Here is a 57671-nt window from a genome sequence, read left to right as displayed (position 1 = left end):
GCCGTTGGGCAGGCCGTACTCCCAGGCGCCCGGCGTGAGGTTCCCGTTGGTGGTCGGCGTCGGCACGATGTCGCCGTACTGCATGTGGATCATGTTGTTCTGCCGGGCGTCGATGCCGGTGCGGGTGCGCAGCCGGGTGTTCGCCGACAGGTCGAGCGGGGTGCGGGTGGCGTCGCCCAGCGAGTCCTGCCGGATCCAGCCGAAGCCGCGGGCCGCGGTGTAGGCGGCGCCGGTGTCCTTGGTGTAGCCGGTCGGGACGGGCGCGGCGTCGGTCTGGAAGCTGATCTTGGCGTTGACGCCGGCCGGGGCGGCCAGGGTCGCCGAGACCTCGTTGGAGACGGCCGACTCGTTGTTGGACTTGTCGACGGCGGTGACGACGTAGAACACCGTCGTGCCCGGGACGGCGGTGCCGTCGGTGAAGGACGTGCCGGTGAGCAGCGCGTTGGTCAGCTTGACGCGGCTGCCGCCGGCCGTGGACGACCGGTACACGTTGTAGCCGGCCAGATCGGCGGCCGTGCCGGCGGTCCACGCCAGGTTCACCGCGGGGTCCGCGACGGTGGCGGTCAGTCCGGTCACGGCGTCGGGCGCCGTGGTGTCCGGAGCGGCCGTCGCGGCGGCGCTGACGACCGCGGAGGCGGCCGACTGGTTGCGCAGGGTGTCCTCGGCGGTGACGACGTAGTAGTACCTCTGGCCGGGCTCCTTGTCGGAGTCCAGGAACGTGCGGCCGCCGCTCTTGAGCACCAGGCCCACCAGGTGGTCCTCGTCGAGGGCGACGGTCGCGGTGTCGGAGCGGTAGATCCGGTAGCCGCGCAGGTCGGCTTCGGTGTTGGCGTTCCAGCGGACGGTGATGCTGTTGACGCCCGCGGTGGCGACGACGCCGGTGGGCACGGCCGGGGCCGTGGTGTCGACCGGCTGCGCGGTGACCTCGGCGGACACCGCGGACTCGTTGCCGACCAGGTCGACCGCGGAGACGACGTAGTAGTACCGCGTCGCGTTGGCGGCGGTGCTGTCGACGAAGGTGGCGGCGGTGACGGCCGTCTGGGTCAGCAGCGTGCGGCTGCCGCCCGCGACCGCGGAGCGGTAGACCTTGTAGCCCGCCAGGTCCTGCTCGTCGTTGGCGGTCCAGGTCAGCGTGACCTTGTTGTCGCCCGCGGCGGCGGACACGCCGGCCGGCGCGGCGGGGGCGGTGACGTCGGGCGCGGCGGTCGGGGTGGCGTTGACCTCGTCCGAGGCGGGCGAGGCGTTGCCGGCCTCGTCCACGGCGACCACGACGTAGAACAGCTCGGTGCCGTTGCTCCGGCCGCTGTCGACGAACTGGGCGTCCTCGGTGGTGGTGACCAGGTTGGCCGCGGTCGTCGCGACCGGGCTGCTCGTGGAGCGGTAGACGTCGTAGTGGTCGGCGTCGGCGACGGCGCTCCACCGCACGGTGACGTTCTCGACGCCGCCGACGGCGGTGACGTCGGCCGGGGAGGTCGGCGCGGTGGTGTCGGCCGGGGTGGCGTCCGCGGGGTCGGAGGCCGGCGACTCGTTGCCGGCCTTGTCGACCGCGGTGACCACGTAGAAGCGCTGGGTGCCGTTGACCAGCCCGGTGTGGGCGAACGAGGTCGCCGCCTGCGGGGCGTCGGTCAGCCGGTTCGCCGCGGTGAGCGCCACCGGCGAGGTGGTGGACGAGTACACCTGGTATCCCGCCAGGTCGGCCTCGGTGACGGCGGTCCAGGACAGCTGGATCCTGCCCTCGCCGGCGGTGGCGGTCAGGCCGGTCGGCGACGCGGGTGCCGCGACGTCGGCCGCCACCACGTCCAGGTAGTTGATCTTGGTGTTGGTGCCGGTGGCGTCGACGGTCAGCCGGCCGTCCGCGACGTCCACGGTGACGGTCGCGGTCCTGAACTCGGTGGTGGCGGTGGCCTGGAAGCCGTCGATGGCCTTGGTGCCCTCGACGGTGATGCCGTGGACGCTGTCGTAGCAGGGGTCGGCGCAGCCCGTCTTCGCGGCGCCCGGCTGGTCCCCGGCGCTGACCGTGACGACGTACTTGCCGTTCGGTACGGCGACCTCGTAGGAGCCGTCGGCCTTGACGCCGTTGAACGTTCCGGCGATGTCGGTGGGCTGCATGTGCATCAGCCCGCGCTGCCGGACGTCCACCGTGACACCGGTGCGCTCCGCGCGGATGCGCCCGTTGCCGACCAGGTTGAGCGGGGTGTGCGTGCCGGGCGCGACCCAGCCGCGGCCGCGGGTGTTGCTCCACGCCTGGCCGTAGTCCTGGGTGAAACCGGTTCCGGGCACGGTGGCCTGGTCGCTGAAGTTGACCTTGAGCGGCAGCGTGGCCGGGGTCGGGGTGGCGGCGTCGGGCGTCGCGGTGACGCTGGTGGACGCCGGGCCCTTCTGGTCGGCGTTGTCGACGGCGACGACCGCGTAGCGGTAGGTGGTGTCGTTCTGCGCGGCGGCGTCGGTGTACTTCGTGTCGTTGACCGGGGTGGCGCCGTTCAGCGGCGTTCCGGTGGTGTCGACGGTCGCGCCGGTCGAGCGGTAGACGTTGTAGCCCTTGAGGTCCGTGTCGACGGGCGCGGTCCAGGACAGCTGCACCGAGCCGTCGCCGGGGGTCGCGGTCAGCGCGGTCGGCGCGGCCGGCGGCTGGTCGGCGGGCGTCGGCGTGACGGTGATGTAGTCGATCTTGGTGTTGGTGCCGCCGATGGCGTCCACGGTCAGGAAACCGTCGGAGACCGTGACGGCGGTGAGCTTGACGATCTTGAACCGGGCGTCGCCGCTGGGCGTGCCGGTGATGGCGAAGTTGTCGACCGCGTTGCGGCCCTCGACGTTGATGCGGTGGATGGTGGTGTCGGTGCCCGGGCTGGCGTCTCCGACGGCGAGCTCGAGGTCGTAGTCGCCGTTCGGGACCGCGACCTGCCAGGCGCCCGCCTCGCCGATGTTCGCGAAGCCGGGGACGGTGTTGCCCTGCATGTGCAGCGTGCTGTTGATCGGGTCCGAGGTCCCGGCCACGCGGGAGCGCCCGTTGCCGACCAGGTTCAGCGGGGTGGCGGTGCCCGGGACGACCCAACCGAAGCCGCGGGTGTTGGCGTAGTTCTGGCCGTAGTCCCGGCTCCAGCCGCTCGGGGTGACGCTCGCCGGGGCGACGCCCGGGGACTCCGCGAAGTCGGCCTTGAACGGCAGCGTCGGCCGGTTCGGCGTGGCGTCGTCCACCATCGCACCCAGGACCGCGCCCACCGTGCCGGTGCCCGGCGTCACGGCGTAGTAGTAGACGGTGCCCTTGGCGGCGGTGGCGTCGGTGTAGTCCGAGGTCGTCGTGGTGGCCAGCGGAGTGCCGGTGGTGGCGACCGGGAGGTTCGACGAGCGCCAGACCCGGTAGCTCGTAGCGCCCGCGACGTCGTCCCAGTCCAGCGCGATCGACGAGGCGCCCGGGGTCGCGGTGAGGCCGGTGACCGGCACTGAGTCGATGGTGACGAAGGCCAGCTTGGTGTTGGAGCCGCCGATTGCGTCGACGGTCAGCTTGCCGTCGGTGACGGTGGCCCAGACGGTGTTGGTCTTGAGCCGGTTGAACCCGGTGGTCGTGGTGGTCGCGGTGCACGAGGCGACGGTGGAGGCCGGGTACTCGTCGATCGCCCGGACGCCCTCGACGTTGATCACGTGCTTCTCGGGGTCGTTGCCCTTGTTCGGGTCACCGATGCCCACGGTGACCTGGTACTGCCCGTTCGCCAGCTTGTACTCCCACGCCACCGGCGTGGCGTCGTTCGTGCTGGTCGTGGTGGGGGCCTGCATGTGGATGAAGGTCCGCTGCTGCAGAGGCAGCGCGGTACAGACGTTCCGGTCCCGGGTGTTCAGCGTGACCGCGTAGGGCACGTGGGTCGCGGTGGCGAGGCTGTCCTGTCGGACCCACCCCATACCGGTTCCGTCGCTGTAGGCAGCACCGATGTCCTTGGTGAAACCGGACGGGTTCGCGGTCGCATCAGGCTGGAAACTGATCTTGGCGCTGAGCGCCGGCGTCGGCTCCGCCGCGGCGGCGACGCTCGACACCCCCAGCAGCGACTGCGGTATGGCCAGCGCCGCGGACAGGAACACCACGATCGCCGCAGTGCCGAGGCTTCGACGGCCGGCACGAGAAGAACGGAACACTGGACCCCCAGGGTCGGACGGACGCACACACGGGCAGCAATGTGCACAGTCAGGACACAGCGCCGACCAACGTCCGCACGTCACCGTCCTAGGGGGTTTCTCCGTTGGTTGTCGTCCAACGTTCAAGCGTTGGTCCTACCCCACGAATAGGGGAGTGTGGCGGCCGGCAGCCGCGGGAGAAAGCCTGTCCCACAACAAGAATCGAATGTGGACACTGGCTCGCGTCGCTGCACCGAATGCGCGTCATGACCGACATCCGTGAGCTGCGCTCACGATTGTGCGGGTCGTGAACCGGCACGGTGCCCACTTGGTGGGGACGGCCGGCCGGGCGCCTCGGGCAGCCTGCGGGCCCGCCCGCCCGGGGGACGGTCGCGCAGCCGTCCGAGATGTGTGTGCTGGTCGGGTTCCTCGCCGGCGGCGGCGTCCTCGGGGCGGCCGCGGACCCCGCGACAGACCCTGCCGACGTCCTCCGGTCGGGCCCACTGGACGAGGTGGGCGGCGCCGGCGATCTCCACGACATCGGATCCGGGGGTGCGCGCGGACAGCTCGTCGAGCCACCGGCGCGGGGCGACGGCGTCGTGCTCGCCGCGCACCAGGGTCACCGAGGTCCGGCACCGTCCGATGCGGTTTTCGACGTGGTCGTCCAGCATCGATGTCGACGTCCGCAGGTACCGCCGCACGCCGAACCGGAGGTAGTCGGTGACCACGACGAGCACTCCCCGGACAGGCTCCTGCAGGGTGCACCGCAGGAGCCGCAGCGCCTGCCGGGCTGCGGACCCGGCGTCGGCGTCGACCGTCGGGCTGAGCAACACCAGCGGCCCGGAGAGCCGCGGGTGAGCGGTGTGCGCCGCGGTGACGATCTGGCAGCCCATCAAGTGGCCGACCAGCACGGCGTCCGTCACCTGATGTCGGCCAGGCACTCGGCGAGCACCTCGGCCAGCTCCGGAACGGACAGCACGCGAGGCGGTTTCGGTGTGCTGCCGAAGCCGGGGAGGTCCACGGTGACGACCGGATCCGTCCGCGCCAGGACAGCGGCCAGGCGGCGGAAGTAGCGGGACGACACGCCGATGCCGTGAACCAGCACGAACGGCGCGCCGGTCGGTGGTCCGGCCCGGCGCACGTCCACGGCGAGCCCGGCGATCCACCGGCGCCGCCGGTCGGGTTGCCGCCCGTCCATGGTCCTCCGTGCCGCCGCCGGTCCACGGGATCCGGACCTCCTCGCGCACGCTAGCGGCGATCGAGCCGCCACCGCGCAGCGGCTGCGGCCTGTGACCGCTGGTGACGGTGTGGCAGTAGAGACGGCTGATGCCCAGCGGCTAGCGTGGAGCCATGGCCGACACCTCTCCGCCCCGCGCGCGCGCCCGCGCGGCGACCGGCGCCGCCGCCGGCGCCCGCTCCGGTCGAGGTGGCACGGCGACCACCCGCTCGGGCAGCGACCGCACCGGCGCCGGGCAGCGCTCGGCCGTCCCACGGACGGGTGCGCGCCAGCCCTCGGGCCGGGACGCGAGCACCCGCGCTGCTGCCCCCCGCACGTCCGCCGGCGCCGGTCGCACCGCCACCGCCGGCCGGGGCGCCGGGCGGTCGTCCGCCGGCCGCCCGCCTGCCCGGCGCCCGGCCCCGCGAGGCGGGTCCTCGCCCGCCCGCCGGCCCGGTCAGCGGCCCCCGGCCGTCCGCGCCCTCGCCGGGCTCGGCCGGTCCGCCGGAGCCCTGTGGCGGCTCGCCGCCCGTGGCGTCGGCGGAGCTGTGCGCGCCGTCGGCCGGGGAGCCGGCGCCGCCCGCGACCTCGACCCGGCCCACCGTCGGGACGGTCTCGCGCTGCTGCTGCTGGCCCTCGCCGTGATCTGCGCGATCGGGTCCTGGTTCCACGGTGCCGGGCCGGTGGGCGGGGTGGTGGACTCCGCCGTCCGCGTCTGGGTCGGTACCCCCGGGCTGCTGTTGCCCGCCCTGCTGCTGCTGGCCGCCGTCGTCCTGATGCGGCACCCGCGTCCGACCGGGCACCGCAACCGACGGGTGCTCGGCGGTGCGGCGCTCGTGCTGTCGGTGACCGGCATCTTCGACGTCGCGCACCAGCTGTCGCTCGAGCCGGGACAGCACGACTCGATCGCGCTCCGCAAGACGGCGGGCGGGACGCTCGGCGCAGTGCTCGGCCGGCCGCTCGTCGCCGGTGTGCATGCGGTGCCGGCGATCCTGCTGCTGGTGCTGCTGGGTCTGTTCGGCCTGCTCCTGGTCACCGGTACGGCGATCCGGGACGTGCCCGCGCTCGCGCGCCACGGCATCGGCCTGCTGCGCGGCGAGCCCACCCCGGACGAAGGCTGGGACGAGCACTGGGACGACGGGGAGGCCGGCCGCGACGACTCCGAGGCGCCCGCGGCCTGGGACGACGGTGCCGGACACGGCCGGGCCGCCCGGCGCCCCCGGCGAGGCGCCCACGGCCGCCCGTCGCACCCCGGACCCACCGACCACCCGTACGGTCCCACGGACGACGTCGATCCTGTCGCGTCCGTCGCCGACGACGACCCGCTCGCGACGCTGCGACTGCGGCGCAGCTCCCGCCACCGCCAGGGTGCGGACGGCCAGGCGGGCTGGGACGTCGACGGTCTCGACGATCCGGCCGTGGATCCGGCCGAGCGGGCGACCCTCGCGCTCGACCGGGCCGCGACGGCGCGGGCGTCGGACCGCCCGACGGTGCCCGTCGGCCGCGCCGCGGCCCCCGACCGGACGCCGGTGCCCGACCGCCCGGGCGCATCCGGGCGCACCGACTCGGCCGACCGCCCCGCTGCCCCCGGTCGGGCCGCACCCGCGGCCGGCGCCGGCGGTCCGTCGACGGGAACCGCCACCCGCCGGCCGGCCCGGGCCGGCGCCACTCCGGCCGCCGCGGCCGACCCGGCGCAGCTGCCGCTGGACCCGGCCGCGGACGGCGGCTACCAGCTGCCTCCGGCGTCGCTGCTGCAGCTGGGCGCGCCGCCCAAGAGCCGGTCCGCGGCGAACGACGACATGATCGTCCGGATCGACGGCGTGCTGGGGGAGTTCAAGGTCGACGCGGCGGTCACCGGGTTCACCCGCGGCCCGACGGTCACCCGCTACGAGGTCGAGCTGGGTCCCGGCGTCAAGGTCGAGGCGATCACCCGGCTCACCCGCAACATCGCCTATGCGGTGGCCACCGACAACGTCCGGTTGCTCGCGCCCATCCCCGGCAAGTCCGCCGTCGGCATCGAGGTGCCCAACAGCGACCGCGAGATGGTGCGGCTGGGCGACGTGCTCGCCGCTCCGGACGCGCGGACGGACCAGCACCCGCTGGTCATCGGTCTGGGCAAGGACGTCGAGGGCGGGTTCGTCACGGCCAACCTGGCCAAGACGCCGCACCTGCTGGTGGCCGGCGCCACCGGGTCCGGCAAGTCCTCGTTCGTCAACTCGATGCTGGTGTCGCTGCTGCAGCGGGCCACCCCGGCCGAGGTCCGGATGATCCTGATCGACCCGAAGATGGTCGAGCTCACCCCGTACGAGGGCATCCCGCACCTGATCACGCCGATCATCACGGCGCCGAAGAAGGCGGCGGCGGCGCTGGCGTGGCTGGTCGAGGAGATGGAGCAGCGGTACGCCGACATGCTGGCGCACGGCGTGCGCCACGTGGACGACTTCAACCGCAAGCTGCAGCGCGGCGAGATCACGACGCCGCCGGGTTCGGAGCGGGTGTACCGGCCGTACCCCTACATCCTGGGGATCATCGACGAGCTGGCCGACCTGATGATGACCGCACCGCGGGACGTCGAGGACGCCATCGTCCGGATCACCCAGAAGGCCCGGGCCGCCGGTATCCACCTGGTGCTGGCGACCCAGCGGCCGTCCGTCGACGTGGTCACCGGGCTGATCAAGACCAACGTCCCGTCCCGGCTGGCCTTCGCGACGTCGTCGCTGACCGATTCCCGGGTCATCCTCGACCAGCCGGGCGCCGAGAAGCTGATCGGTATGGGCGACGGGCTCTACCTGCCGATGGGTGCCGGGAGGCCGATCCGGATCCAGGGCGCCTACGTCTCCGACGAGGAGATCGCGGAGATCGTCCAGTACGCCAAGACACAGGCCGAGCCCGAGTACGCCGAGGGCGTCACGACCGCGAAGCAGGAGCCCGGCAAGGCGGTCGATCCCGACATCGGCGGGGACCTGGACCTCCTGGTCGAGGCGATCACCCTGGTGGTCACGTCGCAGCTGGGGTCCACCTCGATGCTGCAGCGCAAGCAGCGGATCGGGTTCGCCAAGGCCGGGCGGCTGATGGACCTGATGGAGACGCGCGGCATCGTCGGCCCGAGCGAGGGATCCAAGGCCCGCGAGGTCTTGATCAAGACCGACGAGCTGGACGCCGTGCTCACCGAGCTCACCGGCGCGGCGGAACCCGGCGTGCCGGACGAGATCTGACGTCCAGCCCGGTGACCGCCGCGCCGCGGCCGGCGGTCACCGGGTCCCGTCGCCGCCCTGCGCTGTCCCACCCTGCGCTGCTGGGTCGCGGTCCGTAGGTCGGAGGAGACGACGCCGCAGCTCGACGCGCACCAGCAGGACCGTCGACACCACGACCAGGACCGCCCAGAACGCCAGCATTCCCACGGTCCAGGCGTCGTGGCGGCCACGGGCCAGCGCGTCCGCGGCGAACGTCGCGGTCCACACGGCGGCGAACACGAAGCGGCAGGCCTGCCCCCGCTCCCCACCGGAGACACGACGGAGCCACACCACGGACTCCTTCCGGCCGCCCGAGCGCTGCGCCGCGAGTGCGCCGTCCGACTGCGGCGGGGGCAGCGCAGGCACGGACCACCTCCGCGCGGTCGCACCGGTCACCGGGAGGACGGCGCCGCCGTCCTCGGCGACAGCGCCGCGGGCCTGCAGGCCGAGCGCAGGGGAGAGGTCAGGCGCCCCAACCGGCCTGCTGGCCGCCCACCCGCTCGGCCACGACGCGGTCCAGGTACCCGGAGGCCTTGAAAGCGGCGACGGGGTCGCGCGGCAGCGCGCGCTCCTCCCGCTGGTCGGCGAGCGCCGTCCGGACGTCCGTGGCGAACGCGTCCATCAGCATCTCGTGCGCGCCGAGGACGTCACCGGCCTCCTGGGCCTCGGTCAGCGCCCGCTGGTCCACCAGCAGCGCCTTGCCCAGAGCCTCGAGGACGTTGAGCACGGACCGGATCTGGCCCTGGATCTTGGGCTCGATGTTGTGGCACTGGTCGAGCATGAAGTTGACGCCCGAGTCCGCGCGGTGGGCGCCCTCGGAGACGATCTCGAACAGGATCCGGAACAGCTGGAACGGATCCGCGGAGCCGACGATCAGGTCGTCGTCGGCGTAGAACCGGGAGTTGAAGTCGAAGGCGCCGAGCCGGCCCTGGCGCAGCAGCTGCGCGACGATGAACTCGATGTTGGTGCCGGGGGCGTGGTGCCCGGTGTCCAGCACCACCTGCGCCTGCGGCCCGAGCGCCAGGCAGTGCAGCAGCGAGGTGCCCCAGTCCGGGATGTCCATCGTGTAGAACGCCGGCTCGAAGAACTTGTACTCGAGCAGGATGCGGTGGTCCGGGTCCAGCTCGGCGTAGATCGCCGCCAGCGACTCGGCGAGGCGGTCCTGCCGCGCCCGGATCGAGTCCTGGCCGGCGTAGTTGGTGCCGTCCGGCAGCCAGATCTTCAGGTCCTTCGACCCCGTCGCCCGCATGATCTCGATGCACTCGAGGTGGTGCGCGACGGCCTTCTGCCGGATCGCCGGGTTCGCGTGCGTCAGCGAACCCAGCATGTAGTCGTCGTCCTGGAACAGGTTCGAGTTGATCGCACCGATCCGGACGCCGAGATCCTCGGCATAGGCGCCCAACCGGCCGAAGTCCTCCACCCGGTCCCACGGGATGTGCAGCGATACCCGGGGCGCCGCGCCGGTGTAGCGGTGCACCTGCGCTGCGTCGGCGATCTTCTCCCACGGGTCGCGCGGGCCGCCCGGCTGGGTGAACACCTTGAACCGGGTGCCGGAGTTGCCGTAGGCCCAGCTCGGTACCTCGATCCCGAAGGCGGCCACGTCGGACAGCGCGTCCGGGGTCACCGGGGTGGAGGGCAGGATTCCGGAGGTCATCGTCGTCTTCCGTTCGGTGGAGGCCTTCTCGGCCCGCTGTCGACCCACGCCGTCGGTGGGCGGCCGCTCATCCGGCCGGCAGCGACCGGACGACTTTGAAGCGGTTCAACCGGATGATGGCATAGTGTCCGGCGTTGCGCCATCCCCACGGCGGGGTGCCGAGCGGAGGTGTCCAGGGTGGTCCCGCGCAGGCCGAGCATCTCCGACGTCGCCGCGCTGGCCGGAGTGTCGCTGGGCACCGTTTCCAACGTCCTGAACCGGCCGCACGTCGTCGCCGCCTCGACCCGGTCGAAGGTCGAGGCGGCCATCAGCAGCCTGGGGTTCGTCCGCAACGAGACGGCGCGGCAGCTGAGCTCGGGGCACAACCGCGCGATCGGCCTGGTGGTGCTCGACATCGGCAACCCGTTCTTCACCGACGTCGCCCGCGGCGCGCAGGAGGTCGCCCAGGATCGCGGTGCCGTCGTGCTGATGGCCGACAGCCGCGCCGACGAACGCACGGAGCGCGCCAACGTCGAACTGTTCACCCAGCAACGCGTCCAGGGGGTGCTCATCGCACCGTCCGGCGGCGACACCGCGTGGGTGGCCGACCTCCGCCGTGCCGGGACGCCGTTCGTGGTGATCGACCGGGTGGTGTCCGGCGTCGGCGAGCATTGCGCGGTCAGCGTCGACGACCGCACCGGCGGCGAACTCGCCGTGGCGCACCTGCTGCAGCTCGGGCACCGCCGAATCGCCTTCGTCGGCGGGCCGTCGACGCTCGCGCAGGTGGCGGACCGGCGGGTCGGGGCCGAAGCGGCCGTCGAACGGGAGGCGGGCGCGTCGCTGCTGGCCCTGTCGACCGGCGCGCTGACCGTCGACGAGGGCCGGCGGGCCGCCGACACGCTGGCCGCGCTGGGGGACGGCGAGCGTCCCACCGCGGTGTTCGCCGCCAACGACCTGGTGGCGCTCGGGGTGCTGCAGGGCTGCGTGCGACACGGGCTCCGCGTCCCCGCCGACCTGGCGATCGTCGGCTACGACGACATCGACTTCGCCGCCGCCGCTGCCGTGCCGCTCTCCTCGGTCCGGCAGCCGCGACAGGAGCTGGGCCGGACGGGCACCGAGCTGCTGCTGGCCGAGATCGCGGCCCAGCGCGACGGCGTCGAGCACGTGCACCGCACCGAGCGGTTCACCCCGGAGCTCGTGGCCCGGGCCTCCACGGTCGGGCACTGATCGGTCGGGCACTGATCGGTCGGGCGCTGATCGGTCGGGCACCGACGGGTCCCGCCGCACGGACGGCAACCGGTCCAGGTTCTTTCGAAAGCGTTGTGGTTTCGAACGCGTTCGTCCGTTGACAGCCGCTGCTACGCCTCGCTACGGTCTGCCTGCCCGTCGTTGAAGCGCTTCAGACCGCAGACGGCAGCCAACCACGAGGAGGTGGTCGACCGCATGTCGTCGCTGGACGAGTTCGCCCGCGAGGAGGCCATCCTCGCGGAACTGCACGCCCGCGGTCGCGTCGTCGTCACCGATCTCGCCCGGCGCTTCCAGGTCTCCGCGGTCACCGTCCGCAAGGATCTGGACGCGCTCGAGCGGCGCTCGATGCTGCGGCGGGTCCGTGGCGGAGCCGTCTCCACGGAACCGCTCGACGAGGGCGGGTTCGAGATGCGACTCCGGCAGCGGCGCGGTCGCAAGATCGCCATCGCCCGGGCGGCCGCCGACCTCGTCCAGGACGGGGACGTGATCGCTCTGGACTCGTCGACCACCTGCTACTTCCTGGCGGCCGAGGTGCTCGACCGCCGGAACCTGGTGGTGGTGACCAACAGCCTGCGGGTGGCCATGCTGCTCGCCGAGCAGTCGACCGCCACGGTGCTCGTGCCCGGCGGCGTGCTGCGTCGGGCGTCGGGGTCGCTGGTCGGCCAGGTCGGCGAGGTGCTCGGCGGACGGGACCGGCTCGACCGCGGGTTCTTCGGTCTGGTGAGCGCCTCGACGAGCCAGGGCCTGCTGGACTCCTCGGCCGAGGAGGCGCAGATCAAGGCCCGGCTGGCCGGCTGGAGCACCGAGGTCTACGGGCTGTTCGACTCGTCGAAGGTGCGCGGGTTCGGCCTGCACCCGTTCGTCGGGCCGGACCGGATCACCGCGCTGTTCACCGATGTCGACGCGCCGGACGAGTTCGTCCGGGGCTGGGCCGACGCCGGTGTGCCGGTGCGCCGCGTCGACCCCGCCGTCGCCCGCCCGGCCGGCGGTCGCCCGTCCGGGCCGCACCGGCTCGCCGCCGCCGCCGGGATCCGCTGAGACCGCCGCCCACGAGGACCCGCGTCGACCGGACCCTCTGCGTCGCCGCGACCATCCCGCCCGTTCCACCACCGCACGTCCCACCGCCCCGCAGGACCACCGCACCGCGGATCCACCGTCCGTCCCGTTCCACCCATCAGCACGGCACCGTCGCCCGGAGGAGAAGAATCCATGCGCAGCACCAGACTCGCGGCCGTCGTCGCGATCGGCCTGACCGCCACCCTGGCCCTGGCCGGTTGTTCGAAGAAGAACGACGCCGGCTCGGGCGGGGACACGTCGTCCAGCGCGGCCGCCAGCGTCAGCTCCAGCGCGAGCGCAGGCTCGGCCGGAGCCGGTTCCGGCGCGGCGTCCGCCGGCGGCGGTTCGTCGAGCTCCAGTTCGGCCGGCGGGAACTCGTCGGGCAAGAAGTACAAGGTGGCGTTCGTTCCCAAGCTGCAGGGCGTGCCGTACTTCGAGGCCATGAACACCGGTGGCAAGCAGGCCGCGGCCGCCCTCGGCGACGTCGAGTGGCTGTACCAGGGCCCGACCCAGGCCGACGCCGCCGCGCAGGCGGACATCGTCCGGTCCTACATCCAGCAGAAGGTCGACGTGCTGTTCGTGGCGCCGAACGACCCCGACTCCATGGCGCCGCTGCTCAAGCAGGCGCAGGCGGCCGGGATCAAGGTCGGCACCACCGACACCGACGCCCCGAACTCGGTCCGCCAGGTGTTCGTCAACCAGGCCACCGCCGACGGCATCGGCCAGGGACTGACCGACGCGCTGATGAAGGCCATGGGCAACAAGGGCAAGTACGCGATCGTCTCGTGCGGGCAGACGGCCGAGAACCTGAACTCCTGGATCAAGGTGCAGAAGGCCTACACCGCCTCGAAGTACCCGGACGCCCAGATCGTCGACATCGTGTACGCCGGTGAGGACCAGGCCAAGGCCACCCAGATGGCGACCGACCTGATGAACGCCCACCCGGACCTGACCGGTCTGGTCGGCGAGTGCACCTCGTCCGCGCCGGGTGTCGCGCAGGCGGTCAAGGACGCCGGCAAGATCGGCAAGGTCTTCACCGTCGGGCTCGGCACGCCGCAGTCCATGAAGGCCTACCTGGCCGACGGCTCGTCGTCCGCGTCGATCCTGTGGGACGTGCAGAACCTGGGCTACCTGACGGCATGGGCCGGGGAGCAGCTGGCGGAGGGCAAGACCTTCCAGGCGACCAACAAGGTCAGCGACAAGCTGCCGGCGGTCAAGTACACCGAGGCCGACAAGATGCTGCTGCTCGGGCCGGCTCTGGCCATCACCAAGGAGAACGTGGACCAGTTCAACTACTGATCCCCGCGCCGGGGCGGCGTCCTGCGCCGCCCCGGCGTCCCTCCACCGCCATCCCGCACAGGAACGGAGCACGCGATGACCGACGGGGTCACCGCCGGCGGGCAGCCGCCCGCCGAGCCGCAGGCCGGGCCCTCGTCCGCACCGGCGGCGCCGACCACCGCGTCGACGGCGCCGGCGGCGTCGACGGCAGCGCCGGCGGATCCGGCAGTGCCGGCCGGCACCGAGCTGCCGGTCGCCGGGGCCGGTGACCGGCCTGCTCCCGACTCGGGACTCGCCCGGCTGGTGCTGACCGGCATCTCGAAGCGCTACGGCGCCGTGCGGGCCATCCGCAACGCGGACATGACCGTCAAGGCCGGCCAAGTGCACGCCCTGGTGGGGGAGAACGGTGCCGGCAAGTCCACCCTCATCAAGATCGTGTCCGGGGCGGAGACCGCCGACACCGGCACGATCGAGTTCGAGGGCGCGCCGGTGACCATCAGCTCCACGGTCGACGCCATGGCGCTGGGCATCGCCACCGTCTACCAGGAGCCGCAGCTGTTCGCGGAGCTGACGGTGTCCGAGAACATCTTCATGGGACGCGAGATCCGCACCGCCGGACGCGTGGACTGGGCGGCGCAGAACGCCAAGGTGGTCGAGCTGCTCGAGTTGCTCCGGCTGCCCGCCCGCTACGCGACCGCGGTCGTCGGGACGCTGTCGATCGCGCAGCAGCAGCAGGTCTCGATCGCCAAGGCGCTCGCCGGCAACGCCAAAATCCTGATCCTGGACGAGCCGTCGGCGATCCTCACCGACGCCGAGATCGACGTGCTGTTCGACGTCGTCCGCCGGCTCACCGCGTCCGGGGTGTCCGTCGTCTACATCTCCCACCGCCTCGACGAGCTCTTCCGGATCGCCCAGGAAGTCACCGTCATGCGGGACGGCCAGACCATCGGTACCTACCCGATCGCGGACCTGACCGTCCGGCAGATCGCCGAGCTGATGGTCGGCGGGATCCTGTCCGAGCACCACTCCGAGCGCTCGGTACCGTCCGGCGAGCCCGCGCTGGTGCTGTCCGACCTGGGCCTGGCCGGCCGCTTCCACTCCGTCGACGTGTCCGTCCGGCCCGGCGAGATCGTCGGCCTCTACGGGCTCGTCGGGTCCGGTGTCTCGGAGATCGCCGCCACCATCTACGGCATCGACCGGGCCACCGAGGGCGAGATCCGCCTGGACGGCAAGCGCATCAGCCCCCGGTCGCCGCGGGACGCGCAGCGGCTGGGCATCGCGCTGCTGCCGGCCAACCGCAAGCTCCAGGGCATGTTCGGCTTCCAGTCCATCGCGTTCAACATCTCGGCCGGCCACCTGCCGTTGCTGTCGCGGTTCGGCACCTGGATGGACCGGTCCCGGGAGAAGTCGGTGGCCCGGGACATGATCGCCCGGCTGGCGGTGCGCACCCCGCACGAGCGGCAGGCCATCTCGGCCATGTCCGGCGGGAACGCGCAGAAGGTCGTGCTGGCCCGCCAGCTCGTCGAGCGGCCCAAGGTGCTGGTGCTGGCCGAGCCGACCCAGGGCGTCGACGTGGGCGCCAAGGAGGAGATCCACCGCATCATCGCCGAACTCGCGCAGGGCGGGACGGCCGTCCTGGTCGTCACCTCGGACCTGCCGGAGGCGCTGCGCATCTCCGACCGCATCCAGGTCGTCCGGGGCGGCACCACCACCGTCGAGTTCGGCCCCGACGCCACCCAGGTCGACGTCCTGGCCGCGGCCGCGGGCGACGTCGCCGCCTCGGACGGAGGAGCGTCATGACCACCACCACGCCACCGCGGCCCGTGCCCGCCGGTGAGCCGGCGCGCGCGGTGCGGACCCGCAACCGGGTGCTGCCGTCGCCGGTGACCGGGCAGGAACTCGTCCTGCTCGCGGTCATCGCCGCCATGTGGGTCGCCCTGTACTTCACCACTCCGGCCTTCCTCAAGCCGGGATCGCTGCAGCCGCTGCTGGTCTCGATGGCGCCGATCGCCCTGATCGGGATCGGCATGACGGTCGTCATCATCACCGGCGGCATCGACGTCTCGGTCGGCGGCGCCGTGATGGTGTGCTCCGTCCTCACGGCCAAGACCCTGGTGTCCAGCGGTGTGTCGCTGTTGCCGGCGGTGCTGCTGTCCGTCGCCGTCGGCGGGGTGCTCGGCCTGGTGAACGGCGTGCTCATCGCCTACGGGCGGGTGCACGCGATCATCATCACCTTCGGCACCGCGAACCTGTTCCAATTCCTGGGCCTGCAGATCTTCGGGTCCTCGACGGTGAACGGCATCCCGAGCACCTTCGACGTGTTCGGCCGCGGGGTGGCCGGGCGAAGCTTCGGCATCCCGCACGCCTTCCTGATCACGATCGTCCTCGCCGCTGTCGCCTGGTGGTACCTGCGGCACACGGCCGGCGGCCGGCACTTCTTCGCCATCGGCGGCGACGCGCAGGCGGCCCGGCTGGCCGGGGTCCGCGTGCAGCGGCGCATCCTGCTGGCGTACGTGCTGACCGGCCTGCTGGTCGGCCTCGGCTCCTGCTTCGTCATCGCCCAGGGCACGTCCACGCTGGACCAGTCGGTGGGCACCGGCTACGAGCTGCAGGTGATCGCCGCGGTGGTCATCGGCGGCACGTCGATCATGGGCGGTCGCGGGTCGGTGCTCGGCACCGTCCTGGGCGCCCTGCTGGTGCAGACGGTCTCGTCCGGCGTCACCCAGCTCGGCTGGAACTCCAACCTGCGGGACCTGTTCGTGGGTGTCTTCATCATCATCGCCGTCGGGGCCGACCTGCTCCGGCAACGGTCGAGGAGGGCCGCCGCATGAGTGCCTCCGGCGTCGAGCAGTCCGCCCACCACGGGGCGTCCCCGGTGCAGCCCGCCGGCGGCCCCCGGTTGAAGCCGGCCGACTCCGGGGCCACCCGGGAGCCGCTGGGCACCCGGATCCTGCGGGCGCTGCTCACCCAGCGGGTGGTGCTGCTGGCCGTGCTGATCGTCGTCGTGGTCGCCGTCCTGATGATCATGGACGCGAACGACTACCTGACGGCGCCCTACGACCCGGACTACATGGCCTCGTCGTTGATCAACGCGGTCCCGTTGGCCATCCTGGGCCTGGCGGAGTTGGTGGTCATCCTGTCCGGCCGCGGCGGCATCGACCTGTCCGTCGGGGCGATCGTCTCCCTGGCCGGGATGGTCTTCGGGTTCGCGTACGGCGAGTGGAACTGGCCGTTCTGGCTCGCCCTGGTGGTCACCGTCGTGGTCGGCGGGGTGCTCGGCGCGGTGAACGGGTTCCTGGTGTCCTACATCGGGTTCCCGGCCCTGATCACCACGCTGGCGACGTACTACGCCTACAAGTCGCTGGCCGTCGTCATCAACAACCAGGAGCCGATCTCCACCGAGCCGATCCAGAACCTGTTCTCGATCACCCGGTCCGTCGAGCTGCCGGTCATCGGCCACGACATCCCCAACTTCCCGCTGGGGATCTTCACCTTCCTGCTGCCGACCGTCGTGGTGATCTGGCTGCTGCTGGCCCGCACCACCTACGGCCGCCGGCTGTTCGCGATCGGCACCAACGACGTCGCCGCCCAGTGGTCCGGCATCGCCGTCCGGGACACCCGGTTCAAGGCCTACACCATCTCGGGGCTGCTCTCCGGCCTCGTCGCGGTGGTGACGGTGGCGCAGTTCGCGTCGGCCCGGCCGGACGCCGGGGTCACCGGGAACGGCATGGCGCTGCCCGCCATCACCATCGCCGTGCTCGGTGGGGTGGCGATCACCGGTGGCATCGGGCGGGTCTCGGGCGTCGTGCTGGCCACCCTGCTCATCGTCTGGCTCAACGCCGGCATTCTCCTGGCCTTCGAGGGCAACGAAGGCTCCCAATTCCAACTGCTGGCCCTCGGCGCCGTCCTCGTGTTCGCGGCGCTGCTCAACGGGCTGACCAACCGCCGCTACGGAGGAACCCGATGACCGCCCCCGACCCCACCGATCTCCCCGAGGGCGTCGCGCAGCTGCTGGCCCGGTCCAACCGGCTCGGCTCGGACCCGACGGTCACCAACTACGCCGGCGGCAACACCTCCGCCAAGGTCCGCCAGTACAACCCGGCCACCGGCCAGGACGAGGAACTGGTCTACGTCAAGGGATCGGGCGGCGACCTCGGGACGCTCAAGGCCACCGGGCTCGCCGTGCTGGAGCGGGACCGGCTGGTCGCGCTGGACCGGGTGTACCGGGGCGTCGACCACGAGGACGAGATGGTCGGGCTGTTCTCGTTCTGCTCGTTCGGCCCCGGCGGTGCTACGCCGTCCATCGACACCCCGATGCACGGGCTGGTGGACCAGCCGCACGTCGACCACCTGCACCCGGACGCGGTCATCGCGCTGGCCTGCGCGGCCGACGGCGAGGAGCTGGTGCGCACGATCTGGGGCGGGTCGGTCGCGTGGATCCCCTGGCAGCGCCCCGGCTGGGAGCTCGGCAAGCTGGTCGCCGGCATCGCGGCGCAGCCCGGCGTCATCGGCGCCGTGCTCGGCGGCCACGGCATGACCGCCTGGGGTGCCACCAGCGACGAGGTCGAGGCCCGGTCGCTGCAGATCATCCACGACGCGCAGGCCTACCTCGACGAGCACTCCGCCGCCGAGCCCTTCGGGCCGGTCGTGCCGGGCCGGGAGGCGCTCGACCCGGCCGCCCGCCGGGCGCGCGCCGCCGAACTGTTCCCGTACCTGCGGAGGGTCGCATCGGCGGACCGGCGGCAGGTCGGGCACTTCACCGACTCGGACGTCGTGCTGGACTTCCTGTCCCGCGAGAAGCTGCCCCACCTGGTGTCGCTGGGCACCTCGTGCCCGGACCACTTCCTGCGCACCAAGGTCCGCCCGCTGCTGCTCGACACCCCGGTCGACGCCCCCCTCGACCAGGTCGAGGCCCGGCTGGCCGAGCTGCACGAGGAGTACCGCACCGACTACCAGGCCTACTACGACCGGCACGCCACCCCGGACAGCCCCGCCATCCGCGGTGCGGACCCGGCGATCGTCCTGGTGCCCGGCGTCGGCATGTTCTCGTTCGGCGCCGACAAGCAGACCGCGCGGGTGGCCGGCGAGTTCTACGTCAACGCGGTGAACGTCATGCGCGGCGCCGAGGGTGTCTCCCGCTACCAGCCGGTCAGCGAGGCCGAGAAGTTCCGGGTCGAGTACTGGCAGCTCGAGGAGGACAAGCTCCGGCGGCGGCCCAAGCCCAAGGACCTCGCGGGCCGCATCGCGCTGGTCACCGGCGGCGCGTCGGGCATCGGGCTGGCCACTGCCCGAGTCCTCGCGCAGAACGGTGCCTGCGTCGTGGTGGCCGACATGAACCTCGAGGGCGCGCAGCAGCTGGCCGACGAACTCGGTGGCCCGGACGCGGCGGTCGCGGTCGAGATGAACGTGACCGACCCCGACGCCGTGGCGGCCGGGGTGGCCGCCGGCATCGTCGCCTTCGGCGGTGTCGACCTCGTCGTGAACAACGCCGGCATCTCCCGGGCCGGGTCGCTGTCCGACACCTCGGTGGCGGACTGGGATCTGCAGTACGACATCATGCCGCGCGGGTCGTTCCTGGTGACCAAGGCCGCCGAACCGGCACTGCGCGCCCAACGCCTCGGCGGCGACGTGGTCATCATCTGCTCGAAGAACGCCGTCTTCGCCGGGCCGAACAACATCGCCTACTCCTCGGCCAAGGCCGCCCAGGCGCACATGGTCCGGCTGCTGGCCGCCGAGCTCGGCCAGTACGGGGTGCGGGTGAACGGCATCAACCCCGACGGCGTCGTCCGCGGCTCCGGCATCTTCTCCGGCGGGTGGGGCGCCTCGCGGGCCGCCACCTACGGCGTCGAGGAGAAGGACCTGGGAAAGTACTACGCGCAGCGGACCATCCTCAAGGAGGAGGTGCTGCCCGAGCACGTCGGCCTGGCGACCCTGGCGCTGACCAACGGCACGCTGGGCATCACCACCGGACTGCTGGTGCCGGTCGACTCCGGCGTCGCCGCCGGCTTCCTGCGCTGACCGCTGCGGCGGCGCGCCGGTGACCGGTGCGCCGCCGCCGACCCACGAGCGGAGTGGTGGCCCGATGGAACGGGTGTGCTTCGTCATGCAGGTGCGGCCGGACCGCATCACCGAGTACCTCGCGGCGCACGAGACGGTGTGGCCGGAGATGCTGCAGGCGCTCCGGGACGCCGGGTGGCGCGACTACTCGCTGTTCGTCGACCGCGAGACCGGGCTGGTGGTGGGGACGCTGGAGACCGACGACTTCGCCGAGGCCCGGCGCAGGATGGACGCCACCGACGTGAACCTCCGCTGGCAGGCCACGATGGCCCCGTTCTTCGTGACCCCGGACGGGGCCGGGCCGGACCGCAGCCTGCGCCGGCTGGAGCAGTACTTCCACCTGGTCTGAGGCCGGGTCCCGTCGCGCGGCCGGCCGCGGTCCGGATCAGCTCGGGATCAACGCCGCCTTGCCGGACCGGCCGGCGTCGACCAGCCGGTAGGCGGTGTCGGCCTGGTCGAGGTCGAACCGGTCGCTCACCACCACCTCGGGGTGCAGCTGCCAGACGTCGAGCCGCTCCAGCAGCTCGCGCATCCGGCCGACGCTGGTCACCCACGACCCGATCAGGGTGATCTGCCGGTGGATGACGTCGTGGCTGACGTCGAAGGAGATCTCGCCGCCCTCGCCGACGAATGCCATCCGCCCCCAGCGGGCCAGGGCGCCGAGTGCCGTGCGGCGTCCGGGCGCCGAGCCGGAGCAGTCGACCGCCGCGGTCACCGGGCGGAAGCCGGGGCCGGCCAGGTCGTCGGGGGACAGGACGTCGTCCACGGCGCCCAGCTCCAGGGCGAGCGCGGCCCGCTCGCCCGCCGGGTCGGTGCCGTAGACGCGGTCGGCGCCCAGTTTCTTGGCCAGCAGTCCCGCCGCCAGGCCGACGGGGCCGAGGCCGGTGACCAGCAGGCTGTCCCGGCCGGAGACGCCCAGCCGTACCAGCGCCTCGTAGGCCGTGCTGAAACCGCAGGCGACGCAGGCGCCGTCGACGAAGGTCAGCGAGTCCGGCAGCTCGATGCAGGTGTTCTCCTCGGCGAGGAGGTAGTCGGCGTGGCCGCCGTCGCGCTGCCAGCCGTAGGCCGCGCGCAGCGGGCTCGTGCAGCTGATGAAGTAGCCCTTGACGCACTCGGAGCACTGGCCGCAGCCCGAGATGTGGTAGACGGCCACCCGCGACCCGACGGCCAGGCGCTGCACGCCAGGCCCGACGGCCACCACCTGCCCGGCCGGCTCGTGGCCGGCGACCACGTCGTTGTAGCCCTCGGGTCCGGTGCCCAGGTGCTCCCGGTAGATGGCCCGTACGTCGCTGCCGCAGATCGTCGACGCGCCGACCCGCAGCAGCACCTGTCCGGGACCGGGCGTGGGAACGGGAACGTCGTCCCGCACCACGGTCTCGCGGTTGCCGGGGAGGTAGACACCGCGCATCCGATCCGCCGTCACGCCCGCCGCAGTGCCCACTGCTCCCTCGTTCCCTGGTCGCCGGGCGCCCGCCGCGTCCGTGGAGTTCCACCCTGGCACACGGCGACGACGCGGGGCGCCCTCGGGAGGCGCGACGGTCCACGGCGAGCAATCCGGCGTCGGCCTCGTCGCGTCCCGGGATGGTGAGCACACGGCGCTCGGACCACCGCAACGGCGGGCGGGCACGGCGGCCGGGTCGGTGGCGCTGCCGCCGGGCGGCGGCCGGGGTGCTCGCGCTGTCGGCCCTGGTGGGTGGCTGCACGGGCGCGGGTCCGGTGACGGCGGCGTCGACGGTGGGGTCGACCGGGTCGTCGACTCCGACGATGGCCCCGGACCCGAGGCCGACGGGGGGTTCGCGCGCCGGCGGGCCGGCGGCGGCGTCGGATCCGTCGGCCGCGTGACACGGCGTCCGGCCGCCGGATCGCGGTGTCGGTGCCGTACGTCGGTGGCACCGCCGTCTCCGGACGGCCCCGGTGTCGCCGTCCGCCGACTGGGTCGTCTACGTCGGTGCGGGCGGTCCGGGAGTCGGCCCGCTGTGTCTGAGCCGGACCGGCGGAGCTCCGGCCGTGGCGACGGTGCGACCGAGGACGGGACCCGTCGGATATCTGCTGTCGACGTCCTGGTACGGCATCGTCGCGGTCGTCCGGTCCGACGCCGTGACCCTCACGCTGGCCTGGGGTAGCCGCCGGCGGGTGCTCGATTTGCAGAAGCGTGGCGCTGAGGTCGACGACATCGCCGACGGATGGCGCAGTGTCACGGTCTTCGTGCCACCCACCCAGGTCGCCTCGGCGGTGACGGCCACGGCGGTGCTGCGGTCGTCGACCGGAGCGGAGGCGACCGTCGTCGCCACGGCGTGACCGGATCCGCGACACCCCGGACGGTTCCCTGCATCAGCTCCCGGCGGACAGCTTCCGCGCACGGTCGTAGGCGCGGATCCGGGCAGTGCCGAGCAGCCCGACCACCAGCAGGGCGATGCCCAGCCAGGTCGGTCCTCCGCCGAACACCAGCACGATCACCCCGATCGGCACGAGGTAGCCGACGATCGGCAGGAACAACTCGGTGAGCGGCGCCGGCGGCTCGGTCGGCACACCGGCCGCCCGCAGTCGCACGGCCGTGGCGTGCTCGGGGTACCAGGTGGTGAACTGCAGCGCGATCAGCGACGCACCGATCTGGAAGATCCAGCCGGTCCAAAGGTTGTCGTTGTCGTGCAGCACCGCGTCGCCGACGAAGCCGGCGATGGCGGCGACCAGGAACGCGCCGCCCCAGACCGCGGTGATCGTGTAGTTGATGTGCCGGAAGGTCGGGGTGTTCCAGACCTCCGGGTCCGTCTCCTCCTTGGCGTACTGGATGGTGAACGGCGTCCGGGCCAGGATCGAGCCGAGGACGACCAGCACCAGCAGCACGTTCGTCAGCTCGCCGAACCAGGTCTCCAACCAGCGCAGCACCGAGGGCGACGCGGTGAGGGCCAGCACCAGGAATGCGGTGAACGAGACGACGTCCACGACGCCGAGCAGCTTCGTCCGGTTCCCCAGCAGGCGGTCGACGACCACGAAGGCGACCGACAGCGCGAGGACCGCACCCACCGCCCACTGCAGCCGCCCCGGACCTTCCAGGATCGACAGCAGGATCCACGGGGCGAACCCGATGACCGGGTTGCTCATGATGCGGGCCGCCAGCGGTCGGCGCGCCGGTGGATCGGTGGGCGTCGCCGCGGCCGTCAGGATGTCGCTGCGGGAGGTCACCGGTGCCATGGAATCCGTCCTGGGTCTGCGTTCGCTGTCCGGCACCCGTCGCGGTGGGCGAGCGGCCGACGCCGCACACCCGCTCCGACCGCCGGTTCGCCGGTCGGTCCGGCTCCCGGCAGGGACGCTAGGCGACACGCGGCACGGCGGCCGGGGTTCCGTTGTGGATCACTCGCCGGTGTCCGTCCGGGCCCGACGACCGGGACGCCGTCACTGTCGGTGACGTCGTCCGGGCGGACACCGGCCGGACCGCCGGCTCGGGTGGCCCCGCTCCCGGCGCCACGTCCTCCGCCGTCGTCGGACCCGCGGCGCAGGCTCGCGGACAGCGGCCGGCCCACCCAGAGGCCGTGCCACCGCCGTCACCGCGGGCACGGGGGATACGGCTCCGTCCCGGGCCGAGGGGCGGGCGACGGCGGGCCCGCCTCGGCGCTCGGCGGGTCCGCACGACCGGCGACGGCGACGCTTGGCCGGTCCCGCGCGGCGCGGATCACCGGGCGCCACCGGCCGTCCAGCCCGACGAAGCCCTGGCCGAAGGTGACCGACCGGCCGTCGGCGCAGAACACCCGCAGCCGTGCGCCCGCGCTACCCGGCGCGATCGCCGAGTACGAGACGACCGAGACGGTCCGGCCGCCGTAGGCGGCCAGGAGGTCTCGGACACCGGCGTCCGTGCCGGAGTCCGGGTCGTCGCCGTCCGGTGCGGCCCGGTCGTCCTGGGCGACCAGCCGGACGCCGTCCCCGGCACGGACGGCCGCTGCGAAGTCGGCGACGGCGCCGGTGAACTCCGCGGTGGAGCTGCCGTCCGGGCGGTACGCGCGGAGCGGATCCGGTGCTCCGCACGCTGCCGCGCTGACCACCACCGCGGCCACCAGCACTGCAGCCCGTCCACCGCGCATGTCGATCCGGCCCCTCGCCCCGCCGGTCCGTCGGCGGACCCGGCCGGCTCAGGATGCCGTCCGACCGCCGCGCCCGTGGCGGGGTGGGCGGTCTGTCCACCATCGGTGGACCTGCCTCGACGTTCCGAGGTCGGCGGACCACCACCGGGGTGGACGGATCCGCGCCGGTCCTGCCCGCCGGGCCGCGGGACGTCAGGAGTGGCGCACGTCCGACCGCGGCCGGGTCAGGGTGAAGGTCTCGAACGCCTCGAGTTCGCCGTACGGGCCGGTCACGTCGTAGTAGGTCACCGTCATCGTGGTGCGGCCGGTCCTGCGGTCGCCGGGATCGACGCGGAAGGCGGCGAAACCGTAGGCGTGGGCGGGGTTGCGCACCGCCGACCACGGCGCCGGCTCCTGGACGTACACCGGCGGCCGCTTGCCTGTCGTCGGGTCGGGTGCACCGACCGCGGTGATCACCCGGCACGCCGGCGGGTCGAAGAACAGTTCGTTGCTCGGCGCGGAGGTGCCGCCGCCGCCCAGCACCATGTGCACGGTGCCGCGGGAGGTGTCGACGGTGGTGGTGCCGGTGGCGACGGGTACCGGCGTCCGGGTCGCGGTGTCCTGGTGTCCCCGGATGGGGTGGGACCGCTCGTAGTGGTGCTCGTGACCGCACACCACCAGGTCCACGCCGTACCGGTCGAACAGCGGCAGCCACTCCTCGCGCACGCCGAGGTCCGCGCCGTTGAACCGGTCGGCCGTGCTGATGGCCACCTGGTGCATGCAGACGACGACCCAGTCGACGTCCCGCCGGGAGCGGGCGCCGCGGAGCTCGTTCTCCAGCCACGCCTTCTGCGCGCCGCGGGAGTACCCGCGGACGTAGCTGTTCCCACCGTCCTGGTAGCAGACGTCGTCGTTGGCAAGGCTGATCACCCGCACGGACCCGACGGTGAAGGCGTACCACAGGCCCCGGGTGGTGTGCGTCTGTCCGACCGCGGGCGGCACCGAGAAGTACGTCTGGTAGGCCTCGTACCCGATCGGCCCGTTGCCGAGCTCGTTCTCGTGGTTGCCCGCACTGGGCATCCACGGCCGGTGGCGGGCGCTGCGGGTGTTGTTCTCCCAGAAGTCCGACCAGGTGCGGACCCGGTCGGTGGCCAGGTTCGCGTAGCACAGGTCGCCGTTGAACAGGTGGAACAGCGGGCCGATCCGCTCGACCCCCGCCGTGGTGTCGCCGGCGGCGGGGGATCCGAGGTTGTCGTTCACCAGCGGCGGGTTGGCCAGCGTCACGCCGGCCGGCGGCGTGAAGACCTTGCCCAGCGTCGGGGTGCCCTGGTCGCCGAAACTGGTGAAGGTGAAGGCGGCCCGGCCGCGCGGCGCGGTGCGGAAGGACCCCAGCTCGGGTGTCGCGCCGTCGTGCACCGCGGCGTACTGGTAGTCGTGGTCGGCGACCAGGTCGGTCAGTGCGGCATGGTGCGCGTACACGGTCCGGCCGGACTGGGCGTCGACGTACGAGGCGGTCCGGGCCGACACCACCCGTTCGCAGCGCTGTCCGGTGCGTCCGGCGAGCACCCGCGGGTGTTCGACCGGTTCCAGGGTGTGCCACGAGACGGTCACCTGGCGGGAGGCGTCGCCCCCGAACTGCAGGTGCAGCCCCGCGACGCGGGAGCCGGTGCCGGAGCGGGCCGGTGCCGGTGCCGCGGCCGGTGCCCCGTCCACGGTGGCCGCCTCGGCCGGACCTGCACCCAGCAGTCCGACCGCGGCCACCGCACCTCCCACGCCGGCCGCCGCCAGCAGGCTGCGCCGGGTGAAGCCGACGCGGTCCGCCGCACCGCTGTCCGTGGACCTGCTCGCTGAAAGTGTCCCGCCGTCCGTGTCTGTTGCCATGCCCGGGACTCTCTTCCGGCCGGCGACGTCCCGCCACCACCGACAGGTGAACGCCGCCCGAACCTTTCGCAGCGGCGAGGAGTGGCGCGCCACCTCCTGCCGGTGGCAGACCCAACGGCCGGTCCGCCGGTGGAGGCCGACGTCGGCGGAACTCCGACCACGCCGACCGCGCCGGCCGCAGCTCCACGGCGGCCGGCACCGGGGTCGCTGCACAGCGCCGCCCGGCGGCGGGCACGGCGGGCCGGGTCGGGGCCGGCGTCGAGAGCGGGCGACGACGCCGGTCGTGAGGCGGGTGGACGGCGCCGGCAAGCTCGTCCGTTCAGCCCGCGAGGTTGTCCAGGTGTTCCTGCGAGTACTTGTGCAGATTCTCGCGGGTGTGCGAGATATGGGCGATGAGGACCTTGGCGCCGGCCTCGCCGTCGCCGGCGACGGCCGCGTCCCGCAGCGCTTCGTGCTCCGCCGCCGCGTTCGGGTTGGTGTGGCCCAGGGTGACCGACCAGCGGCGGTACAGGGCCGCCTCCTCGGCCAGCCCCTGCACGACCTTGAGCAAACGCTCGTTGTTGCACCCCTCGAAGAGGGTCTGGTGGAAGGCCTCGTGGGCGGCGGCCCACTGGTCGAGGGCGTCGACGCGTCGGCTGGCATCGGCGGGCACCGGCGGCGGCGACTTGGCCAGCACGTGGTGCGACGCGACGACCCTGGCCTCCCACTCGGTGGTACCGGCGGCGATGGACAGCCGCAGCACGATGGGCTCGATGAGCAGGCGGGCCTCGGTCAACTCGTCGAGATCGGTCAGCGACAGCGGCGTCACCATGTAGCCCTGGTGTGCGGTCACCTTGACGAGCCCCTGCCCGGCCAGCCAGGTCAGTGCCTCCCGGGTGACCCCGACGCTCACGCCGTACCGCTCGCTCAGATCCGCGAACATCAACCGTTGACCCGGCTGCAGGCGGGCACCCAGAATATCGGCGCGCATTCGCTGGGACACGTCAACCGCCAGCGTCGTCTTACCCGTCCCGGCTTTCATGGTTTCACGATACGCGACCACCCACGGTCACCGGAATCGGCGTCCGTCCGGCGGGGCGTCGTGTCGTTGTTGTCAACAGTCGACGAGCCGCCGCCGCGCCTGTGGGTCGGCATGACCGCATCTCAGAGCGCTACTCGGACCGCTGGACATAGGCCTCGGCAACCGGTGTGATCATTCCGGCGTCCACCGCCAGACAATCCTCCGGGAATTCCCTGGTGAATTCGGTGCCGGCATCGAGCAGGTCGTCCAGGAATTGTGGCAACGCGGCCAGCGCGGCGCCCGGAATGTCGTGCAGCACCACCACCGTGTGGGCCTTGGCGTCGATATCGGCGCGGGCCCGGGCCGGCCAACCTTTTTCGTCTTCCCAGTCCCGGGGCACGGAGTTCCACAGCAGGCAGGTGTATCCGTGGTCGGCCAGGAACTGCAGCGAGCGCCGGTGGAACAGCCGCCGGTCCAGGACACCGCCCCCACCCCAGGGACGGAAGAGCTTCCGCTCGTCGGCCAGGTCGCCCAGCACTTCCGAAGCTGCGGCGATCTCCCGGCGGGGCAGGTCGGGGGAGTCGTCGGTGCCGAGCAGCACCGAGTGCGTCATGGTGTGGTTGCCGATCCAGTGCCCGGCCGCTTTCACCGACTCGGCGAGCCGGCGGCGCGCCGGGTCCAGCAGGTCGCGGCCGACCATGAAGAACACGGCTTGCAGGGACCGGCTCGCGAGGTGGTCCAGGACCTGCTCGGTGACACCGGGAGTGGGGCCGTTGTCGAAGGTCAGGACCACTCGGCGGGCGGTCGTCACCCCCGACCGCCCGCCCCGACGATCCGGTTGCGCATCGTCCCGATGCCCTCGATCTCGGTCACCAGCTCGTCCCCGGGCAGCAGGTACTTCTCCGGCACGCGCCGCTGCCCGACCCCGGCGGGCGTGCCGGTGAAGATTACGTCGCCGGCGAGCAGCGGAGTCACCCGGGAGAGCTCGGCGACCAGGCGCGGCACGTTGTGGATCATCATGGAGGTGCGCGACTTCTGCATCGTCTCGCCGTTGACCGCGCATTCCAGGGCCAGGTCGTCCCGATCCGCGAGCTCGTCGGGAGTCACCAACCAGGGCCCCATCGGCGCGAAGCCGGGGAACGACTTGCCCAGGCTGAACTGAGGCAGCGCGCCGGCGTGCTGCAGGACGCGCTCGGAGAGGTCCTGTCCGACCGTCACCCCGGCGATGTGGTCCCAGGCCCGCGTGGCGTCGATCCGGTGTCCAGGGCGGCCGATCACGGCGACCAGCTCGACCTCCCAGTCCACGTCGCCGCCGGGATGCTCGACCTCGGCGTACGGGCCGGTGATCGCCGCAGGGAACTTCGTGAAGACCACCGGGATGCTGTCGTCCCCGAGCCCGACCTCGGAGGCGTGCTCCCGGTAGTTCAACCCCACCGCGAAGACCTGCCGCGGTGCCGGCACGGGCGGGCCCAGGTCCGAGGCCTCGTACGGCACGGCCGCACCGGTGTCCGCCGTGGCTGCCCAGTCCCCGAACGAGTCCCACGCGGCGAACAAGGTCTGCGGGTCGGGTCCGAAACGTCCGCCGCTCGCGCTCTCGATGTCGACGACGCCGCCGTCGACCACGAGGACGGCACGACCGGCGAGGTTGGCGATGCGCATGGGACCTCTTCACCCTCGGCGACACTGACGATCGACGAAGCGTAGGGACCGGGTTTCGAATCGTCAAGGACTTTCGAAAGCATGGGGTGTCGGGCTAACGTGGCGGGTGGTCAACCGACGTCGACGGGCCACCCAAGGAGCTGTCGTGATCCCGGTGTCGAACGGCACTCCCGAGCTGTCCGAGTTGCTGGACCTGGACGGCGATTTCCACGTCCTGGGAACCGGATACCGGTTCATCGAGGGACCGGTGTGGAGCCCGCACGACCAGTCCCTGATGTTCAACGACATCCAGTTCGACAGCAGGTGGCGCTGGACCGAGGCGACCGGTGCGCAGCTCGACCGCCGGCCCAACTGGAAGTCGAACGGGATGACTCGCGACGTCGACGGCGAGCTGCTGGTCTGCGGGCACGTGAGCAGCGATGTCGTCCGCGAGCGCCGCGACGGCTCCCGTGAGGTGCTGGCGTTCCACTACCAGGGCGGGTACCTCAACAGTCCCAACGACGTGGTGGTCCGCTCCGACGGCTCCGTCTACTTCACCGATCCGGACTACGGCCGCTGGGACCACGCCGTCGGCGTGGCCAGGCCCTTCGAGCTCGGCTTCCACGGCGTCTACCGCATCCCGCCCGGAGGCGGTGATCTCGAGTTGCTCGTGGACCGGGACCAGTTCGACCAGCCGAACGGGCTCTGCTTCTCACCGGACGAGAGCGTGCTGTACGTCGACGATTTCGTCGGCGTCTACGCCTTCCCGGTCCGCCCGGACGGCGGCCTGGGATCGGGGCGGCTGATCCACGACGGGATGAGCAGCGACGAGAACCCGGGCGACGGCAACCCGGACGGCATGCGTTGTGACGAGCGGGGCAACGTCTGGGTCACCGGGCGCGGAGGTGTCTGGGTGATGACCGGCGAGGGCGACCTGCTCGGCCTGATCCGCACGCCGGAGGTCTGCGCCAACCTGACGTGGGGCGGCCCGGACTGGCACTCGCTGTTCCTGTGCACCTCGACGTCCATCCGCATGATCCGGACGCTGGTCGGGCCGGCGCCCCTGGCCCGCAGCAGGGTTCCGGCATGGGCGTCGTGACGGACGCGGACGCGGCGACGGTCGGCCCGATCGAGACCACGTGGTCCCGGGAGCTGGCGTCGGCCAGCCGGGAGGAGGGTGACCGGCACGCCTTCCGGTTCGCCGGACCGGACTGGTCCGCCGACCTGACCTTCGCGGCCTGGGGGCGGCTGTCCGATGCAGTGGCGACCTCGCTGGCCGCCCTCGGGGTGGGGCCCGGGGAGCGGGTGGCCGTGCTGGCTCCCGGCGGGCCGGTCTGGCCCGTCCTGCAGACGGCCTGCAGCCGCCTCGGTGCGGTGATCGTGCCGGTCAACACCCGCTACCGCTCGGACGAGCTGGGACACGTCCTGGGTGTGGCGGCACCGGTCGTCGCCGTCGTCATCGAACGCTTCCACCGCACCGACTACGGCGCGTTGGTCTCCGAGGTCCTCGCCAAGGTGTCGGCGGTCACCCGGCTGGTGCTGCTCGACGACTCCGTGCAGGCGTCCCTCGATCCGGCCGGGAGTGGCCGCACCGCATCCGCCGCTGCTGCGGGCGTCGCCGGGGCGCCGCTGCGCTGGGAGGCCTTCCTGCGGCTGGGGGCGGGGACGCCGGTGCCGACGGACGTCTCCGAGCCGGGGGCGGCGGTGCTGATGCAGTTCACCTCGGGGACGAGCGCCTTCCCGAAGGCGGCGCTGCTGAGCAACCGGGCGTCGTACGGTGCCACCTGGCACATGGGTGCGCGGATGGGCATCACCCGCGACGACGTCTACTTCAGCACACAGCCGATGTACCACGTCGGCGGCTCCGTCGCGACGACGCTGCTCGCGCTCGGTGCCCGGTGCACGATGGTCGTTCCCGAGCGCTACAGCGTCGAGGCCGTGTTCGACCTCGTGCCGCGGCACGGCTGCACGGCCCGAACCGGTCAGGCGGCGATGTACGCCATGGAGATGGCGCACCCGGACTTCTCGCCCGAGCTGTTCGCCTCGGTGGTCAAGGCCTGGTCCGGTGGCTCCGCGGACCTCAAGCGGTCGATCCGGGACGTCATGGGCATCGACGAGGTGACGACCATCTACGGTCTCACCGAGACCGGCGGTACCACGACGATCACCGCGCAGGACGACGGCGACGACGTCCGCTGGGATTCGTGCGGGCGGCCCATCCCCGGCGTCGAGGTGGCCGTCGCCCACGACGGCGTGATCGACACCGTGCCGGCGGTCGTCGGCGAGGTGTGCATCCGCGGCTGGTCCGTGATGAACGGGTACTTCGGCGACCCGACGGCGACGGCGGCCGCCATCGACACCGACGGTTGGTTCCACACCGGTGATCTCGGTTCGTTGGACGAGCGCGGGTACCTGTACTTCGTCGACCGGCTCAAGGACATGATCAAGCCGGGCGGCGAGAACGTGTCCGCCGCCGAGGTCGAACGCGTGATCTTCGGACATCCCGCCGTGGCCGAGGTCGCCGTCGTCGGGCGGCCGGACGCACGGCTGGGGGAGGTGCCCGTCGCCTTCGTGGAGCTCCGCCGGGGCGGGGATGCCGCCGAGGCGGCGATCATCGCCTGGTGCGCGGCGCGCATGGCCAGCTTCAAGGTCCCGCGCGAGATCCACTTCGTGCAGGACTGGCCGATGACGGAGAGCGGGAAGATCCAGAAGCGTCTGCTACGAGAGCGTCTCGCGGGACAGGACGGCGCCCTGATCGGGCGGACGGGCTAGCCGGCCGCAGTTGAGTGCCGCCGCACCGCACGCGGGCCCGATGTTCTCGATGTGGTCGATCAGCCTTGACGTGCGAGTGGATTCGAATACAGTGCATAGAAGTCATGGATTGACGTGAATTCGAATAACCGTCGAGATCCAGGAAGAGGCGCAATGAGGCGTATCCGGTGGGCCGTGGCGATCGTCGGCAGTAGCGCCGTCCTGGTCAGTGCATGCGGCGGTGGGACCTCCCCGGCGTCAGGAGACGGCGGATCGTCGTCGTCGTCGCAGAGCAGCAGCGGCGCTACCGCCGCCGGCGGCGCGACCGTGGCCTCCAGCAGCACGCCCGGGTCGGGTGGTGCACCGGCGGCCGGCGTGCTCGCGGCCGGTCAGGCCACCGCCGGATCCTTCTCCGGGCGGCAGTTCTCGTACTCGGGCAACGGTGGCACCACCCAGGACGCGCAGAACAAGATCTTCGGCGACTTCGCCACGGTGGTCGGGGCCAGCTACGCGCCCGACGGACCGCCGACCGCCGCCAAGGTCAAGGCACAGGTCGACTCCGGGAACGTGACGTGGGACATCGTCGACGCGCCGGAGGTCGACCTGGCCGAAGGGTGCGGGACGGTCTACCAGAAGATCGACTACAGCAAGCTCGACACCAGCAAGCTGTCTCCGCTGGTGCCCAAGCAGGACTGCGGGATCGCGCTCAACGCGTCGCCGTGGACCTTCGCCTACGACACCGAGGCCTTCCCCCAGGCGCCCACCAGCTGGGCGGACTTCTTCGATCTGGCGAAGTTCCCCGGCAAGCGGGCCATCTACGCGGGCTTCCCCATGCAGCAGATCGAGATCGCGCTGCTGGGCAGTGGTGTCGATCCCGGCAAGCTGGCACCCCCGGACGTCGACGCGGGCTACGCGGAACTGGACAAGCTGAAGTCGGACCTGGTCTTCTACTCGGCCGGCTCCGAGTCCCAGCAGATGATGGCCAGCAACCAGATCGTGGCCTGCATCTGCTGGTCCGGGCGGGTGTACACGGAGATCCAGAACGGCTCCCACTGGGCTCTGGTGCCGACGGCGCCCCCGGTGCTGCGCATGGACTACCTGGCGATCCCGATCGGCAGCAAGAACACGGACGTCGCCTACGCCGCGATCAACTACTTCATCGGAGCCCAGCAGCAGGCCTACTGGCAGGAGGCGACCGGCTACCCCCCGATGAACGTCGACGCCAAGCCGAAGCTGTCCGCAGCCGCGAAGGCGGTGGACGTGTTCCAACCGCCGTTCAAGCCGGTGACCATCGACGTCACGTTCTGGGCCGGCGATCTGGCCGCCCAGATGGACAAGTGGACGACCTGGACCAGTAGCTGACCGGCGGCCACGGGACGGGCGAGGGGATGGCCACGACGCAGGACGTCGGCGCCGACCGGCGAGCCGGTCCGCCGGCGCCGGCCGCGCCGCGGGCCCGGCGGTCGAGGTTCGACGCGCTGCTGCTGATCCCGGCGCTGCTGCTGATCCTGGGGGTGGTCGGCTACCCCTTCGTCGTCTCGGTGATCGACTCGTTCGTCAAGGTGGAGGGCCGTCAACACGCCTACGCGTGGATCACCGCCAACCCGGTCTACCTGCGCATCATCGGGCGGACGTTCCTCACCTCGGTGGTCGCCGTCGTCCTCTGCGTGTTGCTGGCCTACCCGTACGCGTACGTGATGGTGCTGGCCGGCAGGCGGATCCGCCTGGTCCTGACGGTGGCCGTGCTGGTGCCGTTCTGGGTCAGCGGGCTGGTCCGCACCTTCGCCTGGGTGATCCTGCTGCAGTCCGGCGGACCGGTGGATCGCCTGTTGCCGTTCCTGGGGCGGGACGGGTTGCTGCACACCCAGACCGCGGTGCTCGTCGGCCTGGTGCAGGTGCTGCTGCCGTTCATGATCCTTCCGCTGTACAACAGCATGCAGTCCATCGACCGGCGGTTGCTGCAGGCGGCCGAGAGCCTCGGGGCACGGCAGACGGTGGCCTTCTTCCGCGTCGTGGTTCCACTGTCCGCCCCCGGCGCGGGCGCCGGCGCGCTGCTCGTCTTCGTCACCTCGCTGGGCATCTACGTGCTGGCGCAGATCCTCGGCTCACCGGCCACGTCCATGATCGGCAGCGTCGTCTACACCCAGACCAGCCAGCTGAACAACACCGGACGTGCGGCCGCGCTCTCGTTGTCGATGCTGGCAGGGGCGGTCGTCCTGATCGGCGCCGCGTACCTGCTGTTCCGGCTGGTTCCCGGCGCCCGGCGGGCAGGGTGAAGGGCAGGGTGACGGGCGAGGTGACGGGCACGGTGACGGGCACGGTGCCGGCCGCGCAGACGGGCGGAGTGACGGCAACGGCGAAGGCCAAGGGGACGGGCACCGTCGCCCGGCATCCGTTCGCGGTGGTCGCGGCCGTGGTGGTGGCGCTGCTGCTGGTCGTCCCCACGCTGGTGGTGGTGCCGATCAGCTTCACGGGCAAGGCGTCCTTCGTCTTCCCGCCGGACAGCTGGTCCCTGCGGTGGTACGGCAACCTGTTCTCCGACTCCCGATGGACGTCGGCCCTGCGCCGGTCCCTGTGGATCGCGCTGCTGTCCTCGGTGCTCGCGACGACCGTCGGCACCGCCGCGTCGGTCGGGTTGACCCGGTGGCGTCGCCGGCGGTGGGCCGCCGCCGCACGGGCGCTGCTGCTGGTGCCGGTGTTCGTCCCGGCCATCGTGCTGGCGATCGGCATCTACACGGTGTTCGGCAGTCTCGGGCTGCTGGGCACGGTGACCGGTTTCGTGCTGGCGCACGCGTCGCTCGGGGTCCCGTTCGTGGTGATCTCGGTGACCGCGGTGCTGCAGTCCTTCGACGTCCAGCTCGAGAGGGCCGCGGAGAGCCTGGGGGCCGGGCGCTGGGCGGTCTTCCGCCAGATCACGCTGCCGCTGATCCTCCCCGGCGTGCTGGCCGGTGCGCTGTTCGCGTTCGTCGCCTCGTTCGACGAGATCCTGGTGTCGCTGTTCATCAAGTCCCCGTTCCTGGAGACGTTTCCCATCCGCGTCTACCAGAGCGTCGACAACGACACCGATCCCACCGTCGCAGCGGCGTCCACGCTGGTGCTCGTGGTGACGACGCTGGTCATCCTGGTGGCGGTGCGGATCTCGACCCTCCGGACACGGCGCCTGGGGACCTGACAGCAGCGTCGGTGGGGCGGCGCGCCACCGTGTCGTGACAAGAGAGAGAGGACGGACGACGTGTCCGACGCAGGGACCTCGATCGGTGGTGCCCGGAACCCGGTGGCGGCCGGCGGCTCCCGCCTGGTGATCGACGGCGTGGTCAAGCAGTTCGGCGGGCACACCGCACTCGCGGACGTCTCGCTCGACGTCCAACCCGGCGAGTTCATGACGCTGCTCGGTCCGTCGGGCTCCGGCAAGTCGACCACCCTCAACCTGGTGTCCGGTTTCGCGCAACCGGACGAGGGGACGGTGCGCATCGACGGCGTGGACATGGCCAGCGTGCCGCCGCGCCGTCGCAACGTCGGCATGGTCTTCCAGAACTACGCTCTCTTCCCGCACCTGACGATCGAGGCCAACATCGCCTTTCCGTTGCGGCAGCGGCGCGTCCCCCGGCCGGAGCAGGCCCGTCGGGTCGCGGAGGCGCTGGGCACCGTCCGGCTGGAGGGGTACGGGCAGCGATATCCCGCCCAGCTGTCCGGTGGGCAGCAGCAGCGCGTGGCGCTGGCCCGGGCCATCGTGTTCCGTCCCGGCCTGCTGCTGATGGACGAGCCGCTGGGGGCGCTCGACCGGGGACTGCGGGAGTCGATGCAGTCGGAGATCCGGCGTATCCACCGCGAGGCAGGCAGCACCGTGCTGTTCGTGACCCACGACCAGGAGGAGGCCCTCGCCCTGTCGGACCGCATCGCCGTGTTCCACGAGGGACGCATCGAGCAGGTCGGCACCGGGCACGAGCTGTACCTGCACCCGGCGTCCACGTTCGTGGCCGGCTTCCTCGGCGAGTCCACCATGCTGCCGGCCGAGCGGTCCGCCGGCGGTGCCTGGTCCGTCCTCGGCGTGCGGGTGCCGGCTCCTTCCGCCGTCCCGGACGCCGCGCGCTCGGCGACCGTCGTCGTCCGGCCGGAGCGGGCACGACTGCGCGCGGTCGACGATGCCCGCCAGGACGAGCTGGGCCTCTCCGTACAGGTCCTCGAGGACGTCTACCTGGGTGCGGACCGCAAGCTGCGCGTCCGGTTCGCCGACGGCACCGCCGGAGTGGTGCGCGAGGTGGCCGGGTCGATGAGCCCGTGGCGGGCCGGTGACCGCGTCGAGTTCGCCTGGCGCCCGGCGGACTCCGCCGTGCTCCCGGGATCGGCGGCCCCGGCGGTGCTCTGATCCCCGGTCCGGACCCCGCCGGTGTCCCGGCGACCGGACGGCGGCTACTTGACGGCCAGCACGTTCGCCGGCGAGGCGACCCCGCCGGGGATGTGCGCCGGAGCGCTCGCCAGCAGGAATTCGTGCACGCCGTCCTGGTGGCAGTCCGCGACGAGGTCCGCCAGCCACCAGAGCTCGCCGAGTGCCATCCCGAAGCAGCCGATCAGGGTCTGGTGGAGGAAGCCGAACGGCGCCGCGGCGGCGGAGTGATCGGCGGGCATGACCTCGACGGCGAGGGTGTCGGAGGCGACCGCGGCGACGTGCGCGTCCCACAGGTAGGCGCACACGGCCTCCGAGTGCTCGAGACCGGGCGCGGCGAGGTCGTGCGGGATGCGAGCCCGCCGCTCCGGCGTCTGCCGGGCGTACCAGGCGGCGAAACCCGTGTGCAGTACCAGGATATCCCCGGTCCGCAGGGTGATCCCCGCGGCCTCCCTGGCGCGCTCCAGGTCCGTGACGGTGAAGGCGTGGGCGCTCCCGGGGTCGTCGCCGGCCCCGACGGCCAGGTCCAGCAGGACACCGCGTCCGACGATGCCGCGCCGGGCCCAGTGGTCGACGGTGTTCCGGCCGCGGTCGATCTCGTCCCGGGTGACGCCGTTGTAGAAGCGCTCCTGATCCGCCGAGATGTGCGCAAGGGAGTCCCACTGGCTGGAGGCCTGCGGGTAGAAGTTGTCCAGCACGTCGTCGAGGCCGGTGACCGCAGCCGTGCGCAGCGTCCGGACGTGGCGCCGTGGCGCGCCGCGGGGCAGGAACGGCCCGGGGCCGAACAGGTCCACCGGAGCGTTCAGCGGGAAGACCGCGCCCCGGCGGACCAGGCGGGCGGCGGCGACCACGACCTCCGGTGTCAGCAGGTTCAGCAGGCCGAGATCGTCGTCGTCACCGAACAGGTGCCATGCCTGCCGACCACCTGCGGGTCCGGCCGGCAGGTCGAGGTACCGGGGGAGCGCTCGCACGTCCTCCCGCTCCGCGGTGCTCCCGACGCTCGGGTTGCCGCCGGTGCCGTCCCGGGTCATCCCGGCGTCGACGCCTCGGCCGCCGGGTCGCCGGGCCTGGTGCCCGGCCGGCCGCCGCCCCGCTTCTTCCGCAGGTGGTCCAACGTGCCGTTGAGGGCCAGCGCCAGGATCAGCACCAGCCCGCTGGCCACGTCCAGCTGGAACACCGACACGTTGGCCACGGTCAGCAGATTCTGGATCAGGTAGTACGTGGCGCCGCCCAGGGCGGCGCCCAGCAATCCGCCACGGCCGCCCTGCAGGCTCAGGCCGCCCAGTGCCACGGCGGCCAGCGACGTCACGGTGAAGATCGGCCCGACCGTGGCGTCGCCGGACTGGATGGTGCCGGTGAGCAGCAGCCCGGCCACCGCGGACAGCATCCCGGCCAGCGCGAACGCCACGGTGCGCACCAGCGGCACGTTGATCCCTGCGGTGTAGGCCGCCCGGTCGTCGCCGCCCACGCTGAGCAGGTTCCGCACGTAGGCGGTGCGGGACAGCAGGATCCAACACACGGCGATCGCGATGTACACGAGCGCGATCCCGGGGATCGGTCCGTAGCTGTGGGTCAGGTCCACGAGCCACAGCGGCACGGAGCCACCCGGGCTCGGCAGCACCTGCGCCGCCAGGCCGCTGAAGATCAGGTAGGTGCCGAGGGTGGCGATGATCGCCGGCAGCCGGACGTAGGCGACCAGGATGCCGTTGAGCGCACCGACGGCCAGGCCGAAGACGAGCACCGTGGGGATGAGTGTGAGCGGCTGCACGAAGCCGTGAGGGACCAGCACGCCGGCCACCAGCACCGTGGTGAAGCCGAGCACCGGACCGACCGACAGGTCCAGGCCGCCGCCCCCGGAGAGCAGCGGGAACGCCTGCGCCAGCGCGCTGATCACGAACGGGCTGGACACGGCGAGAGTACTGGCCAGGTTGCCGCCGGACAGGAAGCCGCCGTCGAAGGCCAGGTTGACCACCAGCAGCACCACGGCGAAGGCGGCGGGCACCGCGGCGTAGGAGTACGGGCCCAGGGAGACCCGGGCAGGGGCACGGCGCCGGCCGATCACAGCGGTCCGTGGAGTGGGGACGGCCACGGCTACGCTCCCTGGTCCTCGAGCGCGTGGCCGAACATGGCGGCGACGACATCGGTGTCGGTCGAGGCGGCGGCGTCCAGCACCGCGGACACGGCCGATCGGTGGAAGACGACGATCCGGTCCGAGAGCGTCAGCAGTTCCAGCACCTCCGTCGAGAGCAGCACGACGGCCATGCCACCGTCGGCCAGAGTGCGCAGCAGGCCGTAGAGCTCCTGCTTGGTGTTGGCGTCCACACCGCGCATGGGGTCGTTGAGGATCAGCACCGCGGGGTCGGTGGCCAGCCAGCGGGCCAGCAGGACCTTCTGCTGGTTCCCGCCGCTGAGCGTGCCGATCGGCTGGCCCGGGTCGTGCACCTTCAACCGCACCACGGGCACGTACTCGTCGAACCGCCGCCGGATCTCCCGGCGCCGCAGCACGCCGAAGCGCTGCTGGCGCCGGAGCAGCGCCGTGGCGAAGTTGTCCAGGACGGACAGCGCGAAGAACAGCCCCTCGGTCTTGCGGTCCCGTGGCACATAGGCGATGCCGAGGTCGCCGGAACGGCCGAAGCCGTGGACGCGCCGATCCGGCTGACCCTCGCGGTGCACCGTCACCGTGCCCGAGGCCGGTGCCCGCAACCCGGCGAGCACCTGGGCGTACTCCAGCTGGCCCTGCCCCTCGAGCCCGGCCAGGCCGACGATCTCGCCGGCGTGGACCTGCACCGTGTGCGGCGGCGCCTCGGGCACCAGGCTGACGTCCGCGGCCGTCAGTGCCACCCGGGACGCCGCGTCGGTGTCGGTGTCGGTGTCGGTGTCGGTGTCGGTGTCGGTGTCGGCATCGGTATGGGTGTTGGTGGCCGGGCGGCGCGACGCCGTGACGGCCGAGACGTCGCGTCCGGCCATCGCCACCAGGATCCGACGCGCCGACAGCTCGCTCTTCGGCCCGGCTGCCACGGTGGCGCCCAGCCGCAGCACCGTCACGCTGTCCGCCAGTCGCTCCACCTCGTCCATGCGGTGCGAGGTGAACACCGTGGAGCGCCCCTGCAGGCGGGAGGATTCCAGGTAGCCGAACAGCCGGTCCCGCTGGTCGGCGTCCAGGGCCGACGTCCCCTCGTCCAGCACGAGCAGTTGCCACGGCCGCGCGATCGACCGGGCGATGGTCACCAGCTGGCGCTGCGCCAGGGAGAGCGTCCACAACGGTGCCCGCAGGTCCACCCCGTCGGCGCCGATCGCGTCGAGTGCCTCCCGGGCTCCGTCCCGTTCGGCCGTCCGGCTGCGGCCGCGCCGGAAGACGCGGTCGGTGCCCATCCAGATGTTCTCGAGGACGGTGAGCTCGGGGGAGTAGAGGGTCTCCTGGAAGACCGTCGAGATGCCCAATACCTGGGCGGCGGAAGGCTTCCCGATCCGCACCGCCTCGCCGCGCCAGCGCAGGGTGCCGGCGTCCGGCCGCACCACGCCGCTGAGCACCTTGATCAGCGTGGTCTTGCCGGATCCGTTCTCGCCGGCCAGGGCGTGGATCTCACCGGACCGGACGGTGATCGAGGCGTCGGCGAGCGCGCGGGTGGCACCGAATCTCCGGGACAGCCCGGACACCTCGAGCAGCAAGGGTTCGGCCTGCGGCGGGTCGGGTGGTCGTGTCACGTCAGATCCTCGTGGCGAGGCCCGGTTCGCGGCCGTAGGCGCTCACCAGGACGATGATCAGGACGCCCAGCATGGTCTCCTGCAGCGAGGGCCCCAGGCCCGCGCCGACCAGCAGGGTGGTCAGTTGCGAGATGATCAGGACGCCGATCAGCGTCCGGCCGTACCCGCCGCGGCCGCCCAGCAGCGACGTGCCACCGACCACGACGGCGGTGATGGTCTGGAACAGGTACGGCTGCCCGACGTTGGCGTCGGCCGCCCCGCTGTACCCGGCGAACAGCACGCCGACGATCGCCGCGCTGACCGCGGACGCGATGAACACCGCGATCCACACCCAGGTGGTGCGGACGTGGGTCAGCCGGGCGGCCGCGGGATTGGATCCCGTCACGTAGATCTCGCGTCCGAGCCGGGTACGCCGCTGCAGGTAGACCACGCCGGCCGCGAGGACCACCCACAGCACGATGACCCCTGGCACCGGGATGGGACCGGTGTGACCGATGACCGACACCGCGTCGGTCAGCCACTGCGGCACCGAACCGGTGATGCTCGCGTGACCCCAGCTCAGTACGCCACCGAGGACGATGAGGCCGGTGCCCAGCGTGGTGATGATGGGGTTGACCTTGAGCACCAGGGACGCCACGGCGTTCACCGCTCCGATCAGCACGGCGAAGCCGAGGATCAGCAGGCACGCCGTCCAGAAGGACCAGCCGTCGCCGTACAGGCTCGTGACGAGGACGTTGGCCAGGCCGATCACCGAGGGCACCGACAGGTCGATGCCACCGACGATGACGGTCAGCGTCTGGCCCATCGACGCCAACCCCAGGAAGCTGGAGAGCACCAGCAGCGACACGACGCTCGACCGGCTCGCGTACCCCTCGATGGTGACGACACCCGCCAGGAACAGCAGGGGCACCAGAGCCACCGGGACGTACCGGCTCAGCTGCTCGCCGGTGACCCGCCGGGCCGGTCGTGCGGTGCCGACCTCCGCAGTCATGCTGCCACCCGTCCGTCGGCGGCGCCGGCATAGACCGCCCGTTCGAAGTTCTCGGCCAGTGCCAGCGCGGCCGGGTCGCAGAAGGGCAGCGTCTGCAGGTACAGCGCGGCACAGAGGCCGGCCGCCGGGTCGATCCAGTAGAAGGTGTTGAAGGTGCCCCACCACCCCACGCTGCCCGTGGATCGCAGGCCGGGTGTGGCCGCCGTCGTCACCAGGACGTCGAGTCCCCAGCTGGCACCGGGCGGCAGGTGCATGTCGGCGGAGAAGGCGGCGACCTGGGACCGCATGTCGCGCACGGCGATCGCGCCGAGCTGCGGCCGGAACATCGCCGCGACCGACTCGGGTGACAGCAGCGTCGCCCCGAGGTGTCCGCCGGCCAGCAGTGCCCGTTGGATCGCGAGGTAGTCGCCGGCCGTGGCGTACAGGCCGTGGCCGGCGGACAGGAACTCGGGTTCCGCGGGGAACTCGAAGGCCGTGCGGGTGAAACCGTCCGGTGTCCGCTCGGCGACCGGGACCAGTCGGCGGCGCTGCTCCTGGTCCGGGCGGAAAGTGATGTCGCGCAAACCCAGTGGCGCGAAGATGTGGTCGCGGTAGTAGTCGTCGAGCGGCTGCCCGGATGCCGCCTCCACCACCTGTCCCGTCCAGTCGGTGCTCATGCCGTAGTTCCACTCCGACCCCGGGTCGGTCACCATGGGGGTGTCCAGGCTCCGGCGCAGTCCCGACGACGGCATGGGGCGGCCGGTGGTGACGATGTAGCGGTACAGCTCCGGATGCAGCACGTCGTAGGTCAGACCGGAGGTGTGGGTGAGCAGGTGCCGCACGGTGGCGCGCACCGCAGGCCGGCGCAGTCGCGGTCGGTCGCCGTCCCATCCGTCCAGGACCTGGATGCGGTCGAAGTCGGGAATCAGGTCCGCGACGGGCGAGTCGAGCTCCAGCGCGCCACGTTCGCACAGCTGCAGCACGGCGACGGCGTTGACCATCTTCGTCATCGACGCGATGCGGAACAGCGCATCCGGCTCCATGGTTCGACCCGTCGCCGGATCCGCGACGCCGACGCTGCCGGTGTAGACGGGTCCGTCGCGATCGGCCACCACCGCGACGGCGCCCGGCGCCGCTCCTGCCGCGACCGCCGCCGACAGCACCCGGTCGATCCGCTCTGCATTCACCGGCTCAGCCACCCTCCGTCCACGGCGAGCAGGTGCCCGCTGACGTAGTCCGAGGCCCTGGAGGCCAGGAAGACCGCCGGACCCGCCACGTCCGCCGGCGTGCCCCAGCGGCCGGCCGGGATCCGCGCCAGCAGCGCCGGATCCCCGATCGCCGGGCTCGGTCGCTCCGTCGCCACGTAGCCCGGTGCCAGGGCGTTGACCTGCACGTTGTGCTCCGCCCACTCGTTGGACAGCGCCCGCACCATGCCCAGCAGGGCGTGCTTGGACGCGGCGTAGGCGGCGCGGTCCACGCCGCCCTGCACGGACAGCAGGGACCCGACCATGAGCACCTTGCCACCCCCGCGGTCGATCATCGCGGCGCCGAGCGTGCGGGTGAGCAACCACGCCGCGTCGACGTTCACCGCGAAGTGCCGTTGCCACAGCGCGAAGTCGATCTCCTCGACGGGACGCCGGCTGATCGTCGCGGCGTTGTTCACGAGAACGTCGACCGGCCCGCGGTCGAGCAGCTCGCGGGCGCCGGACTCCACGCCGGCCCCGTCGCGCAGGTCCTGGACCCACGTCCCGCCGAGGGCCCCGGCGGAGGCGACCAGGGCGGCCGTGGCGTCCAGGTCGTCGTGGTGGCCGTGCAGCACCACCTCGGCGCCGGCGGCGGCGAGGGCCACCGCGATCGCGCGGCCGATCCCGCCGCGGGCGCCGGTGACCAGCGCCCGCCGACCGTCGAGGGAGAACGCCGCCGGGACGTCGGCCGCGTCCGGTGCGGACTGCGCTGCCATGGTGCCTCTTCCGCTCCTGGGTCGTCCGGGATCCGACGCGGGGACGGGGCGCCGGACCGCCGCGGGGACGGGGCCGGCGGCCCCGACCCCCGCGGCGGCTGGGTCAAGAGGCAGCCGGTTGCGGGACCGGCATGACCTTCACCGGGTTGCCGCCGCTGAAGAACTGGTCGAAGTAGCTGTCCGGCGTGGCGCGGCCGTCCGGCGACGTCGGGATGCACGTGCTGTCCACCGTCATCGAGGACCGGTACCACTGGTCCAGGTTGTCGGCCGTGATCTGCGGGACCGGGTAGAAGACGGTGTTGACCGCGAGCTTCTGGCCGGCGAGCTTGCGGGCGGCGACGAGGAAGGTCTCGTACGCGGCCGACGACGGCGACTGGTTCGTGGCCAGCGTCCCGATCTCCGGGTGCTGCTTCCACAGAGCCAGGAAGCTGCACTCGCCGGTGATCGAGTTGATCTTCGGCAGGGGCCGGCCGGCGCTCTGCAGGGCCTGCACCGCGGCGACGTCCTCGGCGCCGGCGTCGATGACGCCGTCGACCTTCTGCGGGTGGGTGGCCAGGAACTTGGACATCTCCGTCTTGGTGACCGACGGCGTCCACGCCCCCGCCACCTCGCCGAGGTGCTTGACGTCGGGATGGTCCTTCAGGGCGTCCCGGACGGCGATCTGCTCGGCGACGGCGAGCGGGACGCCGGGGATCCCGGCGATGGAGACCAGATTGCCCTTGCCGCCCATGCCCTCCAGCACGGCCTTCGCGCCGACGTACTCGGCCCAGTAGCCGTTCCAGCTGACGTTGATGGCGTCCGAGCAGTAGACGGGTGACTCGTCGGTCACCACGAGCACGTTCTTCGACCGTGCCGTCTTGAAGCTGTCGCACAGAGCCGTGGGGGAGCCGGGGATGCTGAAGATGACGGTGCAGCCCTGGCCGACGAGAGTGTTGAACTGCGACAGCTGCAGCGAGATGTTGTTGTCGGAGTTGGTCGACACCAGCGGCCCGGACGCGAGCCCGGCCTGCTGGTACAGCTTCACCTGACGCTCGAGCTCGGCGAGGTTGTCCTGCCGCCACTGGTTGCCCAGGTAGGAGTCGTTGAGGCAGAACTTCCACGGCGCCGGCGGCGGCGTCCAGTCGGCGTAGGGATCCGGGAACAGCTTGGCGAAGGTGTCGTACGAGCCGTAGTACTGCTGTGCACCCTTGGGAACCGCGGACAGGCCGACCTCGCCTCCCGACGGCGCGGACCCGGTGGCCGAGCTCGCCGTCCCGGTGGCCGCCGTGCCCGACGACGCGCCCGTACCCGTCGCGGACGACGCGGCGCCGGTGCCGGACCCGGCGGTCGCCGTCGCCGCGTCGGAGGTCGGCGCCGGACCCGACGCCGAACTCGACGCCGAACCGGAGGTGGTCGTGGCGCCGGAGGCGCAGGACACGGCCAACGCGGACGCCGCCACCAGCGTCAGCCACCGTTGCCAGGTGCGGGACCGACGTCCACTCCGACGTGCTGGCACCATCTCTTCTCCTCTGCCAGGGGCGCAACGCTGCACCACGGGGACGATAGGTGCGTGAGATTCGAAACGTCAAGGTTGTTCGAATATCTGTGCGTACCGGGGCTGAGGCGGACACCCTCCGATCGGTCCGGACCGTGGCCGACGTTCGGCGTCCGAGCGGTCGCGACCCGCATCAGCGTTGTCACGGTTAGCGAAAAACTGTTGACGATTCGAATCTGATGTGCTGATGTGGCGACACGTCCCGGCTCGGGCTGGGGCGGTCGAGTGCATCGTGGCCTCGCTCGCGCTCCGCGCCGTCGGCACACCGTGCACCCGGCCGCCCGACCTGACGATCGATCTCGTCCAGGACCCGAACCTCCGCCCGATGATGCGCGCGAAAGGTTTCCTCGATGCAGACCTCAGGTGTCCGTACCCGGCGATGGGTCCCGGTGGTCGCCGCCCTCGCCCTGCTGATCGGAGCCTGCGGGTCCGGAGGGGACTCCGCAGGTGGCTCCGCAGAGGTCGGTGTCAGCGCGGACACGATCCGGCTGGCCGCCTCGCAGACGCTGAGCGGACCGGGCGCGGCCAGCTGCGCGCCCAGCACCGACGCCGCGAAGTTGTGGTTCGACAAGGTCAACACGGACGGCGGGATCGCCGGTCGGAAGATCGACTTCGAGGTGCTCGACGACGGCTACGACCCGGCTCGCGCCCTGGCGAACGTGCGGACGTTCGAGAAGGACAAGTTCGCGATGGTGGGTGCCTGCGGGTCCGCGACCGCTGCGGCGATCTACAAGACGCTGAGCCAGAAGGGCATCCCGTTCCTGTTCCCGACCAACGGCGTCTCCGAGGTGGTCAAGCCGGCGTCGCCCGGCATCTTCCAGGTGCTTCCGCTGTACGAGGACCAGACGGCCTCGATGGTCCGCTACGGCTTCGAGAAGAGCGGCAAGGGCAGCATCTTCGTCGTGGTCAACCCGCTCGGCGCCTACCAGTCGGCCATCGACTCCGCCAAGAAGCAGGCCACCGACCTCGGCGGGACCTTCACCAACTCCGCCGTCGCCACCCTGGGCACCACGGACTACACGCCGATCGCCCTGCAGATCAAGCAGGCCAAGCCGGACTACGTGGTGATGAGCATGGGCGGGAGCGACTCGGCGAAGTTCGTCAATGCGCTGGTGGACCAGAACGCGGTGCCCGCCAAGGCGATCCTGGGCACCACCGCTTCGGTGGCGGGCTCGTTCCTGAGCTCGTACAACCCCGGCGCCGCGTCGAAGATCTTCTTCGGGTCGGCCATCCAGCTGCCCGCCGGCAAGGACGCCGACTGCACCAAGCTGCTGGCCGGGACGCCGGCCGTCGACGATCCGATCGCCCTGACCGGGTGCGCCTCGGCGCGGGCCATCACCACGGCGATCACCGAGACCAAGGACCTGACCCGGGCCAACCTGATGAAGACCATCGAGGGCTGGCAGAAGAAGGAGGTCGCGCCGGGGATCCTGGCGGAGCTCAGCTTCTCGTCGACCGATCACATCGGCATCAGCTCGCTGTTCATCGTCCAGCCGCAGGGCAGGGCCTTCAGGACCATCGCCACCTGTCCCTACGGCGAGGACGTCCAGTCGCAGGGCGCCTGCACCGCGGCTGCGTAGGCGGACCGGCGTGGGACTCCTGCTCTCGGCCGGGATCAGCGGCATCGCCGTCGGCCTGCTGTACGGGATGATCGGTTTCGCCATCGTGATGCTGTACAAGTCCACCGGCGTGGCCAACTTCGCGCAGGGCACGCTGGCGACCCTCGGCGGCTTCGTCTGCTGGGCGTCGATGACCGACCTCGGCCTGCCGCTGTGGGCGGCGATCGTGGTGGCGCTCGTCGCGTCCGCGGTGCTCGGCGTCGCCGTGTACTTCGTGGTGATCCGCCCCCGCCCGTCCGCCGGCAACCTGAACATCACCGTCCGCACGCTGGGCCTGTCGCTGCTGCTGCTGGCCGTCATGGAGTGGCGGTGGGGAGCCGGTGCGCCCTACCGCTTCCCGGCGATCGTCGAGGGCACCGGGGTGCAGGTCGCCGACTTCGTGGTGCCGGCGCAGTCGCTGCTCATCGCGGCGGTCGCCGCCGCCATCATGGGGACGCTCTGGGCGCTGTTCCGCTACAGCAACGTCGGCCTCAGCTTCCGCGCGATGGCGGAGCAACCGGACACGGCGCGGCTGCTGGGGTTGCCGGCCACCCGCCTCAGCGCGGCCACCTGGGCGATCAGTGCGGTCCTCGGCACCGTGGTGGCGATCCTGCTGGCACCCAGCTCCTTCCTGGCCCCGAGCACCATGGAGAGCTACCTGCTGTTCACCTTCACCGGCATCGTGCTCGGCGGCCTCACCAGCCTGCCCGGAGCGTTGCTCGGCAGCGTCATCGTCGGCGTGGTGTCGAACGTGACGATCGTGGCCCTCAGCCTGGAGGCCGGGGTCCTGGTCGTGTTCGCGCTGCTCCTGGTGGTCATGCTGCTGCGTCCCCAGGGACTCCTCGGCCGCCCGGAATCGGTCCGGCTGTGACCCCGCCGACCGCGCCGCCCGCGACCGGCGGCACCGCCCTGCGCCACCCGACCCGGCGACGGAGGACAACGTGATCATCGGTGACGCGAAGAACCGGACGCTGGTGCCCAGCGTCGCGATCGCCGGCGTGGTGACCGTCGCGGGACTCGCGCTGCCGCTCGACCCGGCGCTCCAGTACACCCTGATCGGCGCGCTGGCCTGGGCGATCGCCGCGATCGGGCTGGACGTCCTGGTCGGTTTCACCGGGCAGGTGTCCTTCGGGCAGGCGGCGTTCGTGGCCATCGGCGCCTACGCCACGTCCGCCTTCCGACTATCCATGGGCCTGCCGCTGGTGCTGGCCGTCGTGCTCGGTGTCGGTGTCACCGGCGTGATCGCCCTGGCCCTGGGCAGTGTCGTGGTCCGCTACCGCATCTTCGGCATCGCCACCGCCACCCTGTTCTTCGGTTACGTCGTGGTGACCGTGCTGACCGGCGACACCTTCAGCACCGTGTTCGGCGGCGCCAACGGCCTTGCCGTGCCGGAGTTCGCCGGGCTGGAGGCGGGCGGCAAGGGCTACCTGGCGGTCACCGGCGTCGTCCTGATCCTGGTCGTCGTCGCCACCTGCCTGCTCAACGACTCGCAGACCGGGCGGGCCTTCCGGATGGTCAAGACCAACGAGGCGGTCGCCGCGTCCGCGGGCATCCGGGTGCGGCAGGTGAAGATGATCTCCTTCGCCTACTGCTGCGTGCTGGCCGCGATCGCCGGAGTGCTCTACTCCGGCGTGGTCGGGTACCTGAGTCCCGAGGGGTTCGGCATCAAGCAGTCGGTGAACATCTTCGCCATGCTGGTGGTCGGCGGCGCCGGCACCGTCGGCGGTCCCATCCTCGGAGCCCTGCTGGTGACCATCCTCCCGGGCTACCTGTTGCGCGACGGCCACGTGTCCGCGGTCGTCTTCGCCGCCGTGCTGCTGGTGTTCCTGATCCTGCTGCCGGAGGGCATCTACGGGCTGGTGCACCGATGGGCGACGGTGCTCGGCAGGACGGTGCCCGGGCTGTCCGCGGCCGCGCTCCGATCCCGCAGCCGGTGGGCCACGGCCGGGCGGGCCGGCCCTCGCCCGCCGGCCGAAACCCCGCCCGACCGCCGGTCGAGCGGGTCCGACACGGGCGGGCTCGCCCTGGAGGTGGACGGCCTGCAGGTGCGGTTCGGCGACTTCGTCGCCCTGTCGCAGGTCGACGTGCGCATCGAGAGTGGGAGCGTGCACGCCATCGTGGGGCCGAACGGGGCCGGCAAGACCACGTTGCTCAACACGGTGTGCGGCCTGTACCTGCCGTCCCAGGGCGACATCCGCATCTTCGGTTCGTCGATCCGCGGGGTGAAGCCGCACCGGATCCGTGACCGAGGCGTCGTGCGGACCTTCCAGACGCCGGCGATCGTGCCGGATCTGGACGTGGTGGCCAACGTCAAGCTCGGTCTGGACACCGACCTGAAGGGGTCGTTGTGGACGGACCTGCTGGGCCCGCTGGCCACCGGGGGTCGGGAGCGGGTGCTCGAGTCCAGGGCACAGTGGGCACTGGATGCGGTGGGGATCGCCGCCCGCCGGCGCGGCATGCTGGCGCGGAACCTCGATCTCAGCGAGCAGAAGCGGGTCGAGCTGGCGCGCGGACTGGTCGGTCAAGGCCGCCTGCTGCTGCTGGACGAGCCGACGGCGGGGCTCTCCGCCGACGAGATGCAGGCGCTGGCTCAGACCCTGCGGCAGGTGCACCGCGACTTCGGGTTGACGATCATGGTGGTGTCCCACCACATCGGCTTCATCCGCGACATCGCCGACGCCATGACGGTCCTGGACTACGGCCGGGTCGTCGGCACCGGCACGCCGGACGACGTGCTGGCCCGCGCCGACATCGCTGCCACCTTCATGGGCGTCGAGACCGCCCCGCTGGCCGAGGCGGAGGACCTGTGACCGCGGGATCGCGCGCGGCAGCGTCTGCGGCGTTGCGCATCTCGAACCTGCGAGCCGGGTACGGCAAGGCCCGGGTGTTGCACGGCCTGGACCTGGCCGTCGAGCCCGGCGAGATGGTGGGTGTCGCGGGACCGAACGGCGTCGGCAAGTCGACGTTGCTCAAGGCCATCTCCGGCCTGATGCCGCGCATGGCGGACCGGATGGAGTTCGGCGGGGCGCCGTTGAAGCAGAGTCCGGTGGACGCCGTCGTCCAGGGCATCGCGCACGTACCCGAGGGCCGCCGCGTGCTCGCCGACCTGACCGTGGAGGAGAACCTGCGGATCGGTGGAATCGGTGGAAGGGTCCAGGATTTCGCCTCCGTGCGGCAGGGTGTCGTCGACCGGTTCCCGTCGATCGTCCCGCTGCTGCACCGCAAAGCCGGCCTGCTCAGCGGCGGCCAGCAACAGTTGGTCGCCATCGCGCGCGGGCTGGTGGCGCAGCCGCGGCTGTTGATGGTCGACGAGCTGAGCCTGGGGCTGTCACCGACCGCGGTGGCCAGTATCTCGGCAGCCACCGTGAGCAGCTGCCGGGAGCTCGGTGCATCGCTGCTGTGGGTCGACCAGAACCTGGCCATCCTCGGCAAGCACTGCGACCGCGTGATCCTGCTGCGGGACGGGGTTGCGGTCGACATAGATCCCCGGGACACCGGGGCCACCAATTCCGCCTACTTCTGACAGGCGAATTGTCGCAGACCTCTTGCAGATTCGAATATCAGGCTCTACGGTCGATCAGTCCGGCGCCTCGTCCGCGCCCGCTCCCTGCCCACCGGATCCGTCCCGGTGCTGTCCGCAGGACCCTCCGTCATCGTTGACATCCGCGAGGAGAAGCTCATGCACCCTGGACAGGTCACGCATCCTGGACAGATCACGCCGTCCGGCCCGAGGCGTGGCGGGCGGCGGCCGAACCGGACGGCCTCGCGGCACGGTCGCGGATGGGCCGCGGTGCTCGGCGCGGCGCTGCTCGCGACGGCCTGCAGCAGCGGCGCGACGACGTCCGGGGGCAGCTCGTCGGACTCGAGTGCGTCCGCCACGGTGGTCACCTCGTCGGCGTCGGCGTCGGCCGTGGCGAGCACCTCCGCCGGCGGTGCGAGCTCCACCGGGGCGACCGCCTCGTCCGGCGGTGCGAGCTCCGCCGGGGCGACCGCCTCCTCCGGTGGGGGATCGACCGGGTCCGCACCGGCCGGCTCCGGCTCCGCCGCAGCCGGAGGACTCGACGCCGTGCCGGCCGCGGCGCGCGACAACTACGCCGGCTTCGAGAACTTCGTCAAGCTCCTGCCCAACGGCTACGCGTCGTACAAGCCGCCGGCAGCGCCCTGGAAGTTCTGCCTGAGCGAGTCCTACACCGGCAATTCCTGGCGGCAGAACCACCTCGCGGAACTCCAGCGGTTGGTGAAGGGTCTGGCCGACACCGGCAAGGCCACCGGTGACCTCGTGGTGGCCGACTCGAACGGCAACACCGCGCTGCAGATCTCGCAGATCAACAACCTGGCTGGCCAGGGCTGCACCGTCATCGTCGCCCTGCCGGGGTCGGCCGACGCCACCTGCGACGCCATCGCCAAGGCCCGGGCTCGCGGCGTGCTGGTACTCACGTCCGATGCTCCCGCGAATTGCGCCGATGCCGTCAACGTGTCGTTCAACGGCTACACCGGCATGTATGCCGGAGCCGAAGCGGTGGCCAAGGCCATCGGCGGCAAGGGCGACGTCCTGGTCGTCACGGGTGTCCCGGGCGTGAGCGCGGAGGCCACCGAGCAGGCCGCGGTCGACGCGGTGGCCAAGAAGTATCCGGACATCAAGATCGTCGGGACGGTGGCCGGCAACTGGACACCGGCCGTGGCGCAGGCCGGTGTCGCCAAGTTCCTGTCCACGCACCAGGGCACGATCGACGGGGTCTTCGAGATGGGCGAGATGGGGGTAGGCACGGCCAGGGCGTTCCGTCAGGCCGGCCGCCCGGTGCCGGTGATGAATGCCGCCAGCGGCGAGTGCGCGGCGTTCGCCTACTGGAAGGCCAACCCCGACAAGGTGGCGTTCGCGGTGGTGCAGGCGCCCGAGGCGGCTGCGTACGAGACGTTCCACGTGGCGCTGCGGATGCTCAACGGCCAGCAGCCCGCGCTCAACACGCTGCTCTACCCGATCCCACGGGTGACCTCCGCGAACTTCGCCGACTTCTACCAGCCGTCATTCACCGAGGCCAGCACCTGCTACCCGCGGTCGCCCGACGGCCGGGCGGTGGCGGACAGCTACTTCGACCAGTTCTTCACCGGCGGTTCGCCGGTGTCCACCGAGCCGTCCAAGTGACGGCCGGAGCGCCTGGAGGGGACGACCGTTGTTCTACGACCCGCGGACCAGTGTCTCGGGGCTGCCGCACAGCCCGTTCAACTCGTGCTGCGTCCCGCGGCCCATCGGCTGGATCTCGACGCGCAGCCGCGCCGGTGTGAACAACCTGGCGCCGTTCAGCCAGTTCATGAACGTCACCTTCGACCCGCCGACGGTGCTGTTCAGCTCGTGCGGCACGCCGCAGACCGACACCGCCAACAACGCCATCGAGACCGGCGAGTTCGTGTGGAACATGGCCACCTACGACCAGCGCGACGACGTGGTGCGGTCCGCCGCCGTGTTCCCCCCGGACGTCGACGAGTTCGACGCACTCGGCATCCCGACGCTGCCCTCGACGTACGTGGCGCCGCCGCGCATCGCTGCGTCGCCGGTGCACTTCGAGTGCGTGGTGACGACCGTCCTGGACTTCCCCGGGCGGGTCCCGAAGGCCAGGGGGCAGCTCGTCCTCGGAGAGGTGATCGGTATCCACATCCGCGACGACGCGATCACCGCGGACGGGCGGCTGGACGTGCCGCGGCTTCGACCGCTGGCGCGACTCGGCTACCTGGATTACACGTCCGTGGAATCCCGGTTCGAGCTGACGGTCCCCGGCTACGACACCCTGTTCCACAACCCGGAGACGCTGCACGGGACTGTGCCCGATGGCGGCGGACGCCCGACCCTGGCGGGGAGCCCCGGGTGACGGACGGCGATCCGCCGGCCCTCCCGCTCCGATGGGACGGGGTGGCCGGCTGGGTCGGGCTGGCCGGCGACCGCGCCGGCGTCACCGAGCACGCCTGCTCGGGGGGTGTCCCGCGGTGGGCGGGTCTGCGCACGATCTTCCGGCTGGCGTCCATCACCAAGCTGCTCACGTCCGTGCTCGTGCTGCGCCAGGTCGAGTGCAGCCGGGTCGATCTCGACGAGCCGGTCCGGACCTATCTGCCGGACTTCGCGCGGCTGCCCGTGCTCGCCGGGTTCGACCCGGCGGGCGCTCCCGTCCTGCGGCCGCCCCGGACGGCCGCCACCGTGCGCCAGTTGCTCGCCCACACCTCCGGTGCGGCGTACGAGATCTGGAACCCGGACGCGTTCCGGTACCACACCTCGACCGGGACGCCGAGCGCCGCGACCGGCGATCGTCGAAGCCTCGGGTGCCCGCTCGTCGCCGACCCCGGCGCCGCGATCCACTACGGCACCGGCGCCGACTGGGCGGGTCTGCTCGTCGAGGCCGTCACCGGCAGCACCTTCGACGATCTCCTGCAGACCCAGATCTGCGAGCCGCTGGGCACCGTCGACATGACCACGGTGCTGGATACCGAGCAGGCCGGCCGCTGCCCCTCCGTCCGCCACCGGTCCGCCGACGGTCGGTGGAGCGAGACCGCCGTGGACTATCCGGTGGATCCCGACTTCCGGCCCGGTGGCGGATGTGTCTACGCCACCGCGGCCGATGTGCTGCTCGTCCTGCGGGCGTTGCTCTGCGGCGGCGCGCTGGGTGGGCGCAGGCTGCTGCGGCCGGAGTCGGTGCGCGAATTGACGGCGCCGCAGACCGGGCCGCTGCGGATACCGGTCATGCGGTCGTCCATCCCGTTCCTCAGCTGCGACGTGCCGTTCGGGCCGGAGTGGAGCTGGGGCCTCGGCGGGTGCGTCAACCACCGGGCGTTGCCGGGTCGGCGGTCCGCGGGCAGCTTCGGATGGGCCGGGCTCTACAACGGGTTCTTCTGGATCGACCCGACCGCGGACGTGGCGGCCGTCCTGTTCCTCAACCACCTGCCGTTCGTCGACGAGGTGGCACTGTCGGCGCTGGACTCCTTCGAGCGGGCGGTCTACCGCGGGCGTCGGCCGGAGAGGGCGACGGGCGCCGTCGCCGCGAGGGCGCCGGCGAGCCCGGCGCACCCGTCCCCGATGGCGCCGCAGGGGAGACGGTGACATCCGCCGGGCGGGCCCGCAGCGCGCCTTGGCAGGACGGCCTCGACGAGCTGTTGGCGTCCGCGGTCGAGCGCGGCGCGGTCCCCGGAGCCGTCGCGGTGGTGGCGGACGCCGACAGCGTGCTCTACCTGCGGGCCGTCGGCGTCGCCGACGGGCGCACCGGCCGCCCACTGGCGACCGACGCCGTCTTCCGCATCGCGTCGCAGACCAAGCTGGCGACGGCGCTGCTGGCGCTGACGCTGGTGGAGGACGGTGTCCTGGACCTCGCCGCACCGGTCCGGGACGTCCTGCCGGAGTTCGGCAGCCGCGGCGTCCTGACCGGCTTCGCCGGACGGGCGCCGGTCCTGGAGCAGACCCGCCGCACCGCCACGGTGCGCGACCTGCTCACCCACACCTCGGGACTCGGGTACGACACCTGGCACCCGGGACTGCGCCGCTTCCACGAGACGAACCGGCTGCCCGGCCTCGGTTCCGGGCTCCGGCACTGCCTCGACGCGCCGCTGGTCGCGCAGCCGACGGAGAGCTTCCACTACGGCACCAGCATGGACTGGCTCGGTCTGGTGCTGGAGCGGCTCACCGGCCGGTCCATCGACGCGCTGCTGCACGAGCGACTGTTCGATCCGCTCGGGATGCGCGACACCTGGTGCTGGATCAAGGACGACGCGGCCGCCCTGGCCCGGACCGCTGCCGTGCACGTCCGTCTCGCGGACGGTGGTTGGCTCGCGACCGACGCGGACTACTGGTCGCCCGGGGTGCGACGACCGGAGTTCCTCCCGGCCGGACATTGTCTGTATGCCACGGCGGTCAACTTCCTCGCGCTGCAGCAGCTGTTGCTCGGTGGCGGTCAGCGCGGCGCGGTGCGCATGCTGCCGCGGGACCGGGTGGACGCCCTGTTCACCAACGGCATCGGCGGTCTCGACGTCGGCCGGATTCCCACGGCGGATCCGGCCGCGAGCGCGCCGATGGACCTGCGGGGCTGGAAATGGAGCCTCGGCCTGCTGGTCAACCCGATCGAGCGGGCGGGTCTGCGATCGGCCTGGAGTGCCGGCTGGGCAGGCGGTTTCAACACCTTCTACTGGGTCGACCGGACGCGCGGGGTGACCGCGGCGCTCTACACGGCGACCCTGCCGTTCTACGACCCGGCGGTCCTGGACCTGTACGACCGCTTCGAGAGGGCGGTGTGTGCGGCACATCCCGTCGAGACAGATTCGAATCCTTGACCAATCTGCGAATCGATGCCAGAGTCGAGCTCGTCGATCACTGTGGAGGAGGCCTGCACCCATGCAGCCTGCGTTCCGGATCCTGGCCACGCGCATCGGTTTCCCGGAGGGGCCGGTCTGGTTGCCGGACGGTCGCCTCCTGGTGACCAGCATGTCCCGCGGACTGGTGTACAGCATCGACCCGGCTGCGGCGGACCCGTCCACGGCCGTCCTAGGCCAGGTCGAGACCGGCGGTGGCCCCAACGGTCTCGCCGCCGACGGGGCGGGCCGGGTGTACGTCGCCCAGAACGAGAACGCCACGATGCAGAGCCCGTCGCCGCGCCCGGTGCAGGCGGGGCTGCAGATCATCGACGGCGACGAGGTGACCGACGTGCCGCTGCCCGACAGCCACGCACCCAACGATCTCGTCGTCGGTCCCGACGGGGCGCTCTGGTTCACCGACCCGGGGACCAGTCGCCGGCCGAGCGCGTTCCCGCCCCGTGTCCGGCGCTGGGAGCCGGAGACCGGACGGGTCACCACCGTCTCCGACGACCTGCTGTTCCCCAACGGGCTGGCCTTCCCCGCCGACGGCTCCGCTCTGTTCGTCGCGGACTCGCGGCGCCACGAGATCGTCCGTTTCCGGCGCGACGGCGACCGTCTGGTCGACCGCAGCGTCTTCGCCCGGGTGGACGGGGCCGGACCGGACGGCGTGGCGTTCGACCGGGACGGCCGGCTCTACATCGCCGCTTTCGAGTCCGACGACGTGGTGGTGCTGGACACCGACGGCACCGTCGCCGACCGGTTGTCGACGGGGGAGCGGTCGCGACCGACCAACGTCTGCTTCGCCGGCGACGGCCTGACGACCCTCGTGGTCACCCTGGCCGTCGGCGGCCGGGTGGTGGCGATGGACGGGTTCTCCGGCTTGCCGGTCTGACCGCCTGCACCGACCTCCTGCCGCGAACGGAGCTCCCGTGATCATCGACGCCCACCATCACCTGTGGGACCGGTCCCGTGCCCGGTACCCGTTCCTGTCGGGCGTACCCGAGATCGATCGCGACGTCGACATGACCGACCTGCGGCCGCTCCTGCAGCGCTGCGGCGTCGACCGGACGGTCGTCGTCCAGGGCGTCGACAGCGACGCCGACACCGACTTCCTGTTCGAGCAGGCGGCCGGCAACGCCGAGATCGCGGCCGTGGTGGCCTGGGTGCCACTGGACCGGCCGGAAGAGGCAGCGCGGCGCCTGGACGAACTCGCGGTGCACCCGTCCTTCGCCGGCATCCGCGCCGGCATCAACTGGCAGCCCGATCCGGAGTGGATCCTGCGCCCCGACGTGTCCGAGGGGCTGGAACTGCTGGCGGACCGGGACATCCCGTTCGACCTGGTCTCCGTCCGGCGCCGGCACCTGGAGCTGGTGCCCGAGCTGGTCGAGCGGCATCCCCGGTTGCGCGTCGTCATCGACCACATCTCCAAGCCGCCGGTCGGGAAGCCGGACCGGGAACCGTGGTGGACCAACCTGGTCCGGGCGGCCCGGTACGACACGGTCCACGCCAAGCTGTCCGGCATCTTTCCCGCCCGCCCACCGATGGACCAGTGGACGGTGACGGACCTGCAACCCTTCGTCGACCACGCCGTCGAGGCGTTCGGCACCTCGCGGCTGATGTGGGGCAGCGACTGGCCGATCGTGGACCTGGCGGGCGGGTACGAGCGGATGTTCGACGCGCTGCTGTCCGTCTTCGAGCAGTGGCCGGCCGCCGACCGCGGCGCCGTGCTCGGCGGCACGGCGGCACGGTTCTACGGCATTCCCGCGGCGGTGACGGCGTGAGCCCCACGGCACGCGGGGTGGCCGTGGTCGGCGCCTCGGAGAACGGCATCCCGTGGACGGAGTGGCTGCTGGGCAGCCTGGCCAAGCACGGCCACACCGGACCCGTGTGGATGGTCAATCCACGCCGGGCGGCCGTCCACGGCCGTGCCACGGTGCCGGACGTCGCGTCGTTGCCGGGCGTGCCGGAGGTCGCCGCCGTGATGACCGGCGCCGACGTCGCCGTCGCGCAGATCGAGCAGCTGGTCGACCTGGGCTGTCGCCGGATCATGGTGGTCTCCAACGGCTTCGCCGAGCTGGGCACGGCGGACGGCCGGCGTCGCGAGGACCGGCTCCGCGCGCTGTGCGCCGGCCGGGACGTGCTCCTGGTGGGGCCCAACTGCGTCGGGTTCGCCTTCTTCCACGAGCAGTTGTGCGCCATCTCGCAGCCCGTGCCGCACGGACTGGTCGCCGGGGACGTCTCGATCGCCAGCCAGAGCGGGGGACTGACCGGCGCCACGCTCGGGGCGGTGCACCGCCAGGGACTCGGCGTGGACGCCGCCTTCTCGCTCGGCAACGGAGCCGTCTTCGGGATCACCGAAGCGCTGGAGGCGCTGGTCGCCAGGCCGACGACCTCGGTGGTGCTCGGCGTGGTCGAGTCGATCCGGGACCGGGCGGGTGTCGAACGGGCCGCGGCAGCGGCCCGGGACTCCGGCAAGACGATCGCCCTGCTGTTACTCGGCGCCTCGGCCGGTGGGCGGCAGGTCGCCCAGTCGCACACCGGAGCGATCGTCGGTCAGCAGCGGCTCACCGCCGCCTGGCTGCACTCGCTGGGTGTGGTGACCGTCGGCGGCGTCGAGGAACTCGGGCGCGTCGCCGCTCTGGGTCGCCTGCTCGGCCCGGGCGGCAGCGCGGGTGCCTTCGTGGCGACCGTCTCCGGCGGCGGCGCCGGACTCACCGCGGACCTGGCGGCCCGGCACCGCGTCCCGATGGCGGAACCGGCGCCGGGCACCGTGGACCGGCTCCGCGCCGCGCTGCCGGCCGGCGGCTACGTGGGCAACCCGATCGACATCAGCACCGGGGACGCGGCCGCGGTGTACGACGCGCTGGGCGACGATCCGGGCGTGCGGTACCTGATCGAGCCGTGGGCGCTGCCGTGGCCGACGGAGAGTCCCGAGTACCACTGGCAGCGCGCGGCCATGGGGCGGCTGGCCGACATGTCGGAACGGACCGGGATGCCGGTGCTGGTCTCCAGCCTCTTCTCACAACCGGTCTCGCCGTGGATGGCGGCCTTCGCCGAGGGCACCGGTCTGGAGGTCAGCGCGGATCTCGAGCTCACGCTGGCGGCCCTGGGCAGGTTGTCGCCCGGGCGGCCGCTGGACGGTGATCTCGTCCCGGCCGGTGGCGCGACGGACGCCGCGGGGGCCGGCCACTCGTCCGCCGTCGTCACCGAGGCACAGGCCAGGCAGTTGCTCGCGGCCGCGGGCGTCCCGGTGGTCCGCGGCGCGGAAGGCGCCGACGTGGAGGCGGTGGTGGCGCTCTCGGCCGGACTCACGGCACCGTTCGCCGTCAAGGTCTCCACGGACACGGTGGGGCACAAGGAGCGGATCGGCGGCGTGGTGCTGGGGGTCCCCGACGCGGACGGTGTGCGGGACGCCTGCCGGCAGATCCGGACCAACGCCGTCGCGGCCGGCGTCGATCCGGGCGCGGTCCGGTTCCTGGTCACCGAGATGGTCAGCGGATCGGAGCTTCTCGTGGGCGTGCAGCGGGATCCGGTCGCGGGTCCGTGCCTCACCGTCGCGGTCGGCGGCTGGGCGGCCGAGGCGGGCGCCGTCTTCGGCACGGTGCCCCTCCCGGCCGACTGGACGGAGCTGTCCCGCCGGCTGGACGTCTGGGGCCTGCGGCGCCTGCTCGGCGAGGACCGGGCGGCCGGTCTGCTGACCGTGCTCGAGGCGGTGGCCACCGCGGCCACCGGCCCGCTGTCGGCCTACCGTGAGATCGAGATCAACCCGGTGATGCTGACGAGCCGCGGGCCCGTGGTGGTCGATGCGTTGTTGACGCGATGATCGCCGCCATAATTCGAAACTCGTTGACGATTCGAAACTCCGACGTTAGCCTCGGCGACGAGATCCACTCGACTCAGCGGGGAGCGGGGATGGCACTGACCGCCGCACGGCGCCGGCACGGGGACGCTCTGCGACCACCCGCGTCCGCGCGGCGCTGTCGCCCGCCGCTCCGGCGTGGCCTCGTCGCCGCATCGATCCCTGGGTCCTGGGAGCGTCCGTCCT

46 protein-coding genes (1 of these 46 only partly in view) are annotated in these 57671 nt (G+C 72.1%); 27 read left to right on the top strand and 19 right to left on the bottom strand.

What is annotated here, in order from left to right; genetic code table 11:
* From IEY37_RS22505 to IEY37_RS06705, 3 genes are all read right to left on the bottom strand, one after another.
* Positions 1-4074, bottom strand: the 5' portion of a protein-coding gene (locus tag IEY37_RS22505; RefSeq protein WP_188940705.1) for a malectin domain-containing carbohydrate-binding protein. The gene continues 9261 nt to the left of window position 1, outside the view; only the first 4074 of its 13335 coding nucleotides appear in the window; it begins with the start codon at positions 4072-4074; the stop codon falls past the left edge of the window.
* A 320-nt stretch (positions 4075-4394) separates the two neighbouring features.
* Positions 4395-5027 carry an alpha/beta fold hydrolase gene (locus tag IEY37_RS06710; protein WP_188940704.1) on the bottom strand — a complete coding sequence of 211 codons (633 nt, stop codon included), beginning with the start codon at positions 5025-5027 and terminating at the stop codon, positions 4395-4397.
* On the bottom strand, positions 5024-5302 hold the full coding sequence (locus IEY37_RS06705) for an alpha/beta fold hydrolase (protein WP_188940703.1): 279 nt from the start codon (positions 5300-5302) through the stop codon (positions 5024-5026). The genes IEY37_RS06710 and IEY37_RS06705 overlap by 4 nt, the downstream gene beginning before the upstream one ends.
* Positions 5303-5868: 566 nt before the next feature.
* On the opposite strand from IEY37_RS06705, the gene IEY37_RS22500 reads away from it, so the two are divergent.
* Positions 5869-8535, top strand: a complete 2667-nt coding sequence (locus IEY37_RS22500; RefSeq protein ID WP_268237980.1) for a DNA translocase FtsK — start codon at positions 5869-5871, stop codon at positions 8533-8535.
* Between the two features lie 36 nt (positions 8536-8571).
* Here the strand turns inward: IEY37_RS22500 and IEY37_RS06695 are convergent, their stop codons facing one another.
* Together IEY37_RS06695 and rhaI are read right to left on the bottom strand one after the other, a co-directional pair.
* Positions 8572-8919: a hypothetical protein gene (locus IEY37_RS06695; RefSeq protein WP_188940701.1), complete on the bottom strand. Its 348-nt coding sequence runs from the start codon at positions 8917-8919 to the stop codon at positions 8572-8574.
* A gap of 97 nt (positions 8920-9016) precedes the next feature.
* Positions 9017-10207, bottom strand: coding sequence for an L-rhamnose isomerase (gene rhaI, locus IEY37_RS06690; protein WP_188940700.1), 1191 nt, complete (start codon positions 10205-10207; stop codon positions 9017-9019).
* A gap of 177 nt (positions 10208-10384) precedes the next feature.
* Between rhaI and IEY37_RS06685 the strand changes: the two genes are divergently transcribed.
* The 8 genes from IEY37_RS06685 (at position 10385) to IEY37_RS06650 (ending at position 20174) form a co-directional block, all read left to right on the top strand.
* Positions 10385-11413 carry a LacI family DNA-binding transcriptional regulator gene (locus IEY37_RS06685; RefSeq protein WP_229674010.1) on the top strand — a complete coding sequence of 343 codons (1029 nt, stop codon included), beginning with the start codon at positions 10385-10387 and terminating at the stop codon, positions 11411-11413.
* 162 nt (positions 11414-11575) lie between these two features.
* A complete protein-coding gene (locus tag IEY37_RS06680) occupies positions 11576-12472 on the top strand; it encodes a DeoR/GlpR family DNA-binding transcription regulator (protein WP_188940699.1) in 897 nt (298 codons plus the stop codon).
* Positions 12473-12643: 171 nt separating this feature from the next.
* A complete protein-coding gene (locus IEY37_RS06675) occupies positions 12644-13789 on the top strand; it encodes an autoinducer 2 ABC transporter substrate-binding protein (RefSeq protein WP_229674008.1) in 1146 nt (381 codons plus the stop codon).
* 75 nt (positions 13790-13864) lie between these two features.
* Positions 13865-15568: a sugar ABC transporter ATP-binding protein gene (locus tag IEY37_RS06670; protein ID WP_188940698.1), complete on the top strand. Its 1704-nt coding sequence runs from the start codon at positions 13865-13867 to the stop codon at positions 15566-15568.
* On the top strand, positions 15565-16599 hold the full coding sequence (locus IEY37_RS06665) for an ABC transporter permease (protein ID WP_188940697.1): 1035 nt from the start codon (positions 15565-15567) through the stop codon (positions 16597-16599). The genes IEY37_RS06670 and IEY37_RS06665 overlap by 4 nt, the downstream gene beginning before the upstream one ends.
* Complete coding sequence (locus IEY37_RS06660; RefSeq protein WP_188940696.1) at positions 16596-17735, top strand: ABC transporter permease; 1140 nt, start codon at positions 16596-16598, stop codon at positions 17733-17735. The genes IEY37_RS06665 and IEY37_RS06660 overlap by 4 nt, the downstream gene beginning before the upstream one ends.
* Positions 17732-19786 (top strand): bifunctional rhamnulose-1-phosphate aldolase/short-chain dehydrogenase, encoded by a 2055-nt coding sequence (rhaD, locus tag IEY37_RS06655; protein ID WP_188940695.1) that lies wholly within the window; start codon positions 17732-17734, stop codon positions 19784-19786. Before IEY37_RS06660 ends, rhaD begins: the two co-directional genes overlap by 4 nt.
* A gap of 64 nt (positions 19787-19850) precedes the next feature.
* A complete protein-coding gene (locus tag IEY37_RS06650; protein WP_188940694.1) occupies positions 19851-20174 on the top strand; it encodes an L-rhamnose mutarotase in 324 nt (107 codons plus the stop codon).
* A gap of 36 nt (positions 20175-20210) precedes the next feature.
* On the opposite strand, the gene IEY37_RS06645 is transcribed toward IEY37_RS06650, so the two are convergent.
* Entirely contained in the window at positions 20211-21233 is a 1023-nt protein-coding gene (locus IEY37_RS06645) for a zinc-dependent alcohol dehydrogenase family protein (protein ID WP_188940871.1), read from the bottom strand.
* A 599-nt stretch (positions 21234-21832) separates the two neighbouring features.
* Between IEY37_RS06645 and IEY37_RS06640 the strand changes: the two genes are divergently transcribed.
* Complete coding sequence (locus IEY37_RS06640; protein WP_188940693.1) at positions 21833-22123, top strand: hypothetical protein; 291 nt, start codon at positions 21833-21835, stop codon at positions 22121-22123.
* Between the two features lie 33 nt (positions 22124-22156).
* Here IEY37_RS06640 and IEY37_RS06635 read toward each other — a convergent pair whose 3' ends face one another.
* The 6 genes from IEY37_RS06635 to IEY37_RS06610 form a co-directional block, all read right to left on the bottom strand.
* Positions 22157-23008 (bottom strand): hypothetical protein, encoded by an 852-nt coding sequence (locus IEY37_RS06635; RefSeq protein ID WP_188940692.1) that lies wholly within the window; start codon positions 23006-23008, stop codon positions 22157-22159.
* 359 nt (positions 23009-23367) lie between these two features.
* On the bottom strand, positions 23368-23901 hold the full coding sequence (locus tag IEY37_RS06630; protein WP_188940691.1) for a hypothetical protein: 534 nt from the start codon (positions 23899-23901) through the stop codon (positions 23368-23370).
* Between the two features lie 192 nt (positions 23902-24093).
* Positions 24094-25761: a purple acid phosphatase family protein gene (locus IEY37_RS06625; RefSeq protein WP_188940690.1), complete on the bottom strand. Its 1668-nt coding sequence runs from the start codon at positions 25759-25761 to the stop codon at positions 24094-24096.
* Between the two features lie 319 nt (positions 25762-26080).
* On the bottom strand, positions 26081-26782 hold the full coding sequence (locus tag IEY37_RS06620) for a GntR family transcriptional regulator (protein ID WP_188940689.1): 702 nt from the start codon (positions 26780-26782) through the stop codon (positions 26081-26083).
* A 130-nt stretch (positions 26783-26912) separates the two neighbouring features.
* On the bottom strand, positions 26913-27572 hold the full coding sequence (locus tag IEY37_RS06615) for a polysaccharide deacetylase family protein (RefSeq protein WP_188940688.1): 660 nt from the start codon (positions 27570-27572) through the stop codon (positions 26913-26915).
* A complete protein-coding gene (locus IEY37_RS06610; RefSeq protein WP_188940687.1) occupies positions 27569-28420 on the bottom strand; it encodes a fumarylacetoacetate hydrolase family protein in 852 nt (283 codons plus the stop codon). Before IEY37_RS06610 ends, IEY37_RS06615 begins: the two co-directional genes overlap by 4 nt.
* 145 nt (positions 28421-28565) lie before the next feature.
* Between IEY37_RS06610 and IEY37_RS06605 the strand changes: the two genes are divergently transcribed.
* The 6 genes from IEY37_RS06605 (at position 28566) to IEY37_RS06580 (ending at position 35516) form a co-directional block, all read left to right on the top strand.
* The gene (locus IEY37_RS06605; RefSeq protein WP_188940686.1) at positions 28566-29498 is read left to right on the top strand and encodes an SMP-30/gluconolactonase/LRE family protein; all 933 of its coding nucleotides are present in this window, start codon (positions 28566-28568) and stop codon (positions 29496-29498) included.
* Positions 29486-31171, top strand: coding sequence for a class I adenylate-forming enzyme family protein (locus IEY37_RS06600; RefSeq protein WP_188940685.1), 1686 nt, complete (start codon positions 29486-29488; stop codon positions 31169-31171). Before IEY37_RS06605 ends, IEY37_RS06600 begins: the two co-directional genes overlap by 13 nt.
* A 153-nt stretch (positions 31172-31324) precedes the next feature.
* On the top strand, positions 31325-32512 hold the full coding sequence (locus IEY37_RS06595; protein WP_188940684.1) for an extracellular solute-binding protein: 1188 nt from the start codon (positions 31325-31327) through the stop codon (positions 32510-32512).
* A gap of 26 nt (positions 32513-32538) precedes the next feature.
* The gene (locus IEY37_RS06590) at positions 32539-33426 is read left to right on the top strand and encodes an ABC transporter permease (RefSeq protein WP_188940683.1); all 888 of its coding nucleotides are present in this window, start codon (positions 32539-32541) and stop codon (positions 33424-33426) included.
* Positions 33427-33434: 8 nt separating this feature from the next.
* Positions 33435-34322, top strand: a complete 888-nt coding sequence (locus IEY37_RS22495; RefSeq protein ID WP_268237979.1) for an ABC transporter permease — start codon at positions 33435-33437, stop codon at positions 34320-34322.
* Between the two features lie 60 nt (positions 34323-34382).
* On the top strand, positions 34383-35516 hold the full coding sequence (locus IEY37_RS06580) for an ABC transporter ATP-binding protein (RefSeq protein WP_229674003.1): 1134 nt from the start codon (positions 34383-34385) through the stop codon (positions 35514-35516).
* 44 nt (positions 35517-35560) lie between these two features.
* Here the strand turns inward: IEY37_RS06580 and IEY37_RS06575 are convergent, their stop codons facing one another.
* From IEY37_RS06575 to IEY37_RS06545, 7 genes are all read right to left on the bottom strand, one after another.
* A complete protein-coding gene (locus IEY37_RS06575; protein ID WP_188940682.1) occupies positions 35561-36565 on the bottom strand; it encodes a cyclase family protein in 1005 nt (334 codons plus the stop codon).
* Positions 36562-37623 carry an ABC transporter permease gene (locus IEY37_RS06570; protein WP_188940681.1) on the bottom strand — a complete coding sequence of 354 codons (1062 nt, stop codon included), beginning with the start codon at positions 37621-37623 and terminating at the stop codon, positions 36562-36564. Before IEY37_RS06570 ends, IEY37_RS06575 begins: the two co-directional genes overlap by 4 nt.
* Before the next feature lie 2 nt (positions 37624-37625).
* Positions 37626-39239, bottom strand: a complete 1614-nt coding sequence (locus tag IEY37_RS06565) for a sugar ABC transporter ATP-binding protein (RefSeq protein ID WP_188940680.1) — start codon at positions 39237-39239, stop codon at positions 37626-37628.
* A 1-nt stretch (position 39240) separates the two neighbouring features.
* Positions 39241-40230 carry an ABC transporter permease gene (locus tag IEY37_RS06560; protein WP_188940679.1) on the bottom strand — a complete coding sequence of 330 codons (990 nt, stop codon included), beginning with the start codon at positions 40228-40230 and terminating at the stop codon, positions 39241-39243.
* Positions 40227-41408 (bottom strand): serine hydrolase domain-containing protein, encoded by a 1182-nt coding sequence (locus IEY37_RS06555; RefSeq protein ID WP_188940678.1) that lies wholly within the window; start codon positions 41406-41408, stop codon positions 40227-40229. Before IEY37_RS06555 ends, IEY37_RS06560 begins: the two co-directional genes overlap by 4 nt.
* Complete coding sequence (locus tag IEY37_RS06550) at positions 41393-42169, bottom strand: SDR family oxidoreductase (protein WP_188940677.1); 777 nt, start codon at positions 42167-42169, stop codon at positions 41393-41395. Before IEY37_RS06550 ends, IEY37_RS06555 begins: the two co-directional genes overlap by 16 nt.
* 103 nt (positions 42170-42272) lie before the next feature.
* Positions 42273-43667: a substrate-binding domain-containing protein gene (locus IEY37_RS06545; protein WP_188940676.1), complete on the bottom strand. Its 1395-nt coding sequence runs from the start codon at positions 43665-43667 to the stop codon at positions 42273-42275.
* A gap of 386 nt (positions 43668-44053) precedes the next feature.
* Here IEY37_RS06545 and IEY37_RS06540 point away from each other — a divergent pair, with 386 nt between their 5' ends.
* The 11 genes from IEY37_RS06540 (at position 44054) to IEY37_RS06490 (ending at position 57449) form a co-directional block, all read left to right on the top strand.
* Complete coding sequence (locus IEY37_RS06540; protein ID WP_188940675.1) at positions 44054-45283, top strand: ABC transporter substrate-binding protein; 1230 nt, start codon at positions 44054-44056, stop codon at positions 45281-45283.
* 10 nt (positions 45284-45293) lie between these two features.
* Positions 45294-46172, top strand: a complete 879-nt coding sequence (locus IEY37_RS06535) for a branched-chain amino acid ABC transporter permease (RefSeq protein ID WP_188940674.1) — start codon at positions 45294-45296, stop codon at positions 46170-46172.
* A 70-nt stretch (positions 46173-46242) separates the two neighbouring features.
* Positions 46243-48111 carry a branched-chain amino acid ABC transporter ATP-binding protein/permease gene (locus tag IEY37_RS06530; RefSeq protein WP_188940673.1) on the top strand — a complete coding sequence of 623 codons (1869 nt, stop codon included), beginning with the start codon at positions 46243-46245 and terminating at the stop codon, positions 48109-48111.
* Positions 48108-48824, top strand: coding sequence for an ABC transporter ATP-binding protein (locus IEY37_RS06525; RefSeq protein WP_188940672.1), 717 nt, complete (start codon positions 48108-48110; stop codon positions 48822-48824). The genes IEY37_RS06530 and IEY37_RS06525 overlap by 4 nt, the downstream gene beginning before the upstream one ends.
* A 267-nt stretch (positions 48825-49091) precedes the next feature.
* Entirely contained in the window at positions 49092-50444 is a 1353-nt protein-coding gene (locus IEY37_RS06520) for a substrate-binding domain-containing protein (protein WP_188940671.1), read from the top strand.
* A 28-nt stretch (positions 50445-50472) separates the two neighbouring features.
* Positions 50473-51165, top strand: coding sequence for a flavin reductase family protein (locus IEY37_RS06515; protein ID WP_188940670.1), 693 nt, complete (start codon positions 50473-50475; stop codon positions 51163-51165).
* Positions 51162-52385: a serine hydrolase domain-containing protein gene (locus tag IEY37_RS06510; RefSeq protein ID WP_188940669.1), complete on the top strand. Its 1224-nt coding sequence runs from the start codon at positions 51162-51164 to the stop codon at positions 52383-52385. Before IEY37_RS06515 ends, IEY37_RS06510 begins: the two co-directional genes overlap by 4 nt.
* The gene (locus tag IEY37_RS06505; RefSeq protein WP_188940668.1) at positions 52382-53605 is read left to right on the top strand and encodes a serine hydrolase domain-containing protein; all 1224 of its coding nucleotides are present in this window, start codon (positions 52382-52384) and stop codon (positions 53603-53605) included. Before IEY37_RS06510 ends, IEY37_RS06505 begins: the two co-directional genes overlap by 4 nt.
* 61 nt (positions 53606-53666) lie before the next feature.
* Positions 53667-54518, top strand: coding sequence for an SMP-30/gluconolactonase/LRE family protein (locus IEY37_RS06500; protein WP_188940667.1), 852 nt, complete (start codon positions 53667-53669; stop codon positions 54516-54518).
* A gap of 37 nt (positions 54519-54555) precedes the next feature.
* Entirely contained in the window at positions 54556-55407 is an 852-nt protein-coding gene (locus tag IEY37_RS06495; protein ID WP_188940666.1) for an amidohydrolase family protein, read from the top strand.
* Positions 55404-57449: an acetate--CoA ligase family protein gene (locus tag IEY37_RS06490; protein WP_188940665.1), complete on the top strand. Its 2046-nt coding sequence runs from the start codon at positions 55404-55406 to the stop codon at positions 57447-57449. The genes IEY37_RS06495 and IEY37_RS06490 overlap by 4 nt, the downstream gene beginning before the upstream one ends.
* The last annotated feature ends 222 nt before the right edge of the window (positions 57450-57671 follow it).

Source organism: Nakamurella endophytica (assembly GCF_014646215.1).
GTDB lineage: Bacteria > Actinomycetota > Actinomycetes > Mycobacteriales > Nakamurellaceae > Nakamurella > Nakamurella endophytica.
This window is presented reverse-complemented; position numbering and strand designations above follow the sequence as displayed.

What these genes read in the sequence shown, in the direction of transcription:
- IEY37_RS06665 (WP_188940697.1), top strand. Translation starts at nt 15,565, where the DNA reads ATGACCACCACCACGCCACCGCGGCCCGTGCCCGCCGGTGAGCCGGCG.
- rhaI (WP_188940700.1), bottom strand. Translation starts at nt 10,207, where the DNA reads ATGACCTCCGGAATCCTGCCCTCCACCCCGGTGACCCCGGACGCGCTG.
- IEY37_RS06670 (WP_188940698.1), top strand. Translation starts at nt 13,865, where the DNA reads ATGACCGACGGGGTCACCGCCGGCGGGCAGCCGCCCGCCGAGCCGCAG.
- IEY37_RS06560 (WP_188940679.1), bottom strand. Translation starts at nt 40,230, where the DNA reads ATGACTGCGGAGGTCGGCACCGCACGACCGGCCCGGCGGGTCACCGGC.
- IEY37_RS06610 (WP_188940687.1), bottom strand. Translation starts at nt 28,420, where the DNA reads ATGCGCATCGCCAACCTCGCCGGTCGTGCCGTCCTCGTGGTCGACGGC.
- IEY37_RS06705 (WP_188940703.1), bottom strand. Translation starts at nt 5,302, where the DNA reads ATGGACGGGCGGCAACCCGACCGGCGGCGCCGGTGGATCGCCGGGCTC.
- IEY37_RS06540 (WP_188940675.1), top strand. Translation starts at nt 44,054, where the DNA reads ATGCAGACCTCAGGTGTCCGTACCCGGCGATGGGTCCCGGTGGTCGCC.
- IEY37_RS06630 (WP_188940691.1), bottom strand. Translation starts at nt 23,901, where the DNA reads ATGCGCGGTGGACGGGCTGCAGTGCTGGTGGCCGCGGTGGTGGTCAGC.
- rhaD (WP_188940695.1), top strand. Translation starts at nt 17,732, where the DNA reads ATGACCGCCCCCGACCCCACCGATCTCCCCGAGGGCGTCGCGCAGCTG.
- IEY37_RS06550 (WP_188940677.1), bottom strand. Translation starts at nt 42,169, where the DNA reads ATGGCAGCGCAGTCCGCACCGGACGCGGCCGACGTCCCGGCGGCGTTC.
- IEY37_RS06675 (WP_229674008.1), top strand. Translation starts at nt 12,644, where the DNA reads ATGCGCAGCACCAGACTCGCGGCCGTCGTCGCGATCGGCCTGACCGCC.
- IEY37_RS06620 (WP_188940689.1), bottom strand. Translation starts at nt 26,782, where the DNA reads ATGAAAGCCGGGACGGGTAAGACGACGCTGGCGGTTGACGTGTCCCAG.
- IEY37_RS06625 (WP_188940690.1), bottom strand. Translation starts at nt 25,761, where the DNA reads ATGGCAACAGACACGGACGGCGGGACACTTTCAGCGAGCAGGTCCACG.
- IEY37_RS06545 (WP_188940676.1), bottom strand. Translation starts at nt 43,667, where the DNA reads ATGGTGCCAGCACGTCGGAGTGGACGTCGGTCCCGCACCTGGCAACGG.
- IEY37_RS06575 (WP_188940682.1), bottom strand. Translation starts at nt 36,565, where the DNA reads ATGACCCGGGACGGCACCGGCGGCAACCCGAGCGTCGGGAGCACCGCG.
- IEY37_RS06590 (WP_188940683.1), top strand. Translation starts at nt 32,539, where the DNA reads ATGGCCACGACGCAGGACGTCGGCGCCGACCGGCGAGCCGGTCCGCCG.
- IEY37_RS06600 (WP_188940685.1), top strand. Translation starts at nt 29,486, where the DNA reads ATGGGCGTCGTGACGGACGCGGACGCGGCGACGGTCGGCCCGATCGAG.
- IEY37_RS06650 (WP_188940694.1), top strand. Translation starts at nt 19,851, where the DNA reads ATGGAACGGGTGTGCTTCGTCATGCAGGTGCGGCCGGACCGCATCACC.
- IEY37_RS06595 (WP_188940684.1), top strand. Translation starts at nt 31,325, where the DNA reads ATGAGGCGTATCCGGTGGGCCGTGGCGATCGTCGGCAGTAGCGCCGTC.
- IEY37_RS06500 (WP_188940667.1), top strand. Translation starts at nt 53,667, where the DNA reads ATGCAGCCTGCGTTCCGGATCCTGGCCACGCGCATCGGTTTCCCGGAG.
- IEY37_RS06660 (WP_188940696.1), top strand. Translation starts at nt 16,596, where the DNA reads ATGAGTGCCTCCGGCGTCGAGCAGTCCGCCCACCACGGGGCGTCCCCG.
- IEY37_RS06645 (WP_188940871.1), bottom strand. Translation starts at nt 21,233, where the DNA reads ATGCGCGGTGTCTACCTCCCCGGCAACCGCGAGACCGTGGTGCGGGAC.